A 56,138-nucleotide genomic window follows, 5' to 3' on the forward strand; every position below is an offset into this window, starting at 1 on the left:
CCGCCTCCACCTGCCCAGCCGCCCACGGCACCGCCCCCGCCGCCGCCCACGATGGCGATGCCCGCGGCACCGGCCGGTGGCTACGGCCCGCCTCCGGCGCAGCCACCGGTTGCGTACGGCTCGGCCTACGGGCTGCCGCCGCACCACCAGCCGAAGAAGAGCAACAAGGGGCTGCTGATCGGTCTGGGTGCCGCCGGCGCGGTGGTGCTCGTCGCGCTGCTCGGCACCGGGGCGTGGGCGTTCTTCACCGGGCGTCTCGGGTTCGGCCCGCTGAGCGCCGAGGACAAGAAGGCGGTGACCGCGATCGCCGCGGAGGCGCCGAAGCCGGCCTGGGCCTCCGACGGCGACGCGAGGTGCGCCGCCGAGCAACTGGTCAAGGACGAGCGCAGCGAAGCGCTGGGCAAGGCCGGACTGATCAAGATCACCGGCGAGACCGTGACCTACACCGGCGCCTGGCGCGGGCAGCAGGCGACGACGTACGCCGAGGGTCTGCTCTCCTGCTCCGGCGACTGGAGCAAGGCCATCGGCAAGGAGTGGGCGCTGGCCGACACCGGCTGCCTCGGCGACGTCGACGAGGCGGCGATGGCCGGCCTGATCACCACCCAGGTCATGGAGGTCGAGGACGCCGGCGTCCAGAAGAAGGCCGACAAGGCGGTCTCGGCGCTGGACGAGTGCTACACAAGCGACGAGCTCACCGCGCCGACCGCGACCGCGACGCCGGCCGTGCTCGGCGTCGACTTCACGGTCAAAGGTCCGGCCGTCGAGGGCAGCGAGGTGGTCCTGCGAGCGAAGTCCGCCGACTCCACCGAGTGGGTGCCGGTCACCGGCGGGAAGGTCAACATCCCCGTGCGCGAGGGCGGCCAGGAGGGCTGCGCGACCTTCGAGGCCTCGATCAGCTACCCCTGGGGCACCACGAAGACCAGCGAGACCGAGGCCTGCGGCAAGGCGAAGGACCGCCGGCTGTGGTGGACGAAGGACAAGACCTGCGCCCAGCCGAAGTTCGCGCCGTGCAGTTCATGGACGCTCCACTACGAGGGCTACGAGCTCCTCTCCAGCGTCACGATCAAGCTGAAGCTCAACGGCGGCAACTGCCAGTCGGCGTCGGGTTCGTGCTCGGACACCGCGTTCGTCACCAAGCCGAGCGGCACCTGGACGAACTGGACCGCGCCGAAGGGCTGGAAGGACCGGTTCACCGCCGAGGTCGACGGACTCACGGCGGTCCTTCCCAACTAACGCCTTAACAATTGGTCTCGCCCGTGGCGTTGGCGCGCGACGATCGTTGACGGGACGCTAGGGTTTCGGCAGAGGTCATTCGGGTAAAAAAATCAGGGCGAGGTTCTAAAGATGGTTGCGTTCCCCCAGGAAGGCGAGCAGTTCGGTCGCTACGTGATCGAGCGGGTCCTGGGTCAAGGTGGCATGGGCGTCGTCTACCAGGCGAAGGACCCGGCGCTGCGACGCAAGGTGGCGCTCAAGCTGGTGCTGCCCTCGCTCACGGTCGACAAGGACTTCATCACCCGCTTCGAGCGGGAGGCCAACATCCTGGCCAAGCTGCGCTCGCGCAACATCGTGCAGATCATCGAGTACGGCGAGGTCGAGGGCACCGTCTACCTCGTCACCGAGTACGTCCCCGACGGCGACCTGCACGGCTGGCTGAAGTCCAAGGGACCGCTCGAGACCGTCCAGGCGCTGCGCCTGGTCGGCGACGTCAGCGACGCGCTCTTCGACGCCCACCGCGCAGGCGTGGTCCACCGCGACGTCAAGCCGTCCAACGTGCTCCTCTGGGAGCGCCAGGAGGGTGAGCTCGTCCCCTACCTGACCGACTTCGGCATCGCGACCGAGGGTGACTCCAACGTCACCCGCGCCGGCTCCGTGGTCGGCTCGCTGCCCTACATGTCGCCCGAGCGCCACATGGGTGAGCAGGCGACCGCGTCGGGCGACATCTACGCCGCCGGCTGTCTGCTGTGGGCCTGCCTGACCGGCAAGGCTCCCTACACCGGCACCGACTTCGAGCTGATGAGCGCCCACATCAACAACCCGGTGCCGCGGCTGCCCGCCGCGACGCCGGGTGCCGACCTGATCAACCCGATCATCCAGCGGGCGCTGGCCAAGAAGCCGGAGAACCGTTTCCAGACCGCCGCCGAGCTCTCCAAGGCGCTCGACAAGGCCGCCGACCGGCTCGAGGAAGCCGGTCTCGGCGGCGGTGTCATCGGCGGTGCCGCCGGTGCGGCCGCTGCCGACCTCGGCTCCCGTCCCGGCGCCAGCTACGACACCTCCGCGAGCGGCTCCTCCGGCGGCGGCACCCCGCCTCCTGAGGCCGAGGCCCAGCCCACGATCGTCAAGCGCCCGGGCGAAGGCACCCCGACGCCGGCGCCGCTCGCCAACGAGACCGACTCCACGGTCGTGCACAGCGGCAAGGGCCTGCCGGCAGCCGCTGCGGCCGCGGCAGCGGCCGGTCCGGCCACCGGTGGCGGCCAGCCCGAGTGGCTCCCGTCCCACCACTCCAACGCCGGCCAGGGCAGCGGCGGTGACAAGAAGAAGCTCTACGCCATGGTGGGCGGCGGCGTCGCCGCGGCCCTGCTCGTCGGGGTCGGCATCTTCACCCAGGGCTTCGGCATCTTCGGCCTCCACGGTGACGACGCCAAGGCGGCCGAGGCGATCGCCAGCGGCGTACCCAAGCCGGGGTGGGCCAGCGAGGACCAGATGTCCTGTGCGGCAGAGAGCCTGGTCGGCAAGGTGCCGGCGGCCGAGCTGCGCTCCCACGGAGTGGTGGACGCTGGCGACGAGTGGACCTACACCGGCGAGTGGCCCGCGGACGACGCGATGAAGTTCACCCAGGGCCTGCTGGACTGCACCGAGTCGTGGGCGACCGAGATCGGCGACAACTGGAAGGTCGGCGACACCCGCTGCATGGAGAAGGAGGTCGACAAGACCTCCATGGCCGGCCTCCTCGCCGTCGGCGACCTCCTCAAGGAAGGTGACCCCGGCGCGGCCGGTCCGGCCAGGGAGAAGGCCGTCAAGGCTCTCGACGCGTGCTACGTCAAGGCCGACGCGCTCGGCGCCAAGGTGACCCCCAAGCCCGCCTATATGCAGGTCGACTTCGACGTGCAGGAGCCGACCGCTCCCGGCGGTGAGTCGGTGATCGCGATCGCCAAGAAGGGCAGCGGCAGCTACGAGGAGCTCAAGAGCTCCACCTACGAGCTCCCCGTCACCGAGGGTGGCGTCGAGGGCTGCGTTGCCGTCAAGACCACCGTCACCTTCGCTTGGGGCACCGAGAAGGCCACCGACGCCGAGGCCTGCGGCAAGGCTCAGCCGAAGAAGCTCGAGTGGATCAAGCAGGACCAGTGCACGGACAAGACCTACAACGCGCAGAAGGTCGCCTGTAACACCTGGACGCTCCACTTCGAGGGCTTCCAGCCGGGCAAGAAGTTCGACGTCAAGCTCACCATGAACGGTGGCAAGTGCTCCGAGGCGAAGGGCGCGAAGTGCGTCTGGCCCGGCACCCCCGACGGGGAGGGCAAGGGCGCCGTCATCAATTGGTCGGGCCCGAAGGACTGGAAGGCCAAGTTCGTCGCCACTGCCCCCGGGGCGAGCGCCCAGATCGACAACTAGTTCGACAACTGGGCGGCGCCTACTAGGCTGCTCGTGATGAGCGAGCAGCCGACACCTCAGCAGATCCGCCGGGCGCTGGCCCGGGCCGAACGCGGCGCAGCCCTCGACGTGGCGGAGGCTTCGGCGCTCCTCGCCGCCCGGGGCGACGACCTCGACCGGCTGACCGCCGCGGCGGCGAAGGTACGCGACGCCGGACTGGTCGCGGCCGGACGGCCCGAGACGGTGACCTACTCCCCGAAGGTCTTCATCCCGGTCACCAAACTGTGCCGGGACCGGTGCCACTACTGCACCTTCGTGGAGACGCCGGGACAGGCGGCGCGCGACGGCCGCGAGCCCTATCTCAGCCCTGACGAGATCCTCGAGATCGCCGCCGAGGGCGCGAAGCTGGGCTGCCTGGAGGCGCTGTTCACCCTCGGCGACCGGCCGGAGGACCGCTGGCCGGAGGCGCGGGAGTGGTTGGAGAGCCGCGGCTACGAGTCGACCCTCGACTACGTGCGGGCGATGGCGATCCGGGTGCTCGAGGAGACCGGGCTGCTCCCCCACCTCAACCCCGGCGTGATGTCGTGGGAGGAGATGAACCGGCTCAAGCCGGTCTCCCCGTCGATGGGGATGATGCTCGAGACCACGAGCCGCCGGCTGTTCGAGACGAAGGGTGAGGCCCACTACGGCTCGCCCGACAAGGACCCGGCGGTGCGGCTGCGGGTGCTCGAGGACGCCGGACGACTCTCGATCCCGTTCACCTCGGGTCTCCTGGTCGGCATCGGCGAGACGCTCACCGAGCGCGCGGAGACGATCTTCGCGCTGCGGAAGGTGCACAAGGCGTACGCCGGGCTGCAGGAGATCATCGTGCAGAACTTCCGGGCGAAGCCGTCGACCGCGATGCGTCACGTCGACGACCTGGGCCTGGACGAATACCTGGCCGCGATCGCGGTCACCCGCATCGTCCTCGGGCCGAAGGCCCGGGTCCAGGCCCCGCCCAACCTGGTCGACCTCGACGAGTGCCGGGCGCTGCTCGGCGCCGGGATCGACGACTGGGGCGGCGTCTCGCCGCTCACCCCCGACCACGTCAACCCCGAGCGCCCCTGGCCCTCGCTGGACGCGCTCCGCCAGGTGACCGCCGAGGCGGGCTTCCAGCTCCGGCCGCGGCTGACCGTCCACCCCGAGTACGTCAACGGCACCCTGCGCGACGGCCAGGCCTGGATCGACCCGCGCGTCCTCTCCCACGTCGAGGCGCTCGCCGACGCGGACGGTCTGGCCCGTGACGGCGTCCGGCCCGAAGGTCACCCGTGGCAGGAGCCCGACGGCGGCTTCACCGCCGCCGGCCGGGTCGACCTGCACACCTCCGTCGACACCGAGGGCCGCACCCACGACCGCCGCGACGACTTCGAGACGGTCTACGGCGACTGGGACGCCGTCCGGGAAGCAGCCACCGCGACGGGCGCTCCCGCGGTCCTCCACGCGGAGGGCCACGCCGCCCTCGCTGCCGCCGAGAAGGACCCCGGCAACCTCTCCGACGAGCACGCGCTGACGCTGATGACCGCCGAGGGCGACCTGCTGCGCCAGGTCACCAGGCTCGCCGACGACCTGCGCAAGCAGGTCAACGGCGACACCGTGACCTACGTCGTCAACCGCAACATCAACTTCACCAATGTCTGCTACGTCGGCTGCCGGTTCTGCGCCTTCGCCCAGCGCCGCACGGACGCTGATGCGTACTCCCTCGATCTGGACCAGGTCGCCGACCGCGCCGAGGAGGCATGGAACCTGGGCGCCACCGAGGTGTGCATGCAGGGCGGGATCGACCCCGAGCTCCCCTCGACCGCCTACTTCGACCTCGTCCAGGCGGTGAAGCAGCGGGTGCCGGAGATGCACGTGCACGCGTTCAGCCCGATGGAGATCGTCAACGGCACCGCCCGCACCGGGCTGTCGATCGAGGACTTCCTGATCAAGGTCCGCGAGGCCGGCCTCGGCAGCCTTCCCGGCACTGCCGCGGAGATCCTCGATGACGAGGTCCGCTGGGTGCTGACGAAGGGCAAGCTGCCCGCGAAGACCTGGATCGAGATCGTCTCGACCGCTCACCGCGTGGGCATCCCGACGACGTCGACGATGATGTACGGCCACGTGGACAACCCGCGACACTGGGTCGGCCACCTCCGCGTCCTCGCCGGCATCCAGGACCAGGCCCGCGAGCACGGCAACGCCGGCTTCACCGAGTTCGTGCCGCTCCCCTTCGTGCACACCAGCGCGCCGATCTACCTCGCCGGCGCGGCCCGCCCCGGCCCGACGATGCGCGACAACCTCGCCGTCCACGCGCTGGCGCGGATCATGCTCCACGGCCGCATCGACAACATCCAGACCAGCTGGGTCAAGCTCGGCGTCGACGGCACCAGAGCGATGCTCCAGGCCGGCGCCAACGACCTCGGCGGCACCCTGATGGAGGAGACGATCTCCCGGATGGCGGGCTCCGAGCACGGGTCGGCAAAAACTGTGTCCGAGCTCGAAGAAATCGGCGCCGGCATAGGCCGGGCGGTATCCGAGAGGACTACCCTCTACGATCCTCGCTGAACTGTCTCGAGGAAGAGTGAGATGTCCGACCCCACCGGAAGCACCGCTCAACAGCAACCCAAACCGACCGAGCTCGCCAACGCGGCGGCCGAGGAGGCCCGTCGCCGGCGGCTGGGGCTGCCTCCGCTGCCACGGCGGCGGCGCGACCGGGGCCGGCCCGTACGTCTCGTGCTGCGCTGGCTGGTGATCGTCGGGGTGCTGGTGGCGGTGGCCTTCCTCGGGACTTCGGCGTGGGCCTACTTCACCGGGGAGATCGGGCCGCTGCGCGGCGACGAGAAGGATGTCGCGCGCACCCTCGCCCTCGCCGGCGACACCCCGGCGTGGGCCGATCCCGAGCAGATCCGGTGCGCCGCCGAGACCGTCGTCAAGGACGAGGGCAGCGTCGGCCTCACCGAGGCCGGGGTGGTCGCCAAGACCGGCGGCGGCTTCACCTACACCGGCGAATGGCCGTCGGCGCTGGGGTCGCAGTGGTACGCCGAGCTGCTCGACTGCGCGGAGGGCGGGGCGAACGGCTGGAGCAAGCAGGTCGCCGGCGCCTGGACGCTCGACGACCCCCGATGTCTGCGCCAGGTCGGCCGGCCGGCGATCGCCGGCGTGCTCGCGGTGACCAACCTGCGGCTCTCCGACGAGGACCTCGCCGCGAAGAACGTCGACACGATCACCGACCTGGACAGCTGCTACGCCCGCACGCCGGAGGCCCCGACCGCCGCCACGGCCGCGGGCTACCGCCAGGTGACGCTGACGGTGACCGCACCCGAGGTCGCCTCCGGCGTGGCCTCCATCGACGACGGCGCCGCCCAGCCCACCGCCGGCGAGGACCCCGAGCTGAGCTACACGATCCCGGTCGCCAAGGGCGGCACGGAGGCCTGCGTGGAGGCGACGACCAAGGTGACGTACGCCTGGGGGACGGTCCGCACGGGCGAGCCGGCCCGGCTCTGCGGCAAAGCCGCGGCGGCCCGGATGGAGTGGCACACGGTCAAGCGCTCGTGCCCGAAGGACAGGCCGAGGTGCACCTACATGGCGGCGTACGTCGAAGGGCTCGCCGACAACCAGACGATGACGGTCACCTACCGGCCCTCGGGTGACTTCACGTGCGCCGCCAAGAAGCCGACGTGCACGGTCAAGATCAAGGCCGACGCCAACGGCAAGGCCCGCACGCCAGGCCTCATGGTGACCGGCAAGAAGGGGAAGATCGTGGCCAGCGCGGGCACTCTGAAGGCCACCTACACCGGCTCGTAGGCTGGTGTCGTGCCCTCAGACCTCACCTTCGGCGCGACCCGCGGACCCAGCCCCGACCCGGCCCAGCGCCCGCCGGCTCTGCCCCGCAAGCGCCGCCGGACCCTCGTCGACCTCCCCGGCGGGACGTACGCCGCCGGGGACTCCTTCGGTGAGGGGTACCAGGCCGACGGCGAGGGCCCGGTGCACACCGTCGACCTGCCCGGCTTCCGGCTCGACGCGACCGCGGTGACCAACGAGGAGTTCGCCCGGTTCGTGAAGGCGACCGGCTACGTCACCACCGCCGAGCGGGAAGGCTTCTCCGCCGTCTTCCACCTGGCCTTCGAGGGCGACCCGCGCGACGTCCTGGGCCGTTCCCCGGAGGCGCCGTGGTGGCTCGGCGTCCGCGCCGCCTCCTGGCGAGCGCCCGAGGGCCCCGGCTCCAACGTCGGCCGCCGCGGCAACCACCCGGTCGTGCACGTCTCCCACGACGACGCGCTGGCCTACTGCGAGTGGGCCGGCACCAGGCTGCCGACCGAGGCCGAGTGGGAGTACGCCGCCCGCGGCGGTCGCGCCGGCTCGCGGTTCCCGTGGGGCGACGATCTGGAGCAGGACGGCACCCACCGCGCCAACGTCTGGCAGGGGGTCTTCCCGGACACCAACACCGCGGACGACGGGTTCGTCACGACTGCTCCGGTGCGGACGTACGAACCGAACGGGTTCGGCCTGTTCCAGATGATCGGCAACGTCTGGGAGTGGTGCGCGGACTGGTTCTCGCCGACCTACTACGCCGAGCTCGCCGACTCCCCGGAGTCGATCGCCGACCCGCGCGGTCCTGCCGAGGGCCTGACCCGGGTCATGCGCGGCGGCTCGTACCTCTGCCACGACTCCTACTGCCACCGCTACCGGCTCTCGGCGCGCTCCAGCAGCCCGCCCGACTCGACCGCGGGCAACCTGGGCTTCCGCTGCGCGGCCGACGCGACCGACACGACCGATCAGTCGGCCGGGTAGAACTCCTTCGGACAGGTGTCACCGGCGCAGTCGGCGTACCTGTCGCTGAGCGCGCGCAGCTCGGCCAGCTTGTCGCCGTACTCGTAGAGCAGGGCGAGCGAGTGGATCTGGTAGGGGTCCTCGGCGAGGTTGTAGAGCTCCTCGCTGCCGTCGGAGAACCGGGCGTAGGTCCAGTCGCCGAAGCGGATCCCCGAGTAGATCTGCTTGTGGCCGTCGTTGACCCGCCAGGCGGAGAGCGGGATCACCCGGTTCTGCGCGGGCGCGGTGAGCCACGGCATGATGTTGACGCCGTCCTGGGTACGTCCGGGCTCGGCGCCGGCGACGGCCATGACCGTGGTGGCGATGTCGGGGTTGCCGACGCCGGTGGCCAGCGTGCGCCCGGCCGGGATGCCCGGGCCGCGCAGGATCAGCGGGATCCGCTGCGTCTCGCGGTAGTGCATCAGCTTGCCGTTGATGTTGTGGCCGCCGGTGGTGTAGCCGTTGTCGGAGGAGAAGATGATGATCGTGTTGTCGAGCTGACCGGTCTCCTGCAGCCGGAGCACGTGGCTGGCGACCGCCCGGTCGAGCGCCTGGACGGCCTCGACCCGCTGCTCGTGCGCGATCCTCAGCTCGGCCCGCCCCTGCTCGTCGAAGAACTTGCGCGAGGCCGAGATCCGCGGCGCATCGGTCGGGGTGCGGAACATGTAGGGCAGGTCCGGCAGCTCGAGGCCGTCGAAGGAGTGCTTGTCCTCGTCGGCCGGCCTGGTCGTGCTGGTGCCCTCGGGGTCGTCCTTCTCGCCCGGGCCGCCGTGGTGGGGCGCCACGTAGTTGAGCCACATGTACCACGGCTTGTCGGCGCGCTCCGGCGCCGAGATCATCTCGTTGGCCTGGTCCCGCATCACGTACGTCGTGTAGCGGTTGTAGGTGGTGAACTCGCCGTTGTGGTTGATCCGGGGCCGGACGAAGTTGTAGGTCGACATGTCGGTGGTCGCTCGCCAGTCGGTCCACCCCGGTGGCACGTCCTTGGCTGTCCCGCGCAGGCCGTAACCGTTGAGGTACTTGCCCGCGAAGAGGGTGTCGTAGCCGGCCTCCTGCAGCGCCTCGGGCAGCGTGCCGGTGTGGTCCATCGACTCGTAGCCACCGCGCTCGCCGTTGATGGTGACGGTGTGGTGGTTGTGGCTGTACTGCCCGGTCAGCAGCGACGCGCGGGCCGGCACGCAGATCGGGGTGGGCGCGATCGCCTCGGTCATCGAGGTGCCCTGCGCGGCCAGGAGGCTGCGGGTGTGGGGCATGAACTCGAGATCCTCATAGGCGAGGTCGTCCGCCGTGATCATGAGGATGTTGGGCTTGGTGGAGTAGGGCTCCCAGTCGGGCGTCTTCGTGGGCGTCGAGGGCACCACGCTCTCGGAGGACCCGTCGGCGACGCGCGCGAACGCGCTCCCGGCCAGCGTCCCCAGCGAGCCCAGGGGGCCGGTCGAGTCAGGCATCGCGCCGAGCGCGAACGACGAGCTCGCGAGCACGGCAACAGCCGCCACAGCCAATCGGGCGCGAGGCGCCATCTGAGTCTGCTCCCTCGGTCGTTCCCCGCGTCGTGTTTTTCCGTCCGGTTCCACTCCATACCGGACCGGGTTAACGTTACCGAAGGGGGCCTCGATGGCCCCAATGCCGGCCGATGAGGAGACTCAGGTGAGCGAATCGCGCGAGATCTACGGGGACTACAGCGTCGACGACGAGGACCAGATCACCGGCGAGGACGCGCTGTCCGGCGATGTTCTCGAAGGCGAGGTGCGCGACGAGCTCGACCACGGCATCGTCACCGCCGACCGCTACTCCACCGACTACGGCAACACCCCGTGGGAGGAGGAGCACCGCGAGTGCATCGACCAGCGTCAGCACCAGGAGATCCCCGAGCCGGACCCCTACGCGGTCGAGTACGACGACGCCGAGGAGGCCGACGACCCCGACGGTCGCGAGGTGGGCAACAAGCGAGCGGGCCGGCTGGTCGACCCCGACCGTGGCGGCGGCGAGGACACCGAGTCCGAGGTCTATGGGATCGACGCCGGCATCGACGGCGCCGGCGCCTCTGCGGAGGAGGCGGCGATGCACATCATCGACGACAGCGACGACGACTACAGCTAGGCCGTGAGGTCGTCGACCTCGAGCACGATCTCCACCTCGAACCCCTCCGAGCTCTCCAGGTAGAGCGCCGTGTGCTCCTCACCCCCGGCGTGCGGGTAGCGGTCGGCGTACATCTCGTGCCAGCCATGCTCGGTCGACGCCGCCCGCATCCGGTCGAGCACCTCCCGGCTCTCGACGGTGAACGCGATGTGGTTCACGCCGGGCCTGAGCCGGTCCTGCGTGCCGTGCTGGTCCGTGGAGTGCTCCATGAAGACGTACGTCCCGTCCGGCGCCTCCCAGAAGTGGCCCTTCTCGCCGGCCTCCCAGCCGAGCTCGCCAAAGAGCCAGCCCCACTCGCCCGAGGCCGTCTCGAAGTCGTCGACCCAGAGGTCCCAGTGGTGGATCGCCCGCATCTTCGTCTCCCCGGTCTCAGGCGATCATCCGACGATCGCGACGTTCTTGACCTCGATGTCGTGTGCCTCTTCACCATAGTTGTGTACGGCGGTGGCCATCGTCTCCAGCACGCTCGCGGCACGGCCCGAGGCGTCGATCATCCGGCGCGCGGCCCGGTCGGCGGCCTGCTTCGAGCCGGTCTCGGCCGACCAGCCGGCGGTGATCTGGTCGACCTCGTCCATGAGGTCGGTGAAGAACGTGCGCAGGTCCTCGGCGGCCGTCCTCAGGGTCGTCTCGAGGTCGTCGATGCTGGCTTCCTTGACGATCAGACTGTTGTCGCTCATCAGAGGGGTCCCAGCCGCTGCTCGAGGTTCGCGGCCTGGCCGTGGGCCTCCTGGACGATGTCGTTCTGGGTGGTGGCGTGCTGGATGTCGACGTCGCGCAGCGCGGCGGCGTACTCCTGCATCAAGATCCCCAGCCCGCCGACCTTCTCGAACCAGGTCTGCAACGACTCCACGAGGCCGCCCGCGGCGCTACCCATCATCCCCGGGACCGAGGCCTCGATGTTGCCGGAGAGAGTGGTCAGCAGCTTCTCGAGATCAGCGATGCTGTCCTCGACATGCTTGGCCGCAGCGGTCTGCTGCCCCACCGTCAGTTGAATGTTCACAGGCGCCCCAGGTTGTTTCGATGTGCCGGCGAGCGTGAGGCTACATTGTCCTCCGACGTACGCGGTCGGGTACAGACGTGAAAGGGCTCGTGATGCCGTCCTACGACTTCGAGGTGGATCTGGAGTCCTTGGCCAAGGCCGCTCAGGGACTGGCCGAGACGGTGCAGCTGTTCAAGGACAAGGACGTCGAGGACCTGGTGCCTTCCGAGGACGCGTGCGGCTCCGACGAGGTCTGGAGCGCGGTCGAGGAGTTCAAGGACCGTTGGGAGCGCGGCATGAACAACCTCTGCGAGGACGTCGGCGAGATGTCCGGCCGGATCGGGAAGATCGCGATGAACTACATCGAGCTCAATGAGAAGGGCACGGCCGAGATGGACAAGGCCAAGTCCGCAGCCACCGACCTCACCATCACCGGCGGGAAGTAGCCGGTGCCCGACTTCACCATCAAGGGCAATCCCGGCGAGATCCGCTCACGAGGCCAGACCTGCGCCGACAAGGGCAAGTTCTTCGACCAGACCGGTGACGCCCTCACCAAGATCGACACGCAGGGATGGATCGGCCGCGCCGCCGACAACTTCCGCGACGCCCACGACCGCGAACCGAACCGCTGGTACGAGGCCGGCACCGGCTTCCGTACGGCCGGCAACGCCCTGATCGACTACGCCGCCGCGCTCGAGGTCGCGCAGCAGAACGCGGCCACCGCCAAGTCCGAGTACGAGCGCGGCGAGGCCGCCACCGAGCAGGACAAGGCCAACTACGCCGACTACACATCCCGATTCGAGCAGGCCCGCAATCAGGCGCTGTCGCAGGGACTCACCTATCCCTACGCCAAGGAGCCGTTCTTCGACTCCGGTGCCTCGATCCGCTCCGATGCGTTGGCGATGCTCGAGACGGCGAAGTCCGACCTGAAGATCGCGGCCGCCAAATGCGCCAGAGAGGTACGCGTCGGCTGCAAGGACGCGCCCGAGAAGCGCAACTGGTTCGAGTCCGGGCTCGCGTTCGTCGGCGGCATCTTCGAGGGCGCCGGTGAGGCCATCTGGGACCTCGGCAAGATGATCTACAACGTCTCGATCCTCCACGACATCATCGAGCTCGCCTCCGGTGACCTCACCCCCGAGGAGCTCGCCGCCCAGAAGTCGATGATGCTCGAGGACGCCGAGGCGCTCTTGCAGGCGCTCAAGTCCGACCCCCTCGAGTTCGGCAAACAGCTCGGCAAGGGTCTGCTCGACTGGGACACCTGGGCCGACGACCCCGCCCGAGCCATTGGCCACCTCGTCCCCGACATCGTCGCCGGCGTACTCTCCGGCGGCACCGCCACCGCCGCCACCCGCGGCATCAAGGGCGGCGCCGACGCCCTCGACGCGCTCGGCGACATGACCAAGGGCCTGCGTGGCCTGGACAACCTCGACGGTCTCGGCGACGTCGGCAAGATCGACAACGCCATCGACGACCTCAGCGACCTGGGCAAGCTGGACGATCTTCACACTGGCGGCCATGTTGGGCCCCGGGATCCGTTCCGACGCGAGATGTGGGCGGACGACGCATACGAGGAGATCCGTAGCTCTACCGACGATGCAGCAAAGATCTCTGCCGACCAAGCCAACCTGCGGATGCCCGACGGAAGTCAGCTGTCGGCTGACGACGTTCTGGCTGTGAAGGATCACGTCTTCCATCAGGAACATCGCATCACCTACGGCGACGGTGAAACGGTGGTCAAACGATTCGACTCCAGTCCAGAGCAGGCCGAAGCCTGGTTCCGCCTTCAGAACGGTCAGGCAACCGACACCGATCGCCTCTGGCTGCTTCACGAAAAGACCGAACTGGAGTACTTGAAAGCAAATCCAGGTGCCTCCTATAACGAGGCACACCGCGCTGCGAACGAAGTGGCAAACTGGGAGCGAGAGGTAGGGCTGAAGTAGTGGGCATGCTCATCGAGGGCAAGAAGACCTTTGAGGACGATCAGTCGATCACTTACGCATTCGACTGGCCCGGAGCCGCGCGTTCCGGCGAGGTAGAGATCGTCAAGGCCGAGATCCCGGCGCGCCTTTCGGCCGCTGACTCCGACCTCGACCCGGCTGCGGCGAAGATCCTCATGAAGGCGTTTAAGGAAGCAAGGGCCACAGGAGTGTGGCCAGACAAGGTCATCTACGCGTCTTAAGGTGTCCGTAACGCGGGCGGAAGACATTGCCCATCTCGGCACACCGCGCGAACTAAACGGGTTCACCGAGACGGACGACGACATCGTCCCCGAGTTCCAGGTCGACGGTGGCATCCGGATGCAGGAGGGCGCCGAAATCTGGGAAGTTCTCCCTGACGGCACTCAGCGCCCTGAGGCCGTACTAAGACGAGAAGGCTGGATTCCCGTCGGACGGAGGTGAAGTGATGCGGAAGCCGGGATACTTCGCGACGTTCCGTGGGACGGATTACGAAGTGCACATCTTGGGACGGACGTGGGTGGAGATTCGGCCGGATGCTGTCAAGGGTGACCTTCGACGTGACTTCCCCGGCGCCATCGAGTACGGCTCCGACGACGGCCGTCCCTGGCTTCGCCTCCCCGAGGATGCACTGGACCGCTACTACTCCGTCCGTGTGAACGCGACCTGGTACGGCGAGCCGGTCTGGGTCGAAGGGATCGGTGATGACGGACTTATTGGGATCGGCTACCTCGGATCAAGCGACTTCGCGCGCACGCATGGATTGCGCGGCCAGGAGCGCGAAGGCTTCTTCGGTGAGGTCCCGGAAGCCGAACTGTCGGAGATCCGGGTGACCGAGAAGGACTTGTTGTGACTGTCGTCCAGAACCTGCTCCACCCACGAAGCACGTCCAGAATCGTCAATGAGGGCTAGGGACTGCTGCAGGGACGGGTGACGTCTGATCTGTGGTGCTGAGGAGCACCACAGGAAGGATGTATGCCGCAGGAACCTGGCCGGACAACGTGCTGTACGCCGCATGAGCGCGGTCGGTAGGCGACTGGCGTGAATTCTGGGTCTCAGGCGGTCTTGAGATGCCGGAGCCGAGCCACGGCATCAGCGCCCACTCGACGATGAGGACCCTCGGGAAGAGTCGCCAGATGACCCTCGAGGGCATCGACAACAGCCAAGGAAACCGTCTCCGGCGCCCGTTCGATCAGCTCGATCAAGGAGGTGAGGTATTCGCCTGCGTCGATGTCATCTGCGATGACCTCGAGCACATCGGCGGGGATGGACGGCAGCGCCTCCATCAGCACGCCGTAGGCGAAGTCCTCGATGTTCATGGTCACCATGCTAGTCCTCATCGTCCACGGGGTATGCGTTCCAGATCTCTGGCGGATCCTTGTCGACCCTCACCTGCACACGGACCAACTGTCCGTCGACGACGCGCTCGAATCGAATCTTGTCGCCCAGACGTATCGGTTCCCGATGACCGGCGGACGCTGCGACGGACGGAAGGGCACCTTCGTGCCGTCCGCCAGCCTCGGATACGCCCCCTTCATAGACCGGGACAGTAGCCACGGCCACCGACACTTCTTCTGACCCGCATGAAACCGGGTCGCGCCAGCGGCGTACCACGTGTGACGATCTGCCCGTGAGTGACCTGAAGACCTTCATCGCCGGGCTGCCGAAGGCAGAGCTGCATGTCCACCACGTCGGGTCGGCTTCGCCGCGGATCGTCGCGGAGCTGGCCGCGCGGCATCCGGGGGCGGTGCCGGCGGACGTCGAGCTCCTCAAGGACTACTTCACGTTCAGCGACTTCGCGCACTTCGTCGAGGTCTATCTCTCGGTCGTGGACCTGGTCCGGACGCCGGAGGACATCCGCTATCTGACCTACGAGATCGCGCGCGACCTGGCGCAGACCCAGCAGGTCCGGTACGCCGAGCTGACCTGCACCCCTTACACCTCCGTACGACCCGACCTGGCCGAGCGGCCTGCCGGGACGGGACACGCCGGCATGCCGATCGAGGCCTACACCGAGGCGCTCGAGGACGCCCGAACGAGCGCCGAACGCGACTTCGGGATCGTGCTGCGCTGGATCTACGACATCCCGGGCGAGGCCGGGATCCCGGCGGCCGACGCGACGCTGACGTACGCGGTCGACCACGGGCCCGAGGCGCTCATCGGCTTCGGGCTCGGCGGGCCTGAGGTGGGGGTTCCCCGGCCGCAGTTCGAGCGGCACTTCGACGCGGCTCGGGCCGCGGGGCTCCGCTCGGTGCCGCACGCCGGGGAGACCACCGGGCCGCAGACGATCTGGGACGCGCTGACCGTGCTGAAGGCCGAGCGGATCGGCCACGGCACCTCGGCGGCCCAGGACCCGGCCCTGCTCGCCCACCTCGCCGAGCACCGGATCCCGCTCGAGGTCTGCCCGTCGTCCAACGTCGCCACCGGTGCGGTCGCGTCGCTCGAGGAGCACCCGCTGAAGACGTTCGTCGATGCAGGTGTGGCGGTCACGATCAACTCCGACGACCCGCCGATGTTCGCGACGACGCTCAACCAGGAGTACGAGATCGCGACCGACCTCCTCGGCCTCGACGCGACCGGCATCGCCGACCTCGCCCGGGCCGCGGTCGACGTCTCCTACGCACCCGACGACGTCAAGACCCGGCTGCGCAGCGAGATCGACGCGTACGCGTCGGGGGACGAATAACGCTTGACGCGATCCGGCCGTGGCGATCTGCTGGTCGCCATGGAGCAGATGCTGGCGGTCAACGGGATCGAGCTGTGCACGGAGACGTTCGGTTCACCGACCGACCCGCCGATCCTGCTGATCGGCGGGAAGTGCGCCTCGATGGACTATTGGGAGGACGACTTCTGCGCGGCGCTGGCGGCCGGTGAGCGGTACGTCATCCGTTACGACCACCGCGACACCGGCCGTTCCACGACCTGGCCGGCCGGCAAGCCGGGCTACACGTGGCGTGACATGGTCGCCGACGTACCCGGTCTTCTCGACGCCCTCGGCCTCGACCGCGCTCACCTGTTCGGGATCTCGATGGGTGGCGCGATCGCCCAGTGCGCCGCCGTGCTCTATCCCGAGCGGGTCGCCACCGTGGTGCTCGACCAGACGACGTCGGCGTTCGAGGGCGTCGAGCTGCCGCCGATCGGTGAGGCGATGGCGGACTTCTTCGCGGCGGCGGCCGACCGGCCGATGCCCGACATGGACGACCACGACGCCCTGGTCAGCATGCTGGTCGAGGACCAGCGGGCGTTCATCCCGCGGCGCTTCGACGAGCAGCGGATGCGGGCGGTGTGCGAGAAGGTTGTGAAGCGTACGCCGGACATGCGGCCGACGTTCGAGAACCACGACGCGGCGCCCGAGGGCGAGCGCATCGAGGCCTCGCTCGCCGACATCGCCGCGCCCACCCTGGTCATCCACGGCACCGCCGACCCGCTGATGCCGGTCGGCCATGGCGAGGTCCTCGCCCGCGAGATCCCCGACTCGACCCTGCTGACCCTCGAGGACGTCGGCCACGAGCCGCCGCCTCCCTACACCTGGGACACGGCGATCCCCGCGATCCTCGCCCACACCGCGTAGGGCTACTCGATCTTCCCGAGCACGTCCCCGATCGCGACCGTGCCACCCACGTCGGCACCGTGGGAGAGCGCGCCCGCGCGATGGGCTGCGACCCGAGTCTCCATCTTCATCGCGTCGAGGACCGCGACGTCCTCACCCTCGGTGACCTGGGCGCCGTCGGGGACAAGCCACTCGACGAGTGTGCCGGGAACGGGTGCCTCCAGCGCGGCAGGGTCGGCGACGGCGGTCGCCTGTCCGGCCTCCGCCGGTGACGGTCCGCCCGCGGCGAGGCCGCGCAGCAGGTCGTCCGGGAGCCCGAGCATCACCCGGCGGCCGTCGATCTCGATCGGCATGCGCCGGAGCGGTCGCTCGGGCGCCGGCTCGGGTCGACGCTGGGTCTCGAGGCGAGGCATCAGCGTGGTCTCGATCCACTGGGTGTGCACCGCGAACCCGTCGGTCGAGAACGCGGGGTCGTCGAGCAGGACGCGAGCAAAGGGTACGACGGTCGCGACGCCCTCGACCGAGAGCTCGCGGAGCGCGCGGCGGGCGCGTACGAGGGCCTGGTCGCGGTCCGGGGCGTGCACGATCAGCTTGGCGATCAGCGAGTCGAAGGCGCTCTGCACGGTGTCGCCGGCCTCGATCCCGGCGTCCCAGCGCACGCCGGGCCCGGACGGGACCCGCAGGTCCGTCACGACGCCGGGGCTCGGCAGGAAGCCGCGGCCCGGGTCCTCGGCGTTGATCCGCAGCTCGATCGCATGTCCCGTCGGGGAAGGCGTCTCCGAGAAGGAGATCCCCTCACCGGCGGCGATCCGCAGCTGCTCGGCGACGAGGTCGACGCCGGTGACCGCCTCGGTGATCGGGTGCTCGACCTGCAGCCGGGTGTTCACCTCGAGGAACGAGATCACCCCGTCCGCTCCCATCAGGAACTCGACGGTGCCGGCACCGCGGTAGGAGACCGCCGCGCAGATGTCGCGGGCGGCGTCGTGGATGCGGCGGCGCTGCTCATCGGTCAGCCCTGGCGCGGGCGCCTCCTCGACGAGCTTCTGGTTGCGCCGCTGCAGCGAGCAGTCCCGGTCGCCGACCACGACGACGTGTCCCGTGCCGTCGCCCAGCACCTGCGCCTCGATGTGCCGCGGACGCTCGAGGAAACGCTCCACGAAACACTCGCCCCGGCCGAACGCGGCCAGCGCCTCGCGGGACGCGGACTCGAAGGCGTCGGCGACGTCCTCGAGCTCGCGGGCCACCTTCAGGCCGCGGCCGCCGCCACCGAAGGCGGCCTTGATCGCGATGGGGAGCCCGTGCTCGCGCGCGAACGCGACCGCCTCGTCGGCGGACTCCAGCGGCCGGTCGGTGCCCGCGACCAGCGGCGCACCCACGCTCTGCGCGATCCGGCGCGCGGTGATCTTGTCGCCGAGCTTCTCGATGCTTTCCGGGCTCGGGCCGATCCAGGTCAGGCCGGCGGCCTCGACGGCGCGCGCGAACTCGGCGCTCTCCGAAAGGAACCCGTAGCCGGGATGCACCGCGTCGGCACCGGAGGCCTGCGCGGCGGCCAGCAGCCACTCGATGCTGAGGTAGGAGTCGGCGGCGGTGGAGCCACCGAGGACGTACGCCTCGTCGGCGAGCCGTACGTGCAGCGCGTCGGCATCCTGGTCGGCGTAGACGGCGACCGACACCAGGCCGGCCTCGGCGACCGCCCGCACGACGCGGACGGCGATCTCTCCCCTGTTGGCGATGAGCACCCTGCGCATGTCAGTCTCCTCGGATCTCGGCCGCCGGCGCAGCGGGCGCGACGGGTCGGAAGCGGATGCGGACCCCGGGCGGCAGCTGCCCGGCCAGGTCCAGGTCGCGGTCGACGACCGCGCCGATGATCGGATAGCCGCCGGTGAGCGGGTGGTCTGGAAGGAACAGCACGGGCTGGCCGTCGGGAGGCACCTGGATGGCGCCGGTCACCGCACCCTCGCTCGGCAGCTCTCCGGACACGGCGCGCTCCAGCGGGACGGCTCCTTCGAGACGTACGCCGACACGGTCGGAGCGGGGCGTGACGGTCCACTCCTGCTCGACGAGAGTGCGTACGCCGGCCTGGGTGAACCAGTCGTCGCGCGGCCCGAGCACGATGCGCAGGTCGACGGTGTCGCCGGGTGCGGGCAGCGGGTCGGCGGGGGCTGGACAGGGGTCGACTGCGTACGGAGCGGCCGCGGGTCCGTGCAGCGGGACGACGTCACCAGCCCGCAAGGGGCGGCCGCCGAGGTCGCCGGGGCCGAGACCGGCGAGCGTGTCGCTGGAGAGGCTGCCGAGCGCCGGCTCGAGATCCAGACCACCGCGGACCGCGATCACCGCGCGCAGACCTTCGCTGATCCAGCCGAAGTGCAGCTCCTCGCCGTCCTCGAGCGCGGTGGCGGCGCCGTGCTCGACCGGGAGCGGCGGGCCGCCGCTGCGTACGATCGTGGCCGCGGCGGGCGCGCCCGCCACCGCGACGACCGCGGGGCCGGTGAAGCGCAGGACCGCCCCGCCACCGGCGAGCTCGAAGCCCGCCGTTCCGGGGTCGTTGCCGACGGCTCGGTTGGCGGCTCGGAGCGCGCGGCGGTCGGCGGTGCCCGACGCGGAGACGCCGAGCGCGGCATGGCCGGAGCGGCCGAGGTCCTCGAGCACGAGCTGGAGGCCGGGACGTACGACCTCGACAGCACAGGGGAATGTGTTGGTCTCGACACGCCTCCGCCAAGCGGCTCCGGCGGCTCGACCAGCGGTTCGCTGGTCGAGCCCGGCGAGCGCTAGCGAGCCGGTGTCGAGACCAACACGGTCGTCTTCGGTATCGGCCACCGAGCGTTGTATCGAGCTTGTCGAGATGACCGACTCCCGCTCGAGCCGCTCGAACCGCACCGTCATCCCGGGCGCGAGCAGGGCGGGCGGGTCCCGGTGCAGGTCCCACATCGGCGCGTCCGTACGCCCGATGAGCTGCCAGCCGCCGGGGCTCTCCCGCGGGTAGACGCCCGAGAAGGTCCCGGCCAGCCCGACCGAGCCGGCGGGGATGCGGGTGCGCGGCGAGGAGCGGCGGGGTACGTCGAAGAGCGGGTCGTCGCCGACGAGATAGCCGAACCCGGGGGCGTAGCCGGTGAAGGCCACCCGCCAGGTCGCGGCGGTGTGGCGCGCGACGACCTCCTCGGTGCTGACTCCGAGCAGGTCGGCGACCTCGTCGAGGTCCTGGCCGTCGTAACGCACGCCGATCGTCACCGAGCCCGCGGTCGGGAGACCGCCGTGGACGGCCTCGACACGGGACAGCTCCTTGGCGAGCGTCACCTCGTCGACCAACGTCGGGTCGAAGCGGACGAGCACCGTCCGTGCCGCGGGCACCAGCTCGACGACGCCGGTCGGAGGCGCGGCCACGAGGGCCGCGTGCAGCCGCATCGCGCCCTCGAGGTCCTCCTCCTCGACCAGCAGCGCCTGGTCCGATGCGGTGAGAACGCGCCTCACGCCAGATACTCCGCATCAGGAACGTCGGTGACGAACATGTGGCCGGGCGCATGGGTGAGCGCGAAGGGCGGGCGCGAGGCCATGATCGCCGCCTGCGGCGTGACCCCGCAGGCCCAGAAGACCGGCACCTCGCCGTCGCGTACCTCGGGCGGGTCGCCGAACTCGGGAGCTGCCAGGTCGGCGATGCCGAGCGAGGCCGGGTCGCCGACATGCACCGGCGCACCGTGCACCGCCGGATAGCGGCCGGAGATGCGTACGGCATCCGCGACGCGGTCCGCGGGGATCGGGCGCATCGAGACCACCATGTCGCCGCGCAGGCGCCCGGCGGGCGCGCAGGCGCGCGAGGTGCGGTACATCGGCACGTTGCGGCCGAGCTCCTGGTGACGGATGGGGATGCCGGCGTCGGCAAGGCCCGCCTCGAAGGTGAAGCTGCAGCCGATCAGGAACGAGACCAGGTCGGGGTGCTGCTCCTCCCAGACCGCGCCGGCGTCGGTGATCTCCTCGACGAGCTCGCCCTCACGCCAGATCCGGTACGCCGGGATGTCGGTGCGCAGGTCGGAGCCGGGTGCCAGGGTCGACTCGTAGGCGCCTGGGTCGAGTACCTCGAGCACCGGGCACGGCTTCGGGTTGCGCTGCGCGAAGAGCAGCACCTCGAAAGCCCAGTCGGCCGGCACCGCGATGAGGTTCGCCTGCACCAGGCCGTGGGCGACGCCGCTCGTCGGAGCGACCTCGCCGGCCCGGTAGGAGGCGCGCGCAGCGCGCGCCTCCTCCAGCTGGCTGGCGCTCGCGATCATGCCGCCGCTCCGGCGAAGGGCGCGATGACCATGCCCTCGGCCTCGAACAGCTCCCGGATGGCCGCGGCCATCCGGATCGCCCCGTCGCTGTCGCCGTGCACGCAGATCGAGTCGGCGCGTACGGCCACGTCGGTGCCGTCGATCGCCTCGACGACACCTTCGCGGGCGAGCCGCAGCATGCGGGCCGCGACGGCGTCGGCGTCGTGGAGGACCGCACCGGGCTCCGCGCGCGAGACCAGCTCGCCGCCGGGCGTGTAGGCACGGTCGGCGAAGGCCTCGGCGGCCGTCGCCAGCCCGGCCTTCTCGGCCACGTCGAGCACGACGCCGCCGGCCAGCCCGAGCAGCACGAGGGACGGGTCGATCGCCTTGACCGCGGCGACCACGTCCCGCGCCTGCCGCTCGTCGCGGGCGATCGTGTTGTAGAGCGCGCCGTGCGGCTTGACGTAGCGGACCGCCCCGCCGACCGCCGCGGTCAGGCCGAGCAGCGCGCCCAGCTGGTACTCGACGTGCGCCTGCAGGGTCGCCGAGTCGATGTCCATCGCGCGACGGCCGAAGCCCTCGTAGTCGCGGTAGCCGGGGTGCGCGCCGATGGTGACGCCGTTGGCGACGGCATCGGCGAGGGTCGTACGGATCCCTTCGGGGGTGCCGGCGTGGAACCCGCAGGCGACGTTGGCGCTCGAGACGATCCCGAGCATGGCCGCGTCGTCGGCGACCACCCGGTCGGGGGCGTTCTCGCCGAGGTCGGAGTTCAGGTCGATGGTTGCCATGCTTCTCACGCTCCAATGCCGATGAAGGCGAAGATCGGGCCGATCGAGACGATGCCCATGTACCAGCTGAGCAGGGTCGCGAGCGTCCCCAGAGCCAGCAGCCACAGCGGGTAGCGGTAGCCGTGCAGGACGTCGCGCTGACGGAACCAGCCGACGTACATGAAGATCGTCATGCCGATCGGGAGGATCAGACCGTTGAAGCCGCCGACGAAGACCAGGATAGCCGCGGGCGCCGCACCGATCAGCAGGTAGAGGACGAGGGAGACCAGGATGAAGGCGACCGTCGCGACCTGCAGCGGCCAGCCCGTTCCCAGCTTCTTCGAGAAGGTCGAGATGAAGGTCGCCGAGGTGTACGCGGCGCCGATGACCGAGGTGATCGCCGCGGCCCAGAAGATCGCGCCGAAGATGCGGATGCCGGCGTCACCGAGCACGGCACCGAACGCCTGACCCGCCGGGTTGGCCGCCTGGCTCGAGAAGTCGAGGGTGACGCCTGAGGCGACGACGCCGAGGATCGCCAGGAAGAGTACGTAGCGCATGATCCCGGTGACGAGGATGCCGCTCATCGAAGCGCGGTGGACGGCCGGCACGTGGTCGGGACCGACCAGGCCGGAGTCGAGGTAGCGGTGGGCGCCGGCGTAGGTTATGTAGCCACCGACGGTGCCGCCCACGATCGTGGTGATGGTCGCGAAGTTGAGCGTGTCGGGCACGAAGGTCTGGCGCAGCGCGTCGCCGACAGGGGGCTGGGACGCGATCGCGACGAAGAGGGTGAGGCCGATCATCAACAGGCCGAGCGCGAGCACGACCATGTCGACGACGCGGCCGGCCCGCTTGTACATGAAGATGCCGATCGCGAGCAGCGCCGAGAGCAGCCCACCGAGCTTCGGGTCGAGGCCCAGCAGCGCGTTCAGGCCGAGGCCTGCACCCGCGATGTTGCCGATGTTGAACGCCAGACCACCGATCACGATCAGCGTCGCCAGGACGTGACCGGAGAACGGCACGGCCTCGTTGGCGAGGTCGCCGGCGCGCTTGCCGGCGACGGTGATCATCCGCCACACGTTCATCTGCAGCGCGAAGTCGATCAGGATCGAGGCCAGGATCGCGAAGGCGAACGCCGCGCCGAGCTGGGCGGTGAAGGTCGCGGTCTGGGTGATGAAGCCGGGGCCGATGGCCGAGGTGGCCATCAGGAAGATGGCGCCGAGGATCGGTCCTCGGCGAGAGCGCGCGAAGCTCTTCGCGCGCTCGGCGCTGCTTGTGTCAGTCATGGGGGACTCCTGCCATCCGGGCCGTGTGGTCGAGGCCACAATCTTTATGTAGTACAGGATGGCACCGATTGTTCAACAATAATAGCCGGGTTCGTTAAAATCCTGTTTCGATTGTCCGCGGATGTGATTCCCCTAGGATGCGGTCATGCCCGATGTCGAGGACACCCTGACGAACGCCCTGCGCCGACGGATCATCGACGGCGAGTTCGCGCCGGGCACCCGGCTCTCGGAGATCTCCCTCGCCGAGAAGCTCGGGGTCTCGCGCAACACGCTCCGCGAGGCCTTCCGGGTGCTGGCGGAGCAGGGGCTCATCGAGCACGTCCCCCACCGCGGGGTCTCGGTCGCCTCACCCGGCGTGGCGGACGTCGTCGACATCTACCGCGCGCGCCGCTACGTCGAACCGGCCGCCCTGGCCGCGGGCTCCCCGCTGCATCCGGCGGTCGCCGCGATGCGCGAGGCGGTAGAGCAAGGCGAGACCAGCCTCGAGGCGCGTGACTGGCGCACCGTCGGCACCGCCAACATGGCGTTCCACGACGCGATCGTCGCTCTCGCCGACAGCCCACGCCTGGAGCGGCTCTTCCGCGACATCGCCGCCGAGCTGCGGCTCGCGTTCCTCGAGATCGACAACCCCGAGGCCCTGCACGCGCCGTTCGTGACCCGCAACCGGGCCCTGCTCGAGACCTTCCTCGAGCAGGGCGGACCCGCGGCCGCGGCCGAGCTGCAGGACTATCTGGTGCTCTCCGAGCGCACCGTCCTCGGCGCCTTCACGCGCCTGCGCCACGGTTAGCGGCGACCAGGGCACGCAGGCGCTCGTCACGGGGCCAGGCGCCGGCCCAGACGAGAACGGCGGTCGCGATGGCGAAGACGGTGTTGAAGGCCGGCTGCCCGAAGACCAGGTTCACGGTGACCGCGCCGCCGAGGTAGGCGGTGATCAGGACCGTCCCCATCGCCCGGGTGGCCGGCACGTGGTACGCGATCAGCGACAGGCCGAGGACGACACCGCAGACGACCGGGAACCAGCCCGGGGCGCCGATCTTGTCGTTGAACTCCATGGCGGACTCGACCCGGAACAGGTGGATCACGACGTCGAAGCCAAGGAACAGGGTGACCAGGACGGTGATGACCCAGCCGGCTCGTTGTGCGTTGGTGCTCATCTCGATCTCCTCGAAGGTGGGTTGGTGATGCGCTTACCCACGCGTCGAGCCTGCACCTACGTTCTCGACATCGCCTGTCGACTACTTTTCCAAGGCCTTGGCGGCGACCTTCAGGTCCGCGACCAGACCGTCGTACGTCGCCTGCCTCTCGTCCTCCGCCCGCAGGACGGCCGAGGGGTGGGTGGTCGCGAGGACCCAGGGGTCGAGGGTCGACGTGGCGATGGCCTCGGGCCACTCGAGGAGGTGGCCGCGAGCCTCGCCGACCCGGAACGACGAGCCGAACAGCGCCTTGCCGGCGGTGCCGCCGAGCAGGACGACCCCGGTGGGACGTACCAGGTCCAGCTCGGCCGCCAGCCACGGCGCGCACGCGCCGACCTGCTTGCTGGTGGGCGACTGGTGGATCCGGCGCTTGCCCGAGACGCGGTGGCGGAAGTGCTTCACGACGTTCGTCGTGTACGCCGCCTCCGGATCGATCCCGGCATCCGCGAGCGCCTCGTGGAGGATGCCGCCCGCCGGACCGACGAACGGCTCGCCCTCCCGGTCCTCCCGGTCACCCGGCTGCTCACCCAGCAGCATCAGCGGGGCCGGGGTCGGCCCTTGGCCCATCACGCCCTGGGTGGCGTCACGGTAGAGCTCGCAGCCACGACACTTCTGGACGGCGCTGTGCAGGTCGGCCAGCGTCGGCGACTCCGGCACCCACTCCGCAGCACTCACGAGAAGCTCACGGCTTCAGCGGGTCGTGGCCGATGTTCATCAGCCGACGACGCCACTGCGCGTCGCCCGCGGTCGGCTCCCACTGGCCGGTGTCGCCGCCGCGCAGGTCGGTGATCTTGTCGACCACCCGCTGCATGACGTCCACGTCGTCAGGGGTGAGGTCGGAGCGGCGCTTGCCCAGGATGTCGGCGACGCGATGCCCGAGCGCGCTTCCGGCGCGGTCCGGCTCGGTCTCGGTCGTCTCCCCCGCGCCCTGCACGGCGAGCCACTTCCGCAGGTCGCGCGAGGTCATGTTCACCGCGCGGTGGAAGTTCTCCCAGAGCCTGTCGTCGACGATCGTCTCGGCCATGTCGTGCCTCCTGCATGATCGACTGCTCGGGATCCGGTACCCACCCCGGCGGCCCCGCACACGGCGTCACCCCAGAAGAGCCCGCGCCTCCGCGGAGTCGTAGAAGCTCGTCAGCCGGCGGCGTACCAGCTGCTCGAGGACACCCGCCTCGGCCAGCGCCTCGATCACCGGCGGCCCGAAGCGGAGGGCCTCCTCCACGAGGTCGTCGCGGCCCAGCCCCCACTCCTCCAGGAGCCGGTCGAGCGTGAAGCTGCCGTAGGTGTCGAAGAAGAAGTCGACGCCCGTGTCGACCAGGGCCTGCAGGTAGTCGGAGTCCCGGACGTCGAGCCAGACCTGATAGATCCCGACGAAGAGCGCGACCAGCTGGTCGTCGTCGATCAGGTCGGCGAGCTCGCGCACCGGCCGGGTCGCGAGCGCGTCCCAGACCTCCAGCAGCGCGTCGCGCACCTCCTCGTCGGTGACCGAGCTCGCGGCGGTGTCGGAGAGGTAGCCGAGCAGCGCCCCGGCACCCCGCTCCGCGAGCTCGCGGGCGCTCTGGTCGACGGCCGCACCGACCGGCGTGCCCTTGACCGTGTCCGCCATCCGGCCGGCGACCCGCTCGGCGATCGAGAAGCCGAGCGCACCTCCCGGCAGGTTGTCGGCGAGCCGGCGTCCGGTGTCGACGGCACCCCGGGCCGTGCCCCGCATCAGGGTGCCGACGCCGGCCTGGATCCCGGAGTTCTCGGCGAGGCTGCGCAGGACCTCGCGGCGCAACGTACGCATCTCGACGAGGGCGTCGACGAGCTCCGCGACTCGCGGCCGGCTGACCACCTTGCCGAGCTGGGTGTCGTTGGCGGGGTGGGCCTTCAGCCTCGTCGCGAGCGCCCCGGCGATCTCCGGGATCGCGCCCGGGAGCCGGAAGGTGCTGACGTACTTGAGCGCGACCTCCTTGATCAGGTCGCGCGGCATCACCTGGTCGAGCGTCAGGTCACTGGCGGCACGCAGCGCGAAGTCGATCTCGCCGGTGACGAGATCGAGGAAACGTACGCCACGCATGGCCGCCATCTCGTGGGCGACATGGGCGTCGAGGAGTCGTCGAGCGAGGTCCGGCTCAGTCATGGACGACATTGTCCACGGCCGGGCCTCGTCGACGACTCATTCCCACTCGATGGTGCCGGGCGGCTTCGAGGTGATGTCGACGGTGACCCGGTTGATCTCGCTCACCTCGTTGGTGATCCGGGTGGAGATGCGCTCCATGACGTCGTAGGGAAGGCGGGCCCAGTCGGCCGTCATCGCGTCCTCGGAGGTGACCGGACGGAGCACGACGGGGTGGCCGTAGGTGCGGCCGTCGCCCTGGACGCCGACAGAGCGGACGTCGGCGAGCAGCACCACCGGCATCTGCCAGATGTCGCGGTCGAGACCGGCCTTCGTCATCTCCTCGCGAGCGATCGCGTCCGCCTCACGGAGGATGTCGAGCCGGTCCTTGGTGACCTCCCCGATGATGCGGATGCCGAGGCCGGGGCCGGGGAACGGCTGGCGCTGGACGATCTCGTCGGGCAGGCCGAGCTGGGAGCCGACGGCGCGCACCTCGTCCTTGAAGAGCTCACGCAGCGGCTCGACCAGCTCGAACTCGAGGTCCTCGGGGAGGCCGCCGACGTTGTGGTGGGACTTGATGTTGGAGGTGCCGGCACCGCCACCGGACTCGACGACGTCGGGGTAGAGGGTGCCCTGGACGAGGAAGGCGACCTTCTCGTCGGAGTCGCCGAGGATCTCGACCTCGGCACGCTCGAAGCAGCGGATGAACTCGCGCCCGATGATCTTGCGCTTCTCCTCCGGGTCGGTGACCCCGGCGAGCGCGTCGAGGAACTCCTTCTCGGCGTCGACGATCTTCAGCTCGGCGCCGGTGGACTCCCGGAACGCCTTCTCGATCGCGACCGACTCGTTCTTGCGCATCAGGCCGTGGTCGACATAGACGCAGGTCAGCCGGTCACCGATCGCCTTGGCGACGATGGCGGCCGCGACCGCGGAGTCGACGCCACCGGAGAGCGCGCAGATCGCGCGGTGGTCACCGATCTGCTGGCGGACCCGCTCGATCTGGTCCTCGGCGATGTTGCCGATGGTCCAGGTCTGGCGCGCGCCGGCGATGTCCCACAGGAAGTGCTCGAGCACCTTCTGCCCATGCTCGGAGTGGAGCACCTCGGGGTGCCACTGCACGCCCGCCAGCTGCTTGTCGACGTTCTCGAAGGCCGCGACCGGCGTGTCCGCGGTGCTCGCGAGCACGGTGAAGCCCTCGGGCGCCTGCGAGACGGAGTCGCCGTGGGACATCCACACGTTGTGGGCCGGCGGGATGTCCTTGAGCAGGGTGCCGGGTACGCCGACGGTGACCGGCGTGCGGCCGTACTCACGCGCGCCGTTGTCGTCCACGGTGCCGCCCAGGCCCTGGGCCATCAGCTGGAAGCCGTAGCACATCCCGAAGACCGGGGTGCCTGCGGTGAACAGGCTGTTGTCGATGGCGGGGGCACCCTCGGCGTACACGCTCGACGGGCCGCCCGAGAGGATGATCGCCTTCGGGTTCTTGGCGAGCATCTCCTCGACCGGCATCGAGTGGGGCACGATCTCGGAGTAGACCTTCGCCTCACGCACGCGGCGGGCGATCAGCTGCGCATACTGCGCGCCGAAGTCCACCACGAGAACCAGATCGTGCTCTTCCGCCCCAGGAGCCTGCGTCATGCACGAATCCTAACGACGAGGCACGGTGCCCGCGAAATGCACCAGGGCCCGGCCGGGGAGGGAGGTGGCCGGGCCCTGATTGCCCGAGGCATCACTGTCCCGGACTGAAGACCCGGCATGTATTAGGGAGGGAGCAATCCCGGGTCTGATCACTCCAACGAACCCTCTTAACCACGGTTACGGGTCAACTAAAAACTTCCTGCCAGAAAACTTCGAGCGAAGTCGGTATCGATCCGGCAACAGACTGGTCACCGAACGTCAACGATGGGCAGCTGCAGCGCCGCCGGCGCGCTCGCGGGCACGGCAGGGGCCGTCGGCCGGACCGGCTGGATCCGGGCGTAGCCGGCTCCCAGCGCCGGACGCGGGTCGGCCTGGTCCTTGTTGGGCCAGAACGCCATCGCCCGCTCGGCCTGTGCGGTGATCGTCAGCGACGGGTTCACACCCAGGTTGGCGGAGATCGCGGAGCCGTCCACGACATGCAGCCCCTCATAGCCGTAGAGCCGCTGGTAGGGGTCGATGACACCGGTCTCCACCGAGTCGCCGATGGTGCAGCCGCCGATGAAGTGGGCGGTCATCGGCTTGTTGAACGGCTCGCCGATCGTGCCGCCGGCGTATCCCGGCTTCTCCCCCGAGCTCATCACCACGGCCATCTTCCGCACGGCGTCGAGACCGGCGGGGATCCAGGTCGGGTTGGGCTTGCCATGGCCCTGCTTCGACGACATCCGCCACCCGAAGATCGTCCGCTTCGGGAAGGTCGTGATCGAGTTGTCGAGCGCCTGCATGACCAGCGCGATGACGGTGCGCTCGGACCAGTGCTTGAAGTCGTAGAACGTACGCAGCGACCGCCGCTGCAGCCACATCTCCTTGAGCCAGCGGCGGAACCGCCGGGGACCACCTTCGGTGAGCACCGTCTGCATCGCCGCGATCGCGTTGCTGCCGTGGCCGTAGCGGACCGGCTCGATGTGGGTGTGCTCGTCGGGGTGCCACGACGAGGTGATCGCGACGCCCTCGGTGTAGTCGATGGCGGTGTCCGGCGCGATCGCACCGAGGATCGACTCCGAGTTGGTGCGGGTCAGCTCGCCGAGACGGTCGGAGATCTGCGGCAGGTCGCCGGTGCGCTTGAGCTTGTGGAGCAGCTTCTGGGTGCCGAGCGAGGCTGCCGAGAAGATCACCTGGTCGGCGGTGAACTTCCGGGTCCGGCCGATACCGAGCTTGGCCTTCGTGGAGCGGGTCTCGATGACGTACCCGGTTCCGGTCTTGGCCGGGTAGACGCGGGTCACCGTGGTCAGCGGGTGCACCTCCGCGCCGTTCTTCTCGGCCAGGTAGAGGTAGTTCTTGACCAGGGTGTTCTTCGCGTTGTGGCGGCATCCGGTCATGCACTCGCCGCAGTCGATGCAGGTACGCCGGTCGGGGCCCTCGCCACCGAAGTAGGGGTCCGCGACCTCCTGTCCGGGCACCTGGCCCGGCCCGCCGAAGAAGACGCCGACAGGCGCCTTGTGGAAGGTGTCACCGCGGCCGGACTCGGCCGCGACCTTCTGCATGACCTCGTCGGCCGGGGTCATGTGGGGGTAGAGGTTGACGCCGAGCATGCGCTTGGCCTGCTCGTAGTAGGGCGCCAGCTCGTCCTTCCAGTCGGTGATGTGGCTCCAGGAAGGGTCCTCGTAGAACGGGTCGAGCGGCTCGTAGAGGGTGTTGGCGTAGACCAGGGAGCCGCCGCCGACGCCGGCGCCGGCCATGATGACGGCGTCCTTGACCATGTCGATGCGCTGGATGCCGTAGCAGCCGATCGCCGGCGCCCAGAGGTATTTGCGCAGGTCGAAGGAGGTGTTGGGCAGCTCGTCGTCGCTGAACCGGCGACCGGCCTCGACCACCCCGACCTTGTAGCCCTTCTCGGTCAGGCGCAGCGCACTGACCGACCCGCCGAACCCCGATCCGATGACGAGGACGTCGTAGTGACTCCGGCTCATGCGCGGCCCAGCGACTTCAGCACCCGCAGCGACGCGGTCATGAACTTGGCGTACGCCTGGTCGCTCATCCCGAACTGCGGGGCGAAGCGCAGCACGGCCTGGGAGGCGACCGACTGGGTCTCGGTGTAGCGCAGGATGCCCTCGACACCCTGGCGGCGACCCTGGCCGGACTCGCGCATGCCGCCCATCGGGGCGTCGATGCTCGCGAAGGTGGCACCGAAGGCCTCGTTGATGTTGATGGTGCCGCACTTGATCTGGCGGGCGATCCGACGGGCGCGAGCGGTGTCGCGGCTGTAGATCGAGCCGTTGAGGCCGTACTCGCCGTCGTTGGCGCGCTGGATCGCCTCCTCCTCGCTGTGGAAGCGGTAGATCGAGACGACCGGGCCGAAGGTCTCGTTGCCGAAGCAGGTCATCTCCGGGGTGACACCCTCGAGGATGGTCGGCTCGAAGAAGAACGGCGCCAGGTCGGGGCGGGCGTTGCCGCCGGTGAGCACGCGGGCGCCCTTGGAGACGGCGTCCTCGACGTGGGCGGTCGCCGTGTCGACCTGGGCCTGCGAGATCAGGGTGCCCATGTCGTTCTCCCACCCGAGGGTGGCGCCGAGGGTCATCGCCTGGGTGCGGGCGACGAAGCGCTCGACGAACCGGTCGTAGATCTTGTCGTCGACGAAGAGCCGCTCCACGCTGACGCACAGCTGACCGGAGTTGGAGAAGACCGCGCGGGTCGCACCCTCGGCCGCCTTCTCGATGTCGGCGTCCTTCAGGATCAGCATCGGGTTCTTGCCGCCGAGCTCGAGGCTCGCGCCGATCAGCCGCTCCGCGGCCTGCTTGGCGACCAGCTTGCCGGTGTTGGTCGAGCCGGTGAAGCAGACGTAGTCGGCGCGCTGGATGATGCTCGTGCCGACCTTCGACCCCGGGCCGGAGACCACGGTCCACAGGTTCTCCGGGAGCCCGGCCTCCTCCAGCAGCTCGGCGCCGAGGAGCGCGCTGAGCATGGTCTGCGAGTCGGGCTTGATGACCACCGCGTTGCCGGCGGCGATCGCGGCCAGGCCGTCGCACAGCGCCATCGTGAACGGGTAGTTCCACGGGCTGATGATGCCGACGACGCCCTTCGGCACGTGGTTGAGCTCGACCCGGGTGAGCACCGGGATGACGCCGAGCTTGCGCTCGGTGTCGAGGATCTTGCTGCTCCTGCGCCCGTAGTAGCGGGCGGTCAGCGCGATGTGCAGCGGCTCGTCGAAGGCGTGCTTGCGGGCCTTGCCCGACTCCAGCACGATCAGGTCGAGGATCTCGTCCTGCCGGTCGAGGACGAGGTCGTGCAGCCTCATCAGGATGCGCTCACGCTCGGCGACCGGCGTCGCGGCCCACTTCTCCTGCGCGACCCGGGCCTTGGCGAAGGCTCCGGCGACATCGTCGTCGCTCGACTGCGGGATGTGCGCCAGCGGCGCCCCGTTGAGCGGACTGATGACCTCTCGGCTCTCCCCCGTGGTCGCCACGATGCGGCCGGTCAGGCGGGAGACGTAGTCAGGCTCGAGGGCCAGGGACGCCGTGGCGTCGTGCTCGGGATCGAGCGGGCCCTCGACGATCGGGCCGCCGGAAGAGGTCGGGTTCGATGCGCTCATGTACCGAGAGTATGTGACCAGCGTCTCGGAAGCCAGACAGTCGTCCCACTAACTCACGATACGAACGTCCGCGGCCCACCACAGGTAGCTGTGCTGCTCGGCCGGAAGGTCGATCACGACGCGGTCCAGGGGCAGCCGGTCGAGGGCGTGCACGGTGCACTCCTCCGCGGGGGTGGCCCGGTAGAGATAGGCGTCCAACGGCCATTTCGTACGCAGCCACTCATCGAGCCGCTCGGCGACCGACGCGCTGAGCCCGGGCTTCCGGTCCTGGCGCAGCCAGTAGCTGACCCGGGCGGTGGAGCCACCTGCGTACCTGAGCAGGGTCTGGGCGTCGGCGCCCATCGCCTCCAGGTAGGGGTAGAGCGGTTGGACGTAGAGGCAGCCGAGCGAGGAGGTGCCCTCGGGGTCGAGGAAGAGGTAGGTGAAGGCGCGTTTCGCCTGGTGGTCCGACCAGTGCCGGATCACCAGCGGCAGGTTGTCCTCGGCGCCGAATCCCTCCAGCGGCCACCTGCCGCAGCTGTGGTCGCGGATGACGTCCGGGCTGGCCAGGTAGGCCTCGGTGTCCAGGTCGAGCAGCTCGGGACGAAGGGGGGCGAGTACGAAATCCTCGGTGGCCAGCGGCTCGGGGGGATCTGCGACCAGGAACATGGCGTCAGAGTGCTACGTCAACCGCTTGGTCCGCCACGCCAATTCGGCTCGACCTCAGACGAGGTCTTCCACCTCCAGCCGCGCCCGGTCGGCCTCCTCGTCGGTGACCTGCAGCTGGGAGCGGCGCTCGGCCTCGATGCGACGCAGGTAGTGGTCGACCTCCTCCTTGGCACGCTGCTCGTCCCAGCCGAGCTCCTCGGCCATGATCTTGGCGACCCCGGGAGCCGCGCGTACGCCGCGGTCGAAGGTCTCCATCGAGATCCTGGTGCGGCGTTCGAGCACGTCGTCGAGGTGGCGGGCGCCCTCGTTGTGGACGGCGTAGACGACCTCGGCGGCGAGGTAGTCCTCGGCACCCTCCAGCGGCAGGGCGAGGGGGCGGCGCTGCTGGATGAGGTCGAGGACGTCGTCGATGAGTCCGCCGTGGCGGCCGAGGAGGTGGTCGATCCGGGCGACGTGCAGGCCGGAGCGGCGGGCCAGCAGGACCCGCTGGTTGGAGCGGGTCTCGAAGCCCTCGGCGCCGACCAGCCGTACCTTGTCGGTGATCGAGTCACGGAGGGTCATGTTGGTGGTCGTACCCAGTGAGTGCGCCGCTGCGTCGACGGCGTCCTTGGCCATCACCCGGTAGGTCGTCAGCTTGCCGCCGGCGATCAGCACCAGCCCCGGCAGCGGGGTGACCACGGTGTGCTCGCGGCTGAGGGCAGCCGTCTGGTCGGACTCGCCGACGAGAAGCGGGCGGAGCCCGGCGTACACGCCTTCGACGTCCTCGAGGTCGAGCGGCACCCGCAGGATCGCGTTGACGTGCTCCAGGACGTACTCGATGTCGGTCTTGGAGGCCGCTGGGTGGGCGAGGTCGTAGGTCCAGGGGGTGTCGGTGGTGCCGATGATCCAGTGGCGGCCCCACGGGATGACGAAGAGGACCGACTTCTCGGTGCGGACGATGAAGCCCGACTCCGAGCGGATCCGGTCGCGCGGGACGACGAGGTGGATGCCCTTGGACGCCTGGACGTGCAGGGCGCCGCGGCCGCCGACCATCGCCTGGATCTCGTCGGTCCACACGCCGGCGGCGTTGACGACGGTCTTGGCGCGGATGACCAGGTCCTGGTCGTGCTCGAGATCCCGGGCTCGGACGCCGACGACCCGCTCGCCCTCGCGCAGGAACCCGGTCACCTGGACCCGGGTCGCGATGTGGGCGCCGTGGGAGGCGGCGGTGCGCGCGATCGTCATCACCAGGCGGGCGTCGTCGACCTGGGCGTCGTAGTACTGGATCGCGCCGGTGATCGCGTCGGTGTTGAAGTCGGGGGCGATCCGCGCGACCCCGCGACGGGTGAGGTGGCGGTGGCGCGGGAGGCCGGAGTTGCCCATCCCGGAGAGCGGCCCGAAGCTCGCCATCCCGTCGTAGAGCGCGAGGCCGGCGCCGATGTAGGCGCGCTCCCAGACCGGGTTGGTCAGCGGGTAGAGGAACGGCACCGGCCGGACCAGGTGCGGGGCCAGGGTGTTGAGCAGCAGCCCGCGCTCCTGGAGCGCCTCGCGCACCAGCTCGAAGTCGAGCATCTCGAGGTAGCGGAGCCCGCCGTGGACGAGCTTCGAGCTCCGCGAGCTCGTTCCCGAGGCCAGGTCGCGCTGCTCCACCAGGCCCGTGCTCAGGCCTCTGGTGACGGCGTCCAGCGCCACGCCGGCGCCGGTCACACCTCCGCCGACGACCAGTACGTCGAGTTCGGTCTCTCCCGCCGCACCGACCATCGTGCCGATCGCGAGATCGCGGCTCTCGGGGCTCAGGGCGCCTGAACGAGTCATGCCTTCGAAGTTAACCCCTTCGCCCGAATTGTCACTTCTGGCGCGCGAGGAATTCACCGGCCCCGCCCGATAAGTCACGCAGCCGTCACAGACGGGCTGCGCTGATCAGGGTGGCGAGCCGGTCGGGAGGCATCGGCTCCTCGACCACGAGCATCTTGTCGCCGTCGGCGTGGATCATCGGACGGGTGCCGTCGGGCTCAGCGGGCGCGGTGGCGATGGCGACATGGGTGACCCTGCCCCCGGGGTCCTGAGCGAAGAAGTAGAGGTCGCCTGCGGCGACGTCGTCGAGGTCGACCGGCTTGAGCCCGGCGGCCTGGTCGCCCGCGTCCCGCGGGAGACGTACGCCGATGGCCTCGGCCGCCCGGAAGACCAGGCCGGAGCAGTCGATGCCGGCCTCGGTGGTGCCGCCCCAGACGTACGGAACGCCGAGGTAGCTCCTGGCCTTGCCCAGCAGGACCGAGACGGTGCTGGTGAGGGCGCTCGCCGGCAGCCAGCCGGGATAGCCCCGCTCGTCCTTCGTCGAGGGGTGGGAGGGGACGACGACGTACGCCCACTCCCCCCGGGTCTCGAGGACGACGACCTCCTCGCCGGGGACGACCTCGGTCTCGTGCTCGGCATCGTGTGCCGGCTCGGCGACGACGAAGGTGGGCTGCTTGACGGTGGTCATGGGAGGACTCCTTCGATGCCGAGACCGTTGCCGTGGGGGAACAGGATGCGGGGGCCGTCGTAGTCGATGCCACCGACATACGGGCTGGACTTCGCCCACCAGCCCGCGTCGAGGTCCTGCTCGCCGGGGATGCCTGTCGCCGCGACCAGGGCCGCAGCGGCGCCGATGCCGAGGTGGGACTCCATCATGCAGCCGACCAGACGTCCCAGACCGTGACGTTCTGCGACCCCCAGGAGCTCGAGCGCGGGCGTGATCCCGCCGCACTTGGCCAGCTTGACGTTGACCGCGTCCGCCGCACCCGCGCGGATGACGTCGACGAGGTCCTCGAGGTCGAAGACCGACTCGTCGGCCAGGATCCGGTAGGGCTGATGACGACGGACGTACGCCATCCCCTCCAGGTCCCGCCGGGCTACCGGCTGCTCGACGAACTCCAGCTCGACGTCGTCGTCGGCGAGTGCCGTCAGCACCGCCACCGCCTCGTCCGCGCGCCAGCCGGTGTTGGCATCCAGACGGAGTACGCAGCCCGGGGCCGCCTCACGCACCGCGAGCACGCGCTCGGCGTCGGTCGCCGCGTCGGTGCCGACCTTGATCTTGAGCGTCGTGAACCCGTCTCGCGCTCGGGCGGCTGCTGCCTCTGCCAGGTCGGCGGGGGTGCCGACGGAGAGGGTCATGTCGGTGAGCAACTGTGTTGGTTTCGACACGCCTCCGCCTAGCGGCTCCGGCGGCTCAACCAACGGGTGGCCAGCGTTGGTTGAGCCGGGCGAGCGCCAGCGAGCCCGTGTCGAAACCAACACATCCAGATGTTTGACCATCGACACCCCGCTCCGCCGGGCGACGAGGTCGTGCAGCGCGATGTCGGCGGCCATCTTGGCCGACCGGTTCCCGACGACGGCACCCTGGATCAGCCCGGCGGACGACAGATCGGCGGCAGCGCCGACCAGCACATCCGAGATCGGCCCCTCCAGCGCCGCGGCGGACCCGGCGAGCGAGTCGCCGGTGACCCGCCAGACCTGCGGCGCCTCACCCCAGCCGACGCACCCGTCGGAGTCCTCGACGGTGACCACGACCGTCTCCGCGAACTCCGTACGCCGCAGCGCAGTCACGAACGGGGTGTGCAGCGGCACCCGGACACGCTGGGTGCGCACCGCGACGACCCGGGGCACCGTCACAGGGTCGACCACAGATAGCGGGCGACCTCGCTGATCCGGAACTCCGACTCGTCGTCGTCCAGGCCGGTCGTGAGCACGACCATCACCTGCGGTTCGCCCTGAGCAGGCCGGATGATCGCCATGTCGTGGCGGACGCCGTCGACCCAGCCGGTCTTGTTGCCGACCACCGCATCCTCGGGCACGCCGAGAGGGATCGCGTCGCGATACTCCTGCGCGACCAGGATCCCTTCGAGCTCGGCGGTCGACTCGGGCGAGAGCAGCCGGCCGGAGGCGAGCTTGGTGAGCAGCTTGCCCATGTCGTTGGCGGTGACCAGGTTCTGCAGCCCGGCCTCGCGCGCGGGCGCGTCCTCGATCCCGCGCGAGACCGTCGTCATCGGCGTCACGCCGGCATCGGCGAGCACCGCGGCGACCTCCTCGAGGCCGACGCGCTCCAGCACGAGGTTGACGGCCAGGTTGCCGGAGACGGTCAGGGAGCGGCGTACGAGATCACCCAGCGGAAGCGCGGAGCCGACCGCTTCCCAGGTCTCGGGGTCCTGGTCCTCGGCCGGGTCCATCTCGAACCGCGACCCGGTGACGGCGGAGTCGAAGTCGGGATGGACCGCGATCGGCTCGTCGAGCGACAGCAGCCCGCGGTCGCGCAGCCGATAGGCCGCGATCGCCACGGGCACCTTCATCAGGCTCGCCGCGTAGTGCTGCTGGTTGACGTTCTGAGCCTGCGTCGGGATGCCGTCGAGGCCACTGAGCCAGGTCGAGACCAAAGGTTCCACGTGCCGAGACTAGTCGGTCCGGTCGAGCTCCTGCCGGAACCGATTCACCTCGTCGAGCCAGCTGTCGACGTCGGCGGCACGCGCGGCGTACTCCTCGGCCACGTCGGGCTCGAGCGAGATCCAGAACTGCGAGCTCTGCCCGGCGTCCCAGACGGCGTCGGCGACCTCCTCGGCGGTGAGCGCGCCCTCCTCCGTCCGGAAACCCGGGAGCCCGGAGGAGCGCTCGAGCATCGCCGTCTTCACGCTGCGCGCGACGATCGCCTGAGCGACGATGCCCTGGTGCCGGTAGGTGGCGGCGAGCCACTCGGCGAAGGCGATCTCGGCGTGCTCGGTGGCCGCGTAGGAGGGGGAGCCGAGGAGCGTGAGGAGGCCCGCGGACGAGGAGGTGACCACGAACCGACCGGCACCCCGGGCGACCCAGTCCGGCAGCAGCAGCCGCGCTGCGCGTACGTGGGCGAGGACGTTGACCTCGTACGAGGTCATCCAGGCGTGGTCGGAGGCCTCGAGGCCGCGGCCGCGCTCGACTCCCGCGTTGCCGTACCAGGCGTCGATCTTGCCGAGCTCCTCCCGGGCGGCGTCCACCAGCGCCGCGGTGCCTGCGGCCGAGGCGGCGTCACCGGGAACCGCGAGGGCACCGATCGAGTCGGCCACCGCGCTGAGCTCGGCGTCGTCGATGTCGGCCACGACGACGCGACACCCTTCCGCGGCGAACCGCGTGGCCATGGCCTTCCCGATCCCTCGGGCTGCTCCGGTCACAACCACTCCGCTTCCGGGTGCGAGTACGTTCACGGACCGACCACCTCCAGTGGCGTTTGGGGTTGGCTGACCACTGTACCGAGGTCGATCCGTGAACGTGCGACTACCTACTGATCAGTACGGATCACTCAGGGATGCCGGACGAGGGCGGAGCGTCCGAGGCGGCGCTGTCGTCCTCCTCGATGGGCGCGTCCCCGATGTCCGTGACGAGCACCGGCGTGAGCGGCTCCGAGGCACCGTTCTTGATCTCGACCACGCTCACCCCGGAGATCCCCATGTGGGAGTCCTCGGAGAACCGGAACGGCGCGAGCCCGGGTCCTTCGAAGGAGGCGCCCTCCTTCTCGATGGTCTCGACGATCGACTCACGGGTCAGGTCCTTGCCGTTGGCCTGCAGCGCCTGGACGAAGGTGTAGGCCTGCGACATGCCGTAGATCCGGTAGTTGGTCAGCTTCTCCGAGCCCTTCTTGGAGTAGGAGTCCCAGACCTTCTGCCACAGCTTGACCCACTCGTCGTCGGGAGCGTCGACGCCGGGGATGTACTCCGTCGTCATCATCCCGTCCATCAGCTTCACGCCCTGCTCGGCCGGGATCTTGCCCTTGGTCATCGAGGCCAGCAGTCCGCCGACCAGGGCCGGGTCGGAGCCGACGTTGGAGTAGAACCACTTCGACTTGAACCCGACGCCCTGCGCGGCGATCTGGCTCAGGGCCGTGTAAGAGGGCGTGTTGAAGCCGATCACCAGGTCGACGCCCTTGGACTTGAACGAGGACATCTGCGGGGAGAAGTCGGTCGACCCGCCCGGCGTGTACTTCTGTACGTCGACGATCTGGGAGTCGAGGAACTGCCGCGCGCCCTTCTCGCCGTCCTCGCCGAAGTCGTCGTCCTGCAGGAAGAGACCGACCTTGGCGTCGGGCATGTTCTCGGCGACGTACTGACCGATGACCTTGCCCTCGATCTCGTAGTCGGGCTGCCAGCCGAAGGTCATCGGGCTCGTCTCCGGGTTGTCGCCCCACTGCAGCGAGCCGCTGGAGACGAACAGGTCGGGGATGCCGTCGTCGTTGAGCCGCTGCACGACCGCACGGTGGGTGGGTGTGCCGAGGCCGGCGACCATCGCGAAGATCTCGTCCTGCAGGATCATGTCGTTGGTGACGGCGCTCGTGTTGGTCGGGTTGTAGGCGTCGTCCTTGACGACCATCTCGATCTTGCGGCCGTGGACGCCGCCGGCGTCGTTGACGTACTCGTAGAAGGCCTGGTGCCCGGACGGGATCTCCGAGTAGCCGGGCGCGGCCGGTCCGGTCAGCGGGAAGTGCGCCCCGACCTTGATGGTGGTGTCGGTGACGCCGACCGCCGTCCCTTCTTCGGAGGGTCGCTCCTTGCCCGCGCCACAGGCCGCGAGGAGCGAGGCAGTGGTGAGGACACAGACGACCTGTACGGCTCTGCGTGCAGTGGTTCTCATGTTGTCTTCTCCTTGGTTGACCCGAGAGCTGAAGTGGCAGACAGTCGCGCGAGGAACGGGCGCAGGCTGCCGACGATCCCCGCCGGAGCGAGCAGGATGACGAGCATCAGCACCAGCCCGTAGACCACCGGGGTGACCTCCGCGGCCTGGGTTGCGCTGAGCCCGAACGACTCCCCGAGATCGGTGGCGAAGTGCGGAAGAAAGGCGAGTACGCCGGCCCCGATGAGCGCGCCGGTCAGGCTGCCCAGCCCGCCCAGGACGACGGCGGCCAGCAGGGTCAGTGACAGCGTGATCGTGAACGCGCCCGGGGCGGTGAGACGTACGTTCATGGCCATCAGCCCACCGGCGAGCCCGGCGCACATGGCGCTGACGGTGAAGGCCACCACACGCGCGCGGCCGAGGTGGATGCCGGCGAGCTCGGCTGAGACGTCGTCGTCCCGCACCGCCCGCCATCTCCGTCCGACCCGGGACCGGCTCAGGTTGGCGAGCGCGACGAAGGTGAGCGCGAGGAGCAGCCAGCCGAGGTAGGCGAGGAAGGAGTACTGGTCGATCTCGACGGCGGTGAAGAACCAGATCAGGTCCTGGATCCAGGCCGGCAGCTCGCTGGCCCGCGGCACCGGCACCTGGAGACCCTGCTCGCCGCCGAGGACGTCCCACTGGTTGGCCAGCCGCGGCACCGCGACGGCCAGCGTCAGGGTCGCGCCGGCGATGTACGGCCCGTGCAGGCGTGCCGCCGGGACCCCGACCACCACGCCGACCACGGCACAGACCCCGATCGCGACGAGGAGCGCGACGAAGACGTCGGCCAGCGACTCGCCACCGGTGCGCTCGAGCACGAGCGTGGCGGCGTAGGCACCCACCGCCATCAGCGCGCCGTGGCCCAGGGAGAGCTGCCCGGAGAGCCCGGTCAGCAGGGTGAGACCGCCGGCGGCGATCGCGAAGTAGGCCATCTCGGCGTAGCGGGTCTGCAGGTACTGGCTGGACATGCCGATGACGGCCATCACCACCAGGAGGGCGACCAGCGCGACGATGAGGTGGCGCGCGAGGGGCACCGACGTCACCGGGCGGAGGAGAGAGCGCAGACGTTCCATGGGTCAGACCCTCCTGGCCGCAGCCGCCGCGAAGAGGCCGCTGGGACGCACCAGCAGCACCACCATCAAGATCCCCAGCGCCACCAGCGGCGCCAGGTGCTCCCCGATGTAGCCGGTCACGTAGGAGAGCGAGAGCCCGAGGATCAGCCCACCGATGACCGACCCGAGCGGCGAGTCGAGGCCGCCCAGCACGGCGGCGATGAAGCCGTAGATCACGAACGGGTCCATGAAGGCCGGGTTCACCAGGTCGCCGCCGGCGATGAGCATCCCGGCCACCGCGCCGACGGCCGCGGCGAGGGCCCAGCCGAGGGTGAGCATGCGGCCGACGCGTACGCCCAGGAGGCGGGAGACCTCGCCGTTGAACGCCGCCGCCCGCATCCGCAGTCCCAGGTCGGTGAAGCGGAAGAGGACGACGAGCCCGGCCATCACCACGGCGACCACGACGATCGTCAGGATGCCGAACGGAGTGATCCCGATGGAGCTGTCCCCGACCGCGATCGCGTTGGTGCTGACCGGGGCCGGGAAGCCGCGGTGCTGAACACCGAAGGTGATCGCGGTGAGCCCGTGGAGGACCATGAAGAGCCCGAGGGTGAGAATCACCGCGTTGAGCTCGGCCTTGCCCTCCACCGGGCGGATGATCACCCGCTCGATCACCGCGCCGAGCCCGAAGCCCGCGGCGATCGCGGCGACGAAGGCGACCCAGTAGGGCACGTCGGCGTTGATCAGGGTCAGCGCGATGTAGGTGGTCACCATCGCCATCGCGGCCTGGGCGAAGTTGACGATCCGGGTCGAGCGCCAGATCAGGCACAGGGCCAGCGCGAACGCGGCGTAGACCGCGCCCAAGACCAGCCCACCGAGGGTGGTGTCGAGGAACTGTTGCATCGTTCGTGGCCTCCTAGAACCCGAGGTAGGCGTGGCGGAGCTGCTCGTCGGCGGCCAGCTCGGCGGCCGGCGCCGAGGCGACGACCTTGCCGAGGTTGAGCACGACGCCGTGATCAGCGATGGACAGGGCACTGCGGGCGTTCTGCTCGACCAGGACCACGGTGAGCTCCTCGGTCTGCACCAGCCCGCGGAGCAGGTCGAAGATCTGGGCGACCACCCGGGGCGCGAGCCCCAGGGAGGGCTCGTCGAGCAGGAGCACGGACGGGCGAGCCATCAGCGCGCGGCCGATGACGAGCATCTGCCGCTCGCCACCGGACAGTTGATGGGCGGTCGCGTCGCGGCGCTCGCCCAGGCGCGGGAAGAGCTCGAAGATCCGCTCGATGGGCATCGGCTCGGAGCCCGTCGACCGGTGCAGCCCGCCGAGACGGAGGTTCTCGACGACCGTCAGCTCGGCGATGACGCCGCGCCCCTCCGGGACGTGGGCGAGGCCGTACGAGGTCAGCTTCTCGGTCGCCGTGCGGGTGATGTCCTTCCCGTCCAGCTGCACGCTGCCCCTGGTCGACCTCACCAGCCCGGAGACGGTCCGGAGGAGCGTGGTCTTGCCGGCGCCGTTGGCGCCGAGCACCGCGGTGACCTGCCCTCTCGACGCGGTGAAGGTGACGCCGTTGAGCGCCTTGACGGGCCCGTACGCAGCGCTCAGATCCTCGACGGCGAACATCAGGCCTCCTCGGCGACGGTGATGGCGTGGACCTCGGCGTCCAGGTCGTCGTGCTCGACCTGGTCACCCAGGTAGGCGGCGAGGACGGCCGGGTCGTTGCGGATCTCGTCGGGTGTGCCGGCCGCGATGACACGACCGAAGTCGAGCACGGTGATCCGGTGGCAGACCGACATCACCAGGTCCATGTGGTGCTCGACGAGCATCACGGCGGTGCGCTCGGTGAGACCCGTGATGATCTCGCCGAGCTCGGTCATCTCCTCGGCGCTGAGCCCGCTGGCGGGCTCGTCGAGGAGCAGCAGCTCGGGCTCGGCGACCAGTGCGCGGGCGAGCGCGACCTTCTTCCGGATCGGGTAAGGCAGGCTGCCCGGGTAGCGGGTGGCGTACGACTCGATCCCGAGCTCGCCGAGCACATCGCGCGCCTTGGCGGCCAGCCGGGCGTCGTCGCGGTGGCCGAGACCCAGCAGGCCGCGCACGAAACCGGCGCGAGCGAGGCGGTCGGCGCCGACCATGACGTTGTCGAGCACCGTCATCCGCTCGAAGAGACCGAGCCCCTGCAGGGTCCGGGCGATGCCGTGGCCGGCGAGCTGGTGCGGCCGCAGGTCGCGGATCGTCTCCCCGCGCAGCCGGAGCTCGCCCTCGGCGGGGCTCACGAAGCCGCACACGACGTTGAACAGGGTGGTCTTGCCGGCGCCGTTGGGGCCGATGACGCCGAGCACCTCGTGGGGCGCGACCTCCAAGGAGACGTCCTCGAGGGCGCGTACGCCACCGAATCTCACCGAGACGCCCTCGACGGCGAACAGCGGCGTGGCTTCGCCAGGCTTCTGCATGGTGCTCCCTTCACCTGTTGTGACGGCTATCACTTTGGACTCTCCGCACAACGGGGGATATGGGCAGTGCGCCCAAAATCCTTCGGGCGCTCCGTCTGAGATTCCCTGGTTTGCTGGCGGACGAGGCAGCAGGCATGGGACGCTCCGCACATGGGTGTGATGCGCGACACATCTCCCGACGCGGAGCTTCGGCCGCTCGTGGAGCGTGCCTGGGCCTCGTTGGTGAGCCAGGCCGATGCGATCGCCGACGACATCACGCTGACGCTGATCGCGATCCAGCCGGACTGGCACCAGAACGCCGAGCCGTCGGTGCGGGCCGACCTGCGCTCGAGCACCCGGGAGCACGTACGCCGCGGCATCCGCGCCATGGCGGGCATGACTCCGGGCGCCAATCCCGTCGACCTGTGGCGCGAGACCGGACGGCGGCGGGCGCGCCAGGGCGTACCTCTGGAGTACTGCCTCAACGCCTACACCGTCGGCACCCGGATGCTGTGGGAGGCGATGGTCCGTCAGCAGGAGGCCCTCGGCATCGACGACCGGGTGATGGTGCTCGCCGGGCGGCAGGTGTGGACCGATCTGGACGTGCAGAACTCGGTCATGTCGGCGGCCTACCGCAAGGAGGCGGCGCTGCTGCAGCGTCGCGACCTGCAGCTCCAGGGCCGACTCCTGGACGGGCTGGCCGAGGGCCGTGGTGGCGATCCGGCGTTCGCCGCCGAGGTGCAGGACATCCTCGGGGTCGCCGCCGACGAGCAGATGGCCTGCGTGGTCGCCGCCTTCGACGGCAGCCGCGACTCACCGCTGCGCAACCCGGACGACCGGCTGGAGAAGGCCGGCCTGATGTCGTTCTGGCACGTCCGTGGAGACCACCACTTCGGGCTGGTCCCGCTGGGGTCACGGCCGCTCGCCGAGGCCGTCGCCGACCTGGTCACGCAGCTCGGCAGCTGCAACTCGGGCCGGGTCGGGATCGCCACGGCCGACGACCTCAGCGGCTTCGGCACCGCCTTCCAGCTGGCCACCCACACCGTGGAGACGGTGCCTCGGGGACGTACGGACATCGCGGTCGTCGACGACCGCCTCCCGCAGGTGCTCCTGACCGCCTCCCCGGCGGTCTCGTCGCTGCTCGTGCGCCGCACCCTCGGCCCGATCCTGGCCCAGCCGACGCACCAGTCCGACGTGCTCCTGGCGACGCTGCGTGCCCTCATCGCCCACGGCGGCTCCCCCACCCACGCCGCCGAGGACCTGATCTGCCACCGCAACACGGTCATCTACCGCATCAGGCAGATCCAGGACCTCACCGGCAAGAGCATCTCCGACCCGCACGACCGCCTGCTGCTGGCGCTCGCGCTGATGGCCCTGGAGAAGTGATCGCTGGTCGGGCCGCGAGCGCCAGCGAGCGTGTCGAGACCAACGCAGTCCCCTCGGCGCTCGATGGGCCTGTGTTGGTCTCGACACGCCTCCGCCTAGCGGCTCCGGCGGCTCGACCAGCGCGGTCTAGATGTCGACCAGCGCCCCCAGACGGTCGCGGTGGAGGCCGGGGAGGCCGTACGCGATCTGGTCGGCCTTGGCCCGCTTCAGGTAGAGATGGGCGGGGTGCTCCCAGGTCATGCCGATGCCGCCGTGCAGCTGCACCGCCTCCTCGGCCGCGGTGACGGCGAGATCACCGCAGTACGCGGCGGCGACGTGAGTCGCGATCTCGGTCTCCTCGGGGTCACCGAGAGCGAGGGCTCCGGCGGCGTAGCGCGCGGCCGCCCCGGCTCCCTCGACGCTGGTGTAGAGGTCGGCGAGCCGGTGCTTGAGCGCCTGGTAGCCACCGACGATCCGGCCGAACTGGCGCCGGACCTTGAGGTAGTCGACCGTCGTGGTCAGGCACCACTGCGCCACCCCGACCTGCTCGGAGGCCATCAGCGCGGCCCCGGCCAGCAGCCCGGAACGTACGCCGTCGGCACCGTGGTCCGCGGCCACGACGACCTCGCCGGCCGCCGGGTCGAGGCGTACGTCGGCGAGCTGGCGGGTCATGTCGAGCGAGCTCACCGGGGTGATCGTCGCCTGGTCCGCGGAGACGGCCCGGACCTCGACGCCGGCGGGCGTCGCCACGGGCACCAGGAGGGTGTCGGCTTCGAGGGCACCGGCCACGGATCTGACCGTGGTCTCGCCAGGCTCCAGGGGTTGGGCCGTCGTGGCGGTCAGCGGTACGACCAGAGCCGCGGTGCGCTCCCCCGCCGCCAGGCCGCCCAGCAGCTCCACGCCCTTCTCGGTGGGTGCGGCCAGCAGGACCGATGTCGCCACGACCGCGCTGGTCAGGAACGGCACCGGGGCGACCGAGCGCCCCAGCTCCTCCAGCACCACGGCGGCTTCGCGGGCCGACGCGCCTGCGCCGCCGTAGGACTCCGGGACCAGCAGGCCGGCCAAGCCGAGCTCGGCGGCGAGGCCCTTCCACAGCACCGGGGTAAGCGAGCTGTCGCCGTCGTACGCCTTGACGACCTGGGTCGGGTCGCAGCGCTCGGACAGGAACGACCTGACCGTGGCACGCAGGTCGGCATCGAGCTCGTTGTCGAGCAGTTCGACTTCGAGTCCGCTCATCTGGGGATCTCCTTCCAAGCAACGTCCTTGTCGACCCGGTGCTCCCCGGGGAGGCCGAGGACGCGCTCGGCCACGATGTTGCGCAGGATCTCCGAGGTGCCGCCCTCGATGGAGTTGCCCTTGGCGCGCAGGTAGCGGTAGACCGCGTCACGGCCGGCGAAGTCGACGTGCTCGGGCCGGACCATCGCCCAGCCGTCACCGTCCTCGTAGCGCAGGCCCTCCTCGCCGCGGAGCTCGAGGTCGAGTCCGGTGAGCCGCTGATTGATGCTGGCGAACGTCAGCTTCATCGCCGAGCCCTCGGGACCGGGCTGGCCGACGGCCAGCTTCTGCCGCAGCCGCGCCCCGGTCAGCCGGGCCACCTCCGACTCGACCCACAGCCTCAGCAGCCGGTCGCGCAGCTCGGGCGTGTGGTTCTCCGGATGCGTACGCCACGACTCGGCGACCACGCCGAGCAGCCCGCCCTCGCGAGGCATGGCGGCGCCGCCGATGGCGACACGCTCGTTGTTGAGCGTGGCGTTGGCGACTTCCCAGCCCTGACCGACCGCGCCGAGACGGTGGGCGTCGGGGATGCGGACGTCGGTGAGGAAGACCTCGTTGAACTCCGCCTCGCCGGTGATCTGGCGCAGCGGGCGTACCTCGACGCCGGGGTCGTGCATGTCGCACAGGAAGTAGGTCAGACCGCGGTGCTTCGGGACGTCCGGGTCGGTGCGGGCGACCAGGATCGCGAAGTCGGCGTTGTGGGCGCCCGAGGTCCAAACCTTCTGCCCGTTGACGACCCACTCGTCGCCGTCCAGGACCGCCCTCGTCGCCAGACCGGCCAGGTCGGAGCCGGCGCCGGGCTCGGAGAAGAGCTGGCACCAGATCTCCTCGCCACACCACAGCGGCTCCAGGAAGCGCGACCGCTGCTCCGGCGTGCCGTAGGCGAGGATCGTCGGCGCAGCCATGCCGAGCCCGATCCCGTTGCGCCGCGGGTTGTTGTCCGGGGCACCGGCCGCCTCGAAGAGGTCGTTCACCAGCGGCTGCAGAGCCCGGGAGACCCCGAGGCCGCCCTCACCCTCGGGGAACGCGACCCAGGCCAGTCCGGCCTGGTAACGGGCGTGCAGGAAGGCGTTCGGCTCGGTCGTCGCGACCGGGTGCTCGGCCAGGAACTCCTCGACCCTGCCTCGGATCTCCTCGGGAGTCACTGCCGGCCCTCTCGACGTGCGGCCTGCCGGCGCAGCTCGGCCTTGGCGAGGGCGTTCTTGTGCACCTCGTCGGGACCGTCGGCGAAGCGGAGCGTGCGGATGCCGGCGTACGCCTTGGCCAGCGGGAAGTCCTGGGAGAGCCCGCCGGCGCCGTGCGCCTGGATCGCCTTGTCGAGGATCCACTGGACGGTCGCCGGGGTGGCGATCTTGATCGCCTGGATCTCGGTGTGGGCGCCCTTGTTGCCGACCGTGTCCATCAGCCAGGCGGTCTTCAGGACGAGCAGGCGCAGCTGCTCGATGCGTACGCGAGACTCGGCGATCCAGTCGCGGATCACGCCCTGCTCGGAGAGCGGCTTGCCGAAGGCGACGCGCGCCTCGACGCGCTCACACGTCAGCTCGATCGCCCGCTCGGCGAGGCCGATGGAACGCATGCAGTGGTGGATGCGACCAGGGCCCAGGCGCGCCTGTGCGATCGCGAACCCTTGGCCCTCGGCCCCGATGAGGTTGCCCACCGGCACCCGAACGTCGGAGAAGATCAGCTCGGCGTGGCCACCGTGGTCGTGGTCGTCGTAGCCGAAGACCTCCATGCCCCGCTTGATCGTGAGGCCCGGGGTGTCGCGGGGCACCAGGATCATCGACTGCTGCTTGTGGCGCTCGGCGGAGGGGTCGGTCTTGCCCATCACGATGAAGATCTTGGCGTTCGGGTTCATCGCGCCGGTGATCCACCACTTGCGGCCATTGAGGACGTACTCGTCGCCGTCGAGGACGATCGAGGTCTCGATGTTGGTCGCGTCGGAGGACGCCACCGCCGGCTCGGTCATCGCGAACGCGCTGCGGATCTGACCGTCCAGGAGCGGCTCCAGCCACTCCTTCTTCTGCGCCTCGTCGCCGAAGTCGTGCAGCACCTCCATGTTGCCGGTGTCGGGCGCGGCGCAGTTGAACGCGGCCGGCGCGAGGTGGCTGCGGCCGGTGATCTCGGCCAGCGGGGCGTACTGCAGGTTCGTCAGCCCCGCCCCGCCCTCACCGGGCAGGAAGAGGTTCCACAGGCCACGCTTGCGGGCCTCGGCGCGGATCTCGCCGAGGACCGGGACGCTGTCCCAGGCCCAGCGGTCCGGCAGTGCCGCGAGCTGCTCGTCGAAGACGGCCTCGTTGGGCTCGACGTACGTCTTCTGGAAGTCCCACACCGAGGCGACGAGCTCCTCGGTCCTGGCGTCAGGTGCGAAGTCCACGCTTACTGTCCCTTCATCGCGGTGATGCCCATGTCCAGGAGCGGGTGGATCCCGTCCCCGATGTTGTCGAAACCGGGCCCGACGGTCTGGCCCTTGAGGTAGCGGTAGTGGATCCCTTCGAGGATCGCGGCGAGCTTGTAGGCGGCCAGCCCGAGGTAGAAGCCGAACTCGCTGAGGTCGCGCGGGCTCGCCGCGTCGTAGCGGGCGATGATCTCGTCCTCGGAGAGCCACCCGGGGGCGTTGCTGACGTCGGTCACGGTGCCGTCGCCGGAGACCGAGGCCATCCGCTGGTAGGTGAGCAGGATCGCCAGGTCGGTGACCGGGTCGCCGAGCGTGGCCATCTCCCAGTCGACGACGGCCTTGATCTGGTCGTCGGCGGCGGTGAGGACGTTGTCGAGGCGGTAGTCGCCGTGCACGATCCCGGGACCGGTCGAGGCCGCCTCGGCCGCACCGACCCGCGCCTCCAGCAGCGCGTGGAGCTCGTCGGCGGCGGGGAGATCACGGGAGTACGACGCCTCGAGCTGCTTCTTCCAGCGCCGGACCTGCCTGCTCAGGAACCCCTCCGGGCGGCCGAACTCGCTCAGCCCGACCTTCGCCGGGTCGACCGCGTGCAGGGCGGCCATCACGTCGATGAGCTGCTCCGAGATCGCCTTCGTGCGCTCCGCTCCGAGCGGCTCGAGCTCACGGGCGTAGCGGTAGGGCCGGCCGTCGACCTTCTCCATGACGTAGAACGGCGCCCCGAGCACCTCCTCGTCGTCACAGAACGCGAAGGTGTGCGGCACCGGCACGTCGGTGTCGCGCAGCGCGGTGATCACGGTGTGCTCACGCTTCATGTCGTGGGCCGTGGCGAGCACGTGCCCCAGGGGCGGGCGCCGGACGATCCATTCGTGGGTGCCGTCGGAGACGGCGTACGTCAGGTTGGACTTGCCCCCTGAGATGTGGGTGGCGCTCAGCCCGGCGCCGGCGCCTTCCACGTTCTCGGCGAACCACGGACCGAGGCGGTCCAGGTCGAGTCCGGGCAGGGATTCGGTCGTCACGCGGCACCTCCGAGGGTGGGGATCATCCGGGCGAGCGCTGCGCGGGTGCTCGCGGGGTCTGTGTGGAGCAGTGCGTCGAGACCGACCGCCCGGGCGCCGAGGACGTTGGGCTCGGCGTCGTCGATGAAGAGGCACTCCTCGGCCGGGAGACCGAGCCTGCTCAGGGTGCGCTCGAAGATCGGCGGCTCCGGTTTGCGCATGGCGACCTCCTCGGAGATCACCACCACCTCGAACAGCGCGTCGACCTGCTTGCGCGGGTAGAAGTTGCCCCAGCTGTTGGAGAGCAGCGCGAGCCGGATGCCGGCGTCGCGGAGCTCCTCGGCCAGCGCGAACATCTCCGGGTCGGGCCGCATCCCGGCGAAGAGCCGCGACAGGACGCCTTCGGGATGGACCGGGCTGCCGTCGTACGTCTCCAGGCGAGCGGCCAGGAGCCTGTCGAACTCCTTGACCGACAGCTCGCCGAGCTCGAGGCGGTGGATCGGGGTGCCGGCGTCGGCGTAGCGGCCCAGCCACTCCTTGAGCACCACCGTGAAGCTCTCCGGCTTGATGCCGTCGGCCTTCAGCCAGGCCCGGATCGAGTCGCCGATCGGCGTGGTCAGCACCCCGCCGTAGTCGAAGATGACGGCCTTCATGCGACGTACACGACCCGTCCGACGGTGGTGCCGTCGGCAAGACGCTGGACGCCGTCGGCCACCTCGTCCAGGGACAGCTCCTCGCTGACCAGCGGCTTGATCGATCCCTCGGCCGCCATCCGGGTGAGCTCGGCGTGGCACTCCTTGACGAGCTCTGGGGCGAGCATGTTGTAGAGGCCCCAGTGGAGTCCGACGATCGAGTAGTTCTTGATCAGCGAGTGGTTGAGCGCGGCCTCCTGGATGCGGCCGCCGGCGAAGCCGATGATCAGGATCCGGCCCTCGAAGGCGATGCACTTGGTCGAGCGGTCGTAGGTGTCGCCGCCGACCGGGTCGTAGATCACGTCGGCGCCCTTGCCGCCGGTGACCTCCTTGACCACCTTCACGAAGTCCTCGGTGTGGCGGTCGATGACGACGTCCGCACCGAGCTGCTTGGCGACGGCGGCCTTCTCCGGGCCGCCGACGACACCGATCACCGTGGCACCGGCCGCCTTGCCGAGCTGGATCGCGGCGCTGCCGACCCCGCCGGCCGCGGCGTGGACGAGCAGCGTCTCGCCGGGCTGGATGTGTGCGCGGCGGTGCAGCCCGAACCAGCCGGTCTGGTAGCCGATGTAGAGGCTCGACGCCTCGGCGTCGGTGAGCGCCTCGGGCGCCGGGAACGTGGTCGCGGCGTCCATCAGGGCGAGCTCGCCGAAGCCGCCGTACGGCAGGGCGGCGCCGCCGATCACGCGGTCGCCGACCTGGAAGCCGTCGACTCCGTCACCGAGCTCGGTCACCTCGCCGCACAGCTCGACGCCGGCGGTGAACGGGAGCTCGGGCTTGACCTGGTAGAGGCCCCGGGCCATCAGGACGTCGGGGAAGTTGGCCGGGCTTGCCAGCACCTTCACGACGAGCTGTCCGGCCCCGGGGGACGGGTCGGCCACCTCCTCGAGCCTCATCACGTCCTTCGGCTCCCCGAGCTCGTTGATCCGCCACGCCTTCATACCTGTCCCTCCACGTGCTGCCAGAGTCGGTTCATCCCGCCGAGCCACTTGTCGGTCTGCGTGGCCCGCGCGGCGTAGTAGTCGCCCACCTCCGGGTGCGGCAGGACCAGGAAGCGGTCGTCCTTGGTCGCCTCCCAGGCCGTGTCGGCGACCTGCTCCGGTGTCAGTGCCGAGTCGCGGCTGAGCAGGTCCTTCATCACGCCGGACCGCTCGAGCATCCCGGTCTGGACACCCTGCGGGCAGATCGCCTGGACGACGATCCCGTGATGGCGGTAGGTCGCCGAGAGCCACTCCGCGAACGCGACCGCGCCGTGCTTGGTGACGGTGTAGGTCGGCGCGCCGATCATCATCAGCAGTCCCGCCGCGCTCGCGGTCACGACGTAGCGGCCGGCCTTGCGCTCGATCCAGTCGGGAACCAGGAGCCTGGCCGCCCGGACGTGGGCCATCACGTTGACCTCGTGCGACGCCTGCCAGTCCTCCTCGGGGCAGTCCAGGCCGATGCCGCGGTCGATGCCGGCGTTTCCGTACCACGTGTCGATCTGGCCGAGGTGGTCCTTCGCCGCCTCGACCAGGCGGGCGACGCCTTCGACGGAAGCCGCGTCGCCGGCCACCGGGTGGGCACCGATCTCCTCGGCGGTCTGGGCGAGACGTACGTCGTCGATGTCGTTGACCACCACGCGGACGCCCTCAGCGACGAGCCGGGCAGCCAGGGCTCGGCCGATGCCGCCCGCGGCGCCGGTGACGACGGCGGTGCTGTCGGGAGCGATGGGCATCAGACGCGACCGCCGGCGAGGGTGAGGCCGCCGTCGACGGTGACGAGCTGGCCGGTCATCCAGCCGGCGTCCTCGGAGAGGAGGAAGGAGGCGACGCCGGCGATGTCTTCGGGCACGCCGAGGCGCTTGAGCGGGTAGGCCGCCGAGACCTCGGCCTCGCGGCCCTCGTAGAGGAGCTCGGCGAACTTGGTCTTCACGACCGCCGGGAGGATCGCATTGACGCGCACCTTCGGGCCGAGCTCGACCGAGAGCTCCTGGGTGATGTAGCTGAGCATCGCCTTGCTCGCGCCGTACGTGGCGATCAGCGGCGTCGGGGCCAGGCCGGCCACCGAGGAGATGTTGACGACCGCGCCGCCGTGCTCGGACATCCACTGCCGCCAGACCTGCTGGGTCCAGCCGATCGGCGAGAGGCAGTTGACCTCGACCGTCTTGCGGGCCGACTCGCGGTCCATGTCGATCAGGCCGCCGGCCTTCGGGTTGATGCCGGCGTTGTTGACCAGCAGGTCCGCGCTGCCGAAGGTGTCGATCGCCGCCTTGACGACCTCCTCCTGGTGCGCCGGGTCGTCGGCCTTGCCGGCGATGCCGAGAGCGACCTCCTTGCCGCCGAGCCCCTCGACCGCCTCCGCCAGCGCCTCGGGCTTGCGCGCCGTGATGACGACCTTCGCGCCCTCCTCCACCAGCCGCTGGGCGATGCCCAGCCCGATGCCCCGGCTGGCCCCGGTGATGATCGCCGTACGTCCCTCGAACCTCGACATGCTCATTCCCTCGTGTGCTCGGCTAATCTAAGCGCTTGCTTAGGTGGTGACAGCGGTCACTCTACGGGGTCGCTCGAGAACATGGAAGGTGGTGTCCAGGCAATGCCGAGAAGTCGGCCGCGTCGGCCGAGGCGTCGCCCCGGGCGGGCGAGCCGTCAGGTAGGTCGGCCGAGCCGTCACCCCGGGCGGCCGAGGCGTCAGGTACGTCCGTCGAGCCGTCACCGTCGTGACAACTCGATCGGCGGGACTGACCTCTCGGCCTGCGCCCCTGACGTCTCGACCTGCGTACCTGACGTCTCGGCCGCACGACGACACCGCCGAAAAAGCAGTTGTGGGCGACGAAACTGTCGTTTCGTCGCCCACAACTGCAGACTCGGTCCGCCAGAACTGCGGACTCGGCCCGGGGTCCGTCGTCAGCCGACGACGACCTCGATCCGCTGGAACTCCTTGAGGTCGGTGTAGCCGGTGGTGGCCATGGCGCGCTTGAGGGCGCCGACGAGGTTCATGGTGCCGTCGGCGACGTGGGAGGGGCCGTAGAGGACCTCCTCGAAGGTGCCGACGGGCTGGAATGCGACGCGCTCGCCTCGGGGGAGGTCGGCGTGGTGGGCCTCGTTGCCCCAGTGGAAGCCCTTGCCGGGGGCATCCGTCGCCCGCGCGAACGGGCTACCCACCATGACCGCGTCGGCACCGCAGGCGATCGCCTTGGCGATGTCGCCGGAGCGGCCGACGGCGCCGTCGGCGATGACGTGTACGTAGCGGCCGCCGGACTCGTCCAGGTAGTCACGGCGCGCGGCAGCCACGTCCGCGACGGCCGAGGCCATCGGCACCGCGACACCCAGCACCGTCCGGGTGGTGTGGGCCGCACCGCCGCCGAAGCCGACGAGCACGCCGGCCGCGCCGGTGCGCATCAGGTGGAGCGCGGCCTGGTAGGTCGCACAGCCGCCGACGATGACGGGCACGTCGAGCTCGTAGATGAACTCCTTGAGGTTGAGCGGCTCGGCCTGCGAGGAGACGTGCTCGGCCGAGACGGTGGTGCCGCGGATGACGAAGAGGTCGACGCCGGCGTCGACGACGGCCTTGGCGTACTCCTTCGTCCGCTGCGGGGACAGCGCCCCGGCGACGGTGACGCCCGAGGCGCGCACCTCGCGCAGCCGCTCGGTGATCAGCTCGGCCTGGATCGGAGCCTCGTAGATCTCCTGCAGCCGCCGGGTCGCGTCGACGCCGCTCAGCTCGGCCAGCTCGTCGAGCAGCGGCTGCGGGTCTTCGTAGCGGGTCCACACGCCCTCGAGGTTGAGCACGCCGAGACCACCGAGCTTGCCCAGCGCGATCGCGGTCGACGGGGACATCACCGAGTCCATCGGCGCGGCGATCACCGGGATGTCGAAGCGGTAGGCGTCGATCTGCCAGTCGGTGCTGACCTCGGTGGTGTCACGGGTGCGCCGCGACGGCACGATCGCCACGTCGTCGAAGGCGTACGCCCGTCGTGCTCGCTTGGCCCGGCCGATCTCGATCTCAGTCACACGACGGATTGTTCCATGTGACCGGATCGAGATCGGAAAGCACGCCCGACCTGGACGGACGAGGGGCTAGCTGCGTACCGCGGTCAGCAGCAGGTACTCCCAGTCCATCGTCCCGCCGGAGAGGTAGCGGTCCCCCAGCTCGGCGAGCGCGGCGTCGAGCTCGCCGGTCCGTGACGCGTCGTCGGCGATGCCGCGATAGGCGACGATCGTCGGGCCGTAGCAGGCCTTGAAGAAGTCGCGGAACTCCGCGCCGGTCGCGAACGAGTCGATGGCGACCGTCCGCTTCTCGGCGCGGACATCGGTCACCGCGTCACCGAGCAGGCCACGTACGTGGGTCTCGTCGCCCCAGCGCGGAGGCGGCTGCGCGCCCTCGGGCGGCGGTGCCATGAACGGCTTCATCGTCGCGAACATCTGGCCGATGAAGCCCTCGGGGGTCCAGCTGACCAGGCCGATCCGGCCACCCGGCCGCACGACGCGGACCAGCTCGGCGGCGGCCTTCTCGTGGAACGGCGCGAACATGATGCCGACGCACGACATGGCGACGTCGAAGGCGGCGTCGTCGAACGGCAGCGCCTCGGCGTCGGCGACGTGCCAGGTGATCGATCCGGCGCCGGCGTCCGCCCGGGACTGCCCGATCTCGAGCAGCTCCGGCGTCAGGTCGCTCGCGGTCACGTCCGCGCCGGCGAGAGCGGCGGGGATGGCGGCGTTACCGGTGCCCGCGGCGATGTCGAGCACACGGTCGCCCGGTCCGATCTCGCAGGCCTCGACGAGCACCTGGCCGAGCTCGGGGATGAGCTCGTCGGCGACGCGGGCGTAGTTCCCGAGCCCCCACATCGTGCGGTGGCGGGCCTTCAGGTCGGGTGAGGCTGGTGTTGCGGTCATGTCTTCCTCCAAGACGTTGACCCGAGATGTGATCTGGAGGCTCCAGCCTCACCCGGCGCCGCGATCACCCGATAGTGCCGGATCTGAACTCATCGAAGTTCAGGATCTGTAGTTGCCGTCCGCCCTGTTCAGGGGTCTACTGATGACAGGATTCTCGGGCTGCGAAGGAGGCGGTCCGGTGGCGGGATACGGCCAGTTCTGTCCGGTGGCGAAGGCCATGGAGGTGCTCGACGAGCGGTGGACGCTGCTCGTCGTGCGCGAGCTGCTGCTCGGCAGCACCCACTTCAACGAGCTCCGCAGAGGCGTGCCGAAGATGTCTCCGGCCCTGCTCTCCAAACGGCTCCGCACCCTGGAGCGCGCGGGCATCATCGAGCGGCGCGGCGAGGGGCAGCGTACGTCCTACCACCTCACCGACAGCGGCCAGGAGCTCGCCACCGTCGTGACCGCGCTCAACGAGTGGGGCGCGCGCTGGATCGGCTCGCTGGGCGAGGCCGACCTCGACCCGCACCTGCTCTTCTGGGACATGCGCCGGACGATCCCGATCGACGTGTGGCCGCGGCAGCGCACCGTGGTCGAGTTCCGGCTCACCGACGTCCAGCCGAAGGTCGCCCGCTGGTGGCTCGTGGTCACCGGCGACCAGGCCGAGGTCTGCGACTTCGACCCTGGGTTCGAGGTCGACGCCCGGCTCACCAGCAGCCTGCGTACGCTCACCGAGATCTGGCGCGGCGACCTCGCCTGGCCGATGGCGCTGCGCGCGGAGATGGTCACCATCTCCGCCGCCGAGGACGTACGCCGCGCCATCCCCTCCTGGCTCGGCCAGTCCGCCTCCGCCCACGTCCCCCGCCCTCGCGCTCAGCTCCAGTCGTAGGAGAGCACGAAGCCGTACGCCTCCCCGCCGCCCTCCTCGGAGAGGACCATGTCGGCCTCGCCGACGAGGCCTTCGAGGCCGCCGGTGCCGAGCCCGGGGATCACGGTGAGGTGGGAGCGGACGGTCTTGTCGGCGTACATCCCGCTGATCCGCCACACGCACGAGCCCTCCTGACCGGCGATGGAGCCGGTGAACTGCTCGTACGCCTCGAAGACGGCGCCGCCGGCGGGGTTGCCGTAGGCGCCGATCATCCGGGCGACACCCTTGCCCTCGATCTCGCCGGCGTAGGTGTAGTCGGTCTCGGAGGTGGTCAGGCCGCGCGTCGGGATGTAGACGTCGTCGCCCATCCGGGTGCCCTCGCCGTCGATGTCGACGTAGGCCGCCTCGAGCCAGCGCGCGACGGACATGGTGGTGCTTGCCTTGTTGCCGTAGGTGTTCATGGCTCCAGCCTGCTCGGGAAACCGGGGCGCGGGATTGAAGGAACGCGCCATATCGTTGCGACATGGCTGGCCAGGCGGAGGGCAAGGGCTACCCGGACGCGATCGTGCGGCCGGTGACAGCGGCGCGGACGATCACGACGGAGCGTTTCGCGGTCTCGCCGGCGCTGGCTGGGCACGTGGACTACCACTGGTACGTCGGCTGGGACCTCGACCACCCGCACGACCAGCAGGTCATCCCGCAGCCACGCATCCACATCGCCGCCGAGGACGGCCGGCTGCTGGTCCACGGGATCGGCCGGCGGCCGTTCGTCCGGCACCTCACCGGCCGCGGCCACACCCTCGGCGTCTCGTTCCTGCCCGGCCTGTTCCGCCCCGTGCTCGGCAGCCGGGTCAGCGCGATCGCCGACCAGGTCGTCCCGGCGCAGGACCTGCTGGGCGTGGACGACCGACCGGCCGCAGAGCGCATCCTCGCCATCGATGATCCCACCGAGATGGTCGCCGCGATGGAGTCCTACCTGTTGGACGTCGGCCTCCCCGCCGACCCCGTGGCCGAGGACGTACGCCGCTGGGTGGCCCTCGCCGAGGACGACCGCTCGATCACCCGGGCCGAGCAGCTCGCCGACCACGCCGGCCTCAGCCTGCGGT

At 70.1% G+C, this 56,138-nt stretch carries 55 protein-coding genes and 1 pseudogene (1 of these 56 running past the window's edge); 16 read left to right on the forward strand and 40 right to left on the reverse strand.

Features of this window, described 5'->3' with window-relative positions:
* The 5 genes from G5C66_RS22415 to G5C66_RS22435 all read left to right on the forward strand — a co-directional run.
* The coding region (locus G5C66_RS22415) for a hypothetical protein (protein ID WP_206444453.1) at positions 1-1,233 on the forward strand (1,233 nt) is incomplete at its 5' end.
* Positions 1,234-1,344: 111 nt separating this feature from the next.
* Positions 1,345-3,609: a serine/threonine protein kinase gene (locus G5C66_RS22420; protein WP_165113298.1), complete on the forward strand. Its 2,265-nt coding sequence runs from the start codon at positions 1,345-1,347 to the stop codon at positions 3,607-3,609.
* 36 nt (positions 3,610-3,645) lie between these two features.
* Positions 3,646-6,171 (forward strand): bifunctional FO biosynthesis protein CofGH, encoded by a 2,526-nt coding sequence (locus tag G5C66_RS22425; protein ID WP_165113300.1) that lies wholly within the window; start codon positions 3,646-3,648, stop codon positions 6,169-6,171.
* Positions 6,172-6,192: 21 nt separating this feature from the next.
* On the forward strand, positions 6,193-7,410 hold the full coding sequence (locus tag G5C66_RS22430) for a hypothetical protein (RefSeq protein ID WP_165113302.1): 1,218 nt from the start codon (positions 6,193-6,195) through the stop codon (positions 7,408-7,410).
* Between the two features lie 9 nt (positions 7,411-7,419).
* The gene (locus G5C66_RS22435; RefSeq protein ID WP_338144282.1) at positions 7,420-8,397 is read left to right on the forward strand and encodes a formylglycine-generating enzyme family protein; all 978 of its coding nucleotides are present in this window, start codon (positions 7,420-7,422) and stop codon (positions 8,395-8,397) included.
* Here G5C66_RS22435 and G5C66_RS22440 read toward each other — a convergent pair.
* Complete coding sequence (locus G5C66_RS22440; protein ID WP_206444454.1) at positions 8,382-9,935, reverse strand: sulfatase-like hydrolase/transferase; 1,554 nt, start codon at positions 9,933-9,935, stop codon at positions 8,382-8,384. The two genes, G5C66_RS22435 and G5C66_RS22440, sit on opposite strands and share 16 nt — an antisense overlap.
* A 127-nt stretch (positions 9,936-10,062) precedes the next feature.
* Between G5C66_RS22440 and G5C66_RS22445 the strand changes: the two genes are divergently transcribed.
* The gene (locus G5C66_RS22445; protein WP_338144283.1) at positions 10,063-10,515 is read left to right on the forward strand and encodes a DUF5709 domain-containing protein; all 453 of its coding nucleotides are present in this window, start codon (positions 10,063-10,065) and stop codon (positions 10,513-10,515) included.
* On the opposite strand, the gene G5C66_RS22450 is transcribed toward G5C66_RS22445, so the two are convergent.
* Genes G5C66_RS22450 through G5C66_RS22460 form a run of 3 tightly spaced genes read right to left on the reverse strand, consistent with a single transcriptional unit; the run spans position 10,512 to position 11,554 of the window.
* Complete coding sequence (locus G5C66_RS22450; RefSeq protein ID WP_165113304.1) at positions 10,512-10,907, reverse strand: VOC family protein; 396 nt, start codon at positions 10,905-10,907, stop codon at positions 10,512-10,514. The two genes, G5C66_RS22445 and G5C66_RS22450, sit on opposite strands and share 4 nt — an antisense overlap.
* Positions 10,908-10,931: 24 nt before the next feature.
* Positions 10,932-11,231 carry a hypothetical protein gene (locus G5C66_RS22455; protein WP_165113306.1) on the reverse strand — a complete coding sequence of 100 codons (300 nt, stop codon included), beginning with the start codon at positions 11,229-11,231 and terminating at the stop codon, positions 10,932-10,934.
* Positions 11,231-11,554 carry a hypothetical protein gene (locus G5C66_RS22460; RefSeq protein ID WP_165113308.1) on the reverse strand — a complete coding sequence of 108 codons (324 nt, stop codon included), beginning with the start codon at positions 11,552-11,554 and terminating at the stop codon, positions 11,231-11,233. The genes G5C66_RS22455 and G5C66_RS22460 overlap by 1 nt, the downstream gene beginning before the upstream one ends.
* A gap of 77 nt (positions 11,555-11,631) precedes the next feature.
* On the opposite strand from G5C66_RS22460, the gene G5C66_RS22465 reads away from it, so the two are divergent.
* The 4 genes from G5C66_RS22465 (at position 11,632) to G5C66_RS22480 (ending at position 14,341) form a co-directional block, all read left to right on the forward strand.
* Positions 11,632-11,979 (forward strand): hypothetical protein, encoded by a 348-nt coding sequence (locus G5C66_RS22465; protein WP_338144284.1) that lies wholly within the window; start codon positions 11,632-11,634, stop codon positions 11,977-11,979.
* 3 nt (positions 11,980-11,982) lie between these two features.
* Positions 11,983-13,473: a putative T7SS-secreted protein gene (locus G5C66_RS22470; protein WP_165113310.1), complete on the forward strand. Its 1,491-nt coding sequence runs from the start codon at positions 11,983-11,985 to the stop codon at positions 13,471-13,473.
* A 5-nt stretch (positions 13,474-13,478) separates the two neighbouring features.
* Entirely contained in the window at positions 13,479-13,712 is a 234-nt protein-coding gene (locus G5C66_RS22475) for a hypothetical protein (RefSeq protein ID WP_165113312.1), read from the forward strand.
* Positions 13,713-13,936: 224 nt separating this feature from the next.
* Entirely contained in the window at positions 13,937-14,341 is a 405-nt protein-coding gene (locus tag G5C66_RS22480) for a hypothetical protein (RefSeq protein WP_165113314.1), read from the forward strand.
* Between the two features lie 202 nt (positions 14,342-14,543).
* Here G5C66_RS22480 and G5C66_RS22485 read toward each other — a convergent pair whose 3' ends face one another.
* Positions 14,544-14,807 carry a hypothetical protein gene (locus tag G5C66_RS22485; protein WP_141791854.1) on the reverse strand — a complete coding sequence of 88 codons (264 nt, stop codon included), beginning with the start codon at positions 14,805-14,807 and terminating at the stop codon, positions 14,544-14,546.
* A gap of 311 nt (positions 14,808-15,118) precedes the next feature.
* Here G5C66_RS22485 and G5C66_RS22490 point away from each other — a divergent pair, with 311 nt between their 5' ends.
* A complete protein-coding gene (locus tag G5C66_RS22490) occupies positions 15,119-16,174 on the forward strand; it encodes an adenosine deaminase (protein ID WP_165113316.1) in 1,056 nt (351 codons plus the stop codon).
* A 3-nt stretch (positions 16,175-16,177) separates the two neighbouring features.
* Positions 16,178-17,059: an alpha/beta fold hydrolase gene (locus G5C66_RS22495; protein WP_241248770.1), complete on the forward strand. Its 882-nt coding sequence runs from the start codon at positions 16,178-16,180 to the stop codon at positions 17,057-17,059.
* 2 nt (positions 17,060-17,061) lie between these two features.
* On the opposite strand, the gene G5C66_RS22500 is transcribed toward G5C66_RS22495, so the two are convergent.
* The 6 genes and pseudogenes from G5C66_RS22500 to G5C66_RS22520 all read right to left on the reverse strand — a co-directional run bounded on the left by G5C66_RS22500 (position 17,062) and on the right by G5C66_RS22520 (position 23,329).
* Positions 17,062-18,786, reverse strand: coding sequence for an acetyl/propionyl/methylcrotonyl-CoA carboxylase subunit alpha (locus G5C66_RS22500; RefSeq protein WP_165113318.1), 1,725 nt, complete (start codon positions 18,784-18,786; stop codon positions 17,062-17,064).
* 1 nt (position 18,787) lies between these two features.
* A complete protein-coding gene (locus tag G5C66_RS22505) occupies positions 18,788-19,921 on the reverse strand; it encodes a 5-oxoprolinase subunit C family protein (protein WP_206444457.1) in 1,134 nt (377 codons plus the stop codon).
* Positions 19,904-20,506 (reverse strand): annotated as a pseudogene (locus G5C66_RS26605) (5-oxoprolinase subunit B family protein); the annotation flags it as partial. The gene G5C66_RS22505 and the pseudogene G5C66_RS26605, both read right to left, overlap by 18 nt.
* Positions 20,503-21,300, reverse strand: a complete 798-nt coding sequence (locus G5C66_RS22510; RefSeq protein WP_165113320.1) for a putative hydro-lyase — start codon at positions 21,298-21,300, stop codon at positions 20,503-20,505. The pseudogene G5C66_RS26605 and the gene G5C66_RS22510, both read right to left, overlap by 4 nt.
* Positions 21,297-22,067 carry a LamB/YcsF family protein gene (locus G5C66_RS22515; RefSeq protein WP_165113322.1) on the reverse strand — a complete coding sequence of 257 codons (771 nt, stop codon included), beginning with the start codon at positions 22,065-22,067 and terminating at the stop codon, positions 21,297-21,299. Before G5C66_RS22515 ends, G5C66_RS22510 begins: the two co-directional genes overlap by 4 nt.
* 5 nt (positions 22,068-22,072) lie before the next feature.
* Positions 22,073-23,329 carry an NRAMP family divalent metal transporter gene (locus G5C66_RS22520; RefSeq protein ID WP_165113324.1) on the reverse strand — a complete coding sequence of 419 codons (1,257 nt, stop codon included), beginning with the start codon at positions 23,327-23,329 and terminating at the stop codon, positions 22,073-22,075.
* Positions 23,330-23,474: 145 nt separating this feature from the next.
* Between G5C66_RS22520 and G5C66_RS22525 the strand changes: the two genes are divergently transcribed.
* Positions 23,475-24,116 carry a GntR family transcriptional regulator gene (locus G5C66_RS22525; protein WP_165113326.1) on the forward strand — a complete coding sequence of 214 codons (642 nt, stop codon included), beginning with the start codon at positions 23,475-23,477 and terminating at the stop codon, positions 24,114-24,116.
* Here G5C66_RS22525 and G5C66_RS22530 read toward each other — a convergent pair.
* The 18 genes from G5C66_RS22530 to G5C66_RS22615 form a co-directional block, all read right to left on the reverse strand.
* Positions 24,094-24,483, reverse strand: a complete 390-nt coding sequence (locus G5C66_RS22530; protein WP_165113328.1) for a DoxX family protein — start codon at positions 24,481-24,483, stop codon at positions 24,094-24,096. The genes G5C66_RS22525 and G5C66_RS22530 overlap by 23 nt on opposite strands.
* 81 nt (positions 24,484-24,564) lie before the next feature.
* Positions 24,565-25,197: a UdgX family uracil-DNA binding protein gene (locus G5C66_RS22535; RefSeq protein WP_165113330.1), complete on the reverse strand. Its 633-nt coding sequence runs from the start codon at positions 25,195-25,197 to the stop codon at positions 24,565-24,567.
* Positions 25,198-25,204: 7 nt separating this feature from the next.
* Entirely contained in the window at positions 25,205-25,546 is a 342-nt protein-coding gene (locus G5C66_RS22540; protein ID WP_165113332.1) for a DUF3140 domain-containing protein, read from the reverse strand.
* A 66-nt stretch (positions 25,547-25,612) separates the two neighbouring features.
* On the reverse strand, positions 25,613-26,644 hold the full coding sequence (locus G5C66_RS22545) for a hypothetical protein (protein WP_165113334.1): 1,032 nt from the start codon (positions 26,642-26,644) through the stop codon (positions 25,613-25,615).
* A gap of 36 nt (positions 26,645-26,680) precedes the next feature.
* A complete protein-coding gene (guaA, locus tag G5C66_RS22550) occupies positions 26,681-28,255 on the reverse strand; it encodes a glutamine-hydrolyzing GMP synthase (RefSeq protein WP_165113336.1) in 1,575 nt (524 codons plus the stop codon).
* 248 nt (positions 28,256-28,503) lie between these two features.
* Positions 28,504-30,222, reverse strand: coding sequence for a GMC oxidoreductase (locus G5C66_RS22555; RefSeq protein ID WP_165113338.1), 1,719 nt, complete (start codon positions 30,220-30,222; stop codon positions 28,504-28,506).
* Positions 30,219-31,841 (reverse strand): succinic semialdehyde dehydrogenase, encoded by a 1,623-nt coding sequence (locus G5C66_RS22560; protein WP_165113340.1) that lies wholly within the window; start codon positions 31,839-31,841, stop codon positions 30,219-30,221. Before G5C66_RS22560 ends, G5C66_RS22555 begins: the two co-directional genes overlap by 4 nt.
* 48 nt (positions 31,842-31,889) lie before the next feature.
* Positions 31,890-32,489 (reverse strand): hypothetical protein, encoded by a 600-nt coding sequence (locus G5C66_RS22565; protein WP_165113342.1) that lies wholly within the window; start codon positions 32,487-32,489, stop codon positions 31,890-31,892.
* 54 nt (positions 32,490-32,543) lie between these two features.
* Positions 32,544-34,283, reverse strand: a complete 1,740-nt coding sequence (locus G5C66_RS22570; RefSeq protein WP_165113344.1) for a glycerol-3-phosphate dehydrogenase/oxidase — start codon at positions 34,281-34,283, stop codon at positions 32,544-32,546.
* Positions 34,284-34,368: 85 nt separating this feature from the next.
* Positions 34,369-34,950, reverse strand: coding sequence for a C40 family peptidase (locus tag G5C66_RS22575; RefSeq protein WP_165113346.1), 582 nt, complete (start codon positions 34,948-34,950; stop codon positions 34,369-34,371).
* The gene (locus G5C66_RS26970) at positions 34,947-36,113 is read right to left on the reverse strand and encodes an enolase C-terminal domain-like protein (RefSeq protein ID WP_165113348.1); all 1,167 of its coding nucleotides are present in this window, start codon (positions 36,111-36,113) and stop codon (positions 34,947-34,949) included. The genes G5C66_RS22575 and G5C66_RS26970 overlap by 4 nt, the downstream gene beginning before the upstream one ends.
* Positions 36,114-36,115: 2 nt before the next feature.
* The gene (locus tag G5C66_RS22585; protein WP_165113350.1) at positions 36,116-36,886 is read right to left on the reverse strand and encodes a serine hydrolase; all 771 of its coding nucleotides are present in this window, start codon (positions 36,884-36,886) and stop codon (positions 36,116-36,118) included.
* A gap of 9 nt (positions 36,887-36,895) precedes the next feature.
* Positions 36,896-37,675, reverse strand: coding sequence for an SDR family NAD(P)-dependent oxidoreductase (locus G5C66_RS22590; RefSeq protein WP_165113352.1), 780 nt, complete (start codon positions 37,673-37,675; stop codon positions 36,896-36,898).
* Between the two features lie 91 nt (positions 37,676-37,766).
* Positions 37,767-39,095, reverse strand: a complete 1,329-nt coding sequence (locus tag G5C66_RS22595) for an ABC transporter substrate-binding protein (RefSeq protein WP_165113354.1) — start codon at positions 39,093-39,095, stop codon at positions 37,767-37,769.
* The gene (locus G5C66_RS22600) at positions 39,092-40,186 is read right to left on the reverse strand and encodes a branched-chain amino acid ABC transporter permease (RefSeq protein ID WP_165113356.1); all 1,095 of its coding nucleotides are present in this window, start codon (positions 40,184-40,186) and stop codon (positions 39,092-39,094) included. Before G5C66_RS22600 ends, G5C66_RS22595 begins: the two co-directional genes overlap by 4 nt.
* A 3-nt stretch (positions 40,187-40,189) precedes the next feature.
* Entirely contained in the window at positions 40,190-41,068 is an 879-nt protein-coding gene (locus G5C66_RS22605; protein ID WP_165113358.1) for a branched-chain amino acid ABC transporter permease, read from the reverse strand.
* 13 nt (positions 41,069-41,081) lie between these two features.
* On the reverse strand, positions 41,082-41,786 hold the full coding sequence (locus G5C66_RS22610) for an ABC transporter ATP-binding protein (protein WP_165113360.1): 705 nt from the start codon (positions 41,784-41,786) through the stop codon (positions 41,082-41,084).
* Positions 41,786-42,613, reverse strand: a complete 828-nt coding sequence (locus G5C66_RS22615) for an ABC transporter ATP-binding protein (RefSeq protein WP_165113362.1) — start codon at positions 42,611-42,613, stop codon at positions 41,786-41,788. Before G5C66_RS22615 ends, G5C66_RS22610 begins: the two co-directional genes overlap by 1 nt.
* A gap of 159 nt (positions 42,614-42,772) precedes the next feature.
* Between G5C66_RS22615 and G5C66_RS22620 the strand changes: the two genes are divergently transcribed.
* A complete protein-coding gene (locus G5C66_RS22620) occupies positions 42,773-43,978 on the forward strand; it encodes a PucR family transcriptional regulator (protein WP_165113364.1) in 1,206 nt (401 codons plus the stop codon).
* A gap of 126 nt (positions 43,979-44,104) precedes the next feature.
* Here the strand turns inward: G5C66_RS22620 and G5C66_RS22625 are convergent, their stop codons facing one another.
* The 10 genes from G5C66_RS22625 to G5C66_RS22670 all read right to left on the reverse strand — a co-directional run bounded on the left by G5C66_RS22625 (position 44,105) and on the right by G5C66_RS22670 (position 54,185).
* The gene (locus tag G5C66_RS22625; protein ID WP_165113366.1) at positions 44,105-45,193 is read right to left on the reverse strand and encodes an acyl-CoA dehydrogenase family protein; all 1,089 of its coding nucleotides are present in this window, start codon (positions 45,191-45,193) and stop codon (positions 44,105-44,107) included.
* Complete coding sequence (locus G5C66_RS22630) at positions 45,190-46,377, reverse strand: acyl-CoA dehydrogenase family protein (protein ID WP_165113368.1); 1,188 nt, start codon at positions 46,375-46,377, stop codon at positions 45,190-45,192. The genes G5C66_RS22625 and G5C66_RS22630 overlap by 4 nt, the downstream gene beginning before the upstream one ends.
* Positions 46,374-47,606 carry an acyl-CoA dehydrogenase family protein gene (locus tag G5C66_RS22635; protein ID WP_165113370.1) on the reverse strand — a complete coding sequence of 411 codons (1,233 nt, stop codon included), beginning with the start codon at positions 47,604-47,606 and terminating at the stop codon, positions 46,374-46,376. Before G5C66_RS22635 ends, G5C66_RS22630 begins: the two co-directional genes overlap by 4 nt.
* Positions 47,607-47,608: 2 nt before the next feature.
* Complete coding sequence (locus G5C66_RS22640; protein WP_165113372.1) at positions 47,609-48,643, reverse strand: phosphotransferase; 1,035 nt, start codon at positions 48,641-48,643, stop codon at positions 47,609-47,611.
* The gene (locus G5C66_RS22645; RefSeq protein WP_165113374.1) at positions 48,640-49,275 is read right to left on the reverse strand and encodes an HAD family hydrolase; all 636 of its coding nucleotides are present in this window, start codon (positions 49,273-49,275) and stop codon (positions 48,640-48,642) included. The genes G5C66_RS22640 and G5C66_RS22645 overlap by 4 nt, the downstream gene beginning before the upstream one ends.
* Positions 49,272-50,255, reverse strand: a complete 984-nt coding sequence (locus G5C66_RS22650) for an NADPH:quinone oxidoreductase family protein (protein WP_165113376.1) — start codon at positions 50,253-50,255, stop codon at positions 49,272-49,274. The genes G5C66_RS22645 and G5C66_RS22650 overlap by 4 nt, the downstream gene beginning before the upstream one ends.
* The gene (locus G5C66_RS22655) at positions 50,252-51,028 is read right to left on the reverse strand and encodes an SDR family oxidoreductase (RefSeq protein WP_165113377.1); all 777 of its coding nucleotides are present in this window, start codon (positions 51,026-51,028) and stop codon (positions 50,252-50,254) included. Before G5C66_RS22655 ends, G5C66_RS22650 begins: the two co-directional genes overlap by 4 nt.
* On the reverse strand, positions 51,028-51,783 hold the full coding sequence (locus G5C66_RS22660; protein ID WP_165113379.1) for an SDR family oxidoreductase: 756 nt from the start codon (positions 51,781-51,783) through the stop codon (positions 51,028-51,030). Before G5C66_RS22660 ends, G5C66_RS22655 begins: the two co-directional genes overlap by 1 nt.
* Positions 51,784-52,196: 413 nt before the next feature.
* The gene (locus G5C66_RS22665; protein ID WP_165113381.1) at positions 52,197-53,303 is read right to left on the reverse strand and encodes a GuaB3 family IMP dehydrogenase-related protein; all 1,107 of its coding nucleotides are present in this window, start codon (positions 53,301-53,303) and stop codon (positions 52,197-52,199) included.
* Positions 53,304-53,369: 66 nt separating this feature from the next.
* Positions 53,370-54,185 (reverse strand): class I SAM-dependent methyltransferase, encoded by an 816-nt coding sequence (locus G5C66_RS22670; protein ID WP_165113383.1) that lies wholly within the window; start codon positions 54,183-54,185, stop codon positions 53,370-53,372.
* A gap of 142 nt (positions 54,186-54,327) precedes the next feature.
* Here G5C66_RS22670 and G5C66_RS22675 point away from each other — a divergent pair, with 142 nt between their 5' ends.
* Positions 54,328-55,053: a winged helix-turn-helix transcriptional regulator gene (locus G5C66_RS22675; protein ID WP_206444455.1), complete on the forward strand. Its 726-nt coding sequence runs from the start codon at positions 54,328-54,330 to the stop codon at positions 55,051-55,053.
* Here G5C66_RS22675 and G5C66_RS22680 read toward each other — a convergent pair.
* Positions 55,038-55,493 carry a DUF3224 domain-containing protein gene (locus G5C66_RS22680; protein ID WP_165113385.1) on the reverse strand — a complete coding sequence of 152 codons (456 nt, stop codon included), beginning with the start codon at positions 55,491-55,493 and terminating at the stop codon, positions 55,038-55,040. The two genes, G5C66_RS22675 and G5C66_RS22680, sit on opposite strands and share 16 nt — an antisense overlap.
* A 62-nt stretch (positions 55,494-55,555) precedes the next feature.
* On the opposite strand from G5C66_RS22680, the gene G5C66_RS22685 reads away from it, so the two are divergent.
* Positions 55,556-56,138: the 5' portion of a helix-turn-helix domain-containing protein gene (locus G5C66_RS22685; RefSeq protein ID WP_165113387.1), read on the forward strand. 215 nt of this gene lie beyond the right edge of the window; only the first 583 of its 798 coding nucleotides appear in the window; its start codon is at positions 55,556-55,558; its stop codon lies off the right edge, out of view.

Source organism: Nocardioides turkmenicus (assembly GCF_011045035.1).
In the GTDB taxonomy this organism is placed as follows: Bacteria; Actinomycetota; Actinomycetes; order Propionibacteriales; family Nocardioidaceae; genus Nocardioides; species Nocardioides turkmenicus.

Bases quoted from the DNA above. Each gene is read 5' to 3' on its own strand.
- G5C66_RS22570 (WP_165113344.1), bottom strand. From the start codon at position 34,283: ATGACTCGTTCAGGCGCCCTGAGCCCCGAGAGCCGCGATCTCGCGATC.
- G5C66_RS22480 (WP_165113314.1), top strand. From the start codon at position 13,937: ATGCGGAAGCCGGGATACTTCGCGACGTTCCGTGGGACGGATTACGAA.
- G5C66_RS22440 (WP_206444454.1), bottom strand. From the start codon at position 9,935: ATGGCGCCTCGCGCCCGATTGGCTGTGGCGGCTGTTGCCGTGCTCGCG.
- G5C66_RS22505 (WP_206444457.1), bottom strand. From the start codon at position 19,921: ATGACGGTGCGGTTCGAGCGGCTCGAGCGGGAGTCGGTCATCTCGACA.
- G5C66_RS22425 (WP_165113300.1), top strand. From the start codon at position 3,646: ATGAGCGAGCAGCCGACACCTCAGCAGATCCGCCGGGCGCTGGCCCGG.
- G5C66_RS22660 (WP_165113379.1), bottom strand. From the start codon at position 51,783: ATGTCGAGGTTCGAGGGACGTACGGCGATCATCACCGGGGCCAGCCGG.
- G5C66_RS22605 (WP_165113358.1), bottom strand. From the start codon at position 41,068: ATGCAACAGTTCCTCGACACCACCCTCGGTGGGCTGGTCTTGGGCGCG.
- G5C66_RS22540 (WP_165113332.1), bottom strand. From the start codon at position 25,546: ATGGCCGAGACGATCGTCGACGACAGGCTCTGGGAGAACTTCCACCGC.
- G5C66_RS22555 (WP_165113338.1), bottom strand. From the start codon at position 30,222: ATGAGCCGGAGTCACTACGACGTCCTCGTCATCGGATCGGGGTTCGGC.
- G5C66_RS22545 (WP_165113334.1), bottom strand. From the start codon at position 26,644: ATGACTGAGCCGGACCTCGCTCGACGACTCCTCGACGCCCATGTCGCC.
- G5C66_RS22565 (WP_165113342.1), bottom strand. From the start codon at position 32,489: ATGTTCCTGGTCGCAGATCCCCCCGAGCCGCTGGCCACCGAGGATTTC.
- G5C66_RS22670 (WP_165113383.1), bottom strand. From the start codon at position 54,185: ATGACCGCAACACCAGCCTCACCCGACCTGAAGGCCCGCCACCGCACG.
- G5C66_RS22450 (WP_165113304.1), bottom strand. From the start codon at position 10,907: ATGCGGGCGATCCACCACTGGGACCTCTGGGTCGACGACTTCGAGACG.
- G5C66_RS22455 (WP_165113306.1), bottom strand. From the start codon at position 11,231: ATGAGCGACAACAGTCTGATCGTCAAGGAAGCCAGCATCGACGACCTC.
- G5C66_RS22645 (WP_165113374.1), bottom strand. From the start codon at position 49,275: ATGAAGGCCGTCATCTTCGACTACGGCGGGGTGCTGACCACGCCGATC.
- G5C66_RS22510 (WP_165113320.1), bottom strand. From the start codon at position 21,300: ATGATCGCGAGCGCCAGCCAGCTGGAGGAGGCGCGCGCTGCGCGCGCC.
- G5C66_RS22620 (WP_165113364.1), top strand. From the start codon at position 42,773: ATGCGCGACACATCTCCCGACGCGGAGCTTCGGCCGCTCGTGGAGCGT.
- G5C66_RS22680 (WP_165113385.1), bottom strand. From the start codon at position 55,493: ATGAACACCTACGGCAACAAGGCAAGCACCACCATGTCCGTCGCGCGC.
- guaA (WP_165113336.1), bottom strand. From the start codon at position 28,255: ATGACGCAGGCTCCTGGGGCGGAAGAGCACGATCTGGTTCTCGTGGTG.
- G5C66_RS22595 (WP_165113354.1), bottom strand. From the start codon at position 39,095: ATGAGAACCACTGCACGCAGAGCCGTACAGGTCGTCTGTGTCCTCACC.
- G5C66_RS22615 (WP_165113362.1), bottom strand. From the start codon at position 42,613: ATGCAGAAGCCTGGCGAAGCCACGCCGCTGTTCGCCGTCGAGGGCGTC.
- G5C66_RS22430 (WP_165113302.1), top strand. From the start codon at position 6,193: ATGTCCGACCCCACCGGAAGCACCGCTCAACAGCAACCCAAACCGACC.
- G5C66_RS22650 (WP_165113376.1), bottom strand. From the start codon at position 50,255: ATGAAGGCGTGGCGGATCAACGAGCTCGGGGAGCCGAAGGACGTGATG.
- G5C66_RS22515 (WP_165113322.1), bottom strand. From the start codon at position 22,067: ATGGCAACCATCGACCTGAACTCCGACCTCGGCGAGAACGCCCCCGAC.
- G5C66_RS22500 (WP_165113318.1), bottom strand. From the start codon at position 18,786: ATGCGCAGGGTGCTCATCGCCAACAGGGGAGAGATCGCCGTCCGCGTC.
- G5C66_RS22675 (WP_206444455.1), top strand. From the start codon at position 54,328: ATGACAGGATTCTCGGGCTGCGAAGGAGGCGGTCCGGTGGCGGGATAC.
- G5C66_RS22575 (WP_165113346.1), bottom strand. From the start codon at position 34,950: ATGACCACCGTCAAGCAGCCCACCTTCGTCGTCGCCGAGCCGGCACAC.
- G5C66_RS22655 (WP_165113377.1), bottom strand. From the start codon at position 51,028: ATGCCCATCGCTCCCGACAGCACCGCCGTCGTCACCGGCGCCGCGGGC.
- G5C66_RS22560 (WP_165113340.1), bottom strand. From the start codon at position 31,841: ATGAGCGCATCGAACCCGACCTCTTCCGGCGGCCCGATCGTCGAGGGC.
- G5C66_RS22610 (WP_165113360.1), bottom strand. From the start codon at position 41,786: ATGTTCGCCGTCGAGGATCTGAGCGCTGCGTACGGGCCCGTCAAGGCG.
- G5C66_RS22475 (WP_165113312.1), top strand. From the start codon at position 13,479: ATGCTCATCGAGGGCAAGAAGACCTTTGAGGACGATCAGTCGATCACT.
- G5C66_RS22520 (WP_165113324.1), bottom strand. From the start codon at position 23,329: ATGACTGACACAAGCAGCGCCGAGCGCGCGAAGAGCTTCGCGCGCTCT.
- G5C66_RS22530 (WP_165113328.1), bottom strand. From the start codon at position 24,483: ATGAGCACCAACGCACAACGAGCCGGCTGGGTCATCACCGTCCTGGTC.
- G5C66_RS22525 (WP_165113326.1), top strand. From the start codon at position 23,475: ATGCCCGATGTCGAGGACACCCTGACGAACGCCCTGCGCCGACGGATC.
- G5C66_RS22625 (WP_165113366.1), bottom strand. From the start codon at position 45,193: ATGAGCGGACTCGAAGTCGAACTGCTCGACAACGAGCTCGATGCCGAC.
- G5C66_RS22420 (WP_165113298.1), top strand. From the start codon at position 1,345: ATGGTTGCGTTCCCCCAGGAAGGCGAGCAGTTCGGTCGCTACGTGATC.
- G5C66_RS22485 (WP_141791854.1), bottom strand. From the start codon at position 14,807: ATGAACATCGAGGACTTCGCCTACGGCGTGCTGATGGAGGCGCTGCCG.
- G5C66_RS22600 (WP_165113356.1), bottom strand. From the start codon at position 40,186: ATGGAACGTCTGCGCTCTCTCCTCCGCCCGGTGACGTCGGTGCCCCTC.